The sequence below is a fragment of the Bacillus cereus group sp. BfR-BA-01356 genome (assembly GCF_022663635.1).
Taxonomy (GTDB): domain Bacteria; phylum Bacillota; class Bacilli; order Bacillales; family Bacillaceae_G; genus Bacillus_A; species Bacillus_A cereus.
Map to the genome: position 1 here is coordinate 1 of NZ_JAKUFX010000029.1, position 49,536 is coordinate 49,536.

A 49,536-nucleotide genomic window follows, 5' to 3' on the forward strand; every position below is an offset into this window, starting at 1 on the left:
TATTTTACATAAAATACTGGTCTAGTTTCGTGATGTCTTTTTTAAGCAATTTGTCCTTTGATAACTTCAAAAGATATTATTTTTCAGTTGACATACTACCGCAGGTCTTTCCCTTTTTGTTTTAGAACTTCATGCGCTTCTGTAACAACTTGCTCTATAGAAATCGGAGAATGATTTTCGCCATTCTCACGTTCACCATGCCATTTCAGATGAATTAAAAATTCAATATTACCATCCCCACCCGTAATTGGTGAGAATGTTAAACCTTCCACATCATAGCCTTCTTTTAAAGCAAACTCGACAATCATTTCTACAACAGCTTCATGTACTTTTCTATCGCGAACGATACCTTTTTTCCCAACTTGCTCTCTTCCAGCTTCAAACTGCGGTTTAATTAACGCTGCTACATCTCCGTTAGGCATAAGCATTGTTTTTAAAACTGGCAGTATAAGCTTTAATGATATAAATGAAACATCAATACTTGCAAATTGAGGTAAACCACGTTCTAAGTCTGCTGGTGTCACGTAACGGAAGTTTGTTCGTTCCATTACAACAACACGCTCATCTTGACGTAATTTCCACGCTAGTTGATTGTATCCTACATCTAATGCATAAGATAATTTCGCTCCATTTTGAAGCGCGCAATCTGTAAAGCCACCAGTTGATGAACCAATATCTATCATAACTTTATCTTGTAAATCAAGATGAAATGTCTCTAATGCCTTTTCAAGTTTATAACCACCACGACTTACATACGGCATAACTTGTCCCTTCACCGTAATCTCAGTATCTTGCGAGATTTTCTCTCCTGGCTTATCAAGTCTCATCTCATTCGCATATACGAGTCCGGCCATAATGGCGCGCTTTGCTTTCTCACGCGTTTCTATAAGTCCTCGCTCTACTAATAGTACATCTACTCTTTCTTTTTTTACGCTCATTTGTTACGCCCTTTTTTGTTTTGATGGAATCATTGTATGAATACGGTCTACAACAGCATCTGTCGTTAAACCAATTTCTTCTAATAATTTTGTTACACTCCCGTGCTCTATGAAGCGATCTGGAATACCCATTCGTTCAACTAATGCACTATGGTAACCATTTTCAGATGCAAATTCAACTACTCCTGTTCCAAAACCACCGATTAAACAAGCTTCTTCAATCGTTAAAATCGGTATATTCTTTCCTAGAAGATCATGTAAATATGCTTCATCCATTGGTTTAATAAAGCGAGCATTCACTACTTTCACTGAAACCCCAGCTTTTTCAAGACGCTCAGCTGCTTCCATTGCCATTGGTATTGTCGTACCAAACGTTAAAATAGCTGCTTGTGTACCCTCTTTTAACGTCTCCCACGTACCGATTGGAATCGCCTTTAATTCTTCATCCATATGAACGCCAAGTCCATTACCGCGCGCATAACGCAATGCGATTGGTCCATCTTCATATTGCATCGCCGTATAAACTAAATGTTGCCCTTCATTTTCATCTTTCGGCATCATAAGCACCATATTCGGCAAGTGACGTAAGAATGAGATATCAAATACGCCTTGATGCGTTTCACCATCTGCTCCTACTAATCCCGAACGATCTATTCCGATGAAAACATTTAAATTTTGGCGGCATATATCATGAACAACTTGGTCATATGCTCTTTGTAAAAATGTTGAATAAATCGCTAAGAATGGCTTCATTCCTTGCGTTGCCATACCTGCTGCCATTGTTGTAGCATGCTGTTCTGCAATACCTACATCAATCATACGATCTGGGAATTCTTTTTGGAATTTCTCAAGTTTTGATCCAACAGGCATTGCAGGTGTAATTGCTACGATACGCTCATCTGCTCTCGCTAGCTTAAGTACTGTTTCACTAACGACAGCACTCCATGCTGGTGCAACTTCTTTCGGCTTAACGAAATCACCTGATTCAATTTTATAAGGTCCTGTTCCATGCCAAGTTCCAATAACGTCACTCTCAGCCGGTTTATAACCTTTTCCTTTTTTCGTAATAACGTGAACGAGTACTGGGCCTTTTGTTTTCTTTGCATATTGCAACGTTTCGAATAACTTTTCATAATCATGTCCATCGACTGGACCTAAATATGTAAAGCCTAACTCTTCGAAAAAGACACCGGATACTAGTAAATATTTAAGACTATCTTTTATTTTCTCTGCTGTCGCAGCCACTTTCCCGCCAACTGCTGGGATTTTCTTTAATATATACTCTAATTCATCTTTTACCCAGTGATATTTTCCTGCGGTACGTAAACGACCGAGCACATTATGAAGCGCACCAACGTTTGGTGCAATTGACATTTCATTATCATTCAAAATAACAATCATGTCTGTTTTTTCATGTCCAATATGGTTCAATGCCTCTAAAGCCATTCCGCCTGTTAAAGCACCATCTCCAATAATTGGTATAACATATTCTTTCGTTTTCTTTAAATCACGTGCCAGAGCCATTCCCATTGCAGCCGATAACGAAGTCGAGCTATGACCAGTTTCCCATACATCGTGCTCACTCTCACAACGTTTCGGGAAACCACATAGACCTTGATATTGCCTTAATGTACCAAACTCTTTCGCGCGTCCAGTTAAAATTTTATGTACATAGGATTGATGTCCTACATCCCATAAAAATTTATCTTGCGGGCTATCAAATAATTTGTGCAGAGCAATTGTGAGTTCTACTACACCTAAATTAGGTGCAATATGTCCACCTGTTTGAGAGAGCTCTTCAATTAAAAACTTACGAATATCCTCACTCAATCCCTCTAGTTCACTGATAGACATATCTTTCAAAAAACTAGGGTTTTGAATTTGCGTTAGATCCACATGGATCACTCACTTTCATTTCATAATCTGTCAACATGTCAAATATTATAAAAAACATTTACACAAAACAAGAAATTCTCTTTTCTATTTTTCGTCTTGTCCCGCTATTAACCAGTCTATTGCGCCTTAATCCTATTATAAACCATATTTCTTCAGGCGATGAAAAAAATAGCCGCTAACACAAAGTGATAACGGCAATGTAATCTACATATATTTTTGCCAATAACAAGAAAAGAAAAACCTTTTCCTACATTTATATCATAAAATGATGAATGACTCAACAAATGAAAACGCTGTTATATTAGTTATTACGTTTTGCAATCAAATCGCAAATAGATAGTAAATATTCATCTTGTAATTGCAAGGAGCTAATCGCACCTTTTGCTTCTGCAATTGTTTCTTCTAAAATATCCTTTGCTCTATCTACAGTAAACAACGTCGTATATGTGCTCTTTTCATTAGAAAGATCGCTACCAATCGGTTTTCCAATCTCTTCTTCAGTTCCTTCGACATCTAAAATATCATCTCGAATTTGGAAAGCTAGACCGATATATTTGGCAAACGTAAGCAACTTTTCTTCTTGCTCTTCTGTCGCATCAGAAAGTATCGCACCCGCAAGTACAGCAAATTCAAGTAGTTTTCCGGTCTTATGTTTATGGATGTACTCCAATTCATCAATCGTAAGGCGTTTCCCTTCCGCTTCCATATCTGCCACTTGTCCGCCAACCATTCCTTCTGGTCCTGCTGCTTTTGCGAGTTCAAGTACAAGTCTTACTTTTTTTTCAGCAGAAATTTCTTTTTGCTCATATGCCATAATAACTTGAAAAGCGTATGTCAATAAGCCATCTCCTGCTAAAACTGCCATCGCTTCACCAAATACCTTGTGATTTGTGGGCTTTCCTCTTCTTAAATCATCATCATCCATACAAGGTAAATCATCATGAACTAACGAATATGTATGAATCATTTCAAGAGCACAAGCTGCACCTACTCCAAGATTTCTTTTTTTCCCAAACGCTTGTAATGTTGCAAACAAAAGTAACGGGCGGAGACGTTTTCCACCCGCTTCCAAAGAATATGCCATCGCTTCACGAAGTACATTTGGACATTGTAATCCATTTGCATAGCTTACAAGTTTTTCTTCTACGAAAGTTTTACTTTCTTTCAAAAAAGTATCAAAAGCAATCGTCACTATGCTTCATCTCCTAAAGCAGTAAACGGTTCAAGCTCTCCATCTTCCCCAAGAATAACTGCCATTTGTTCTTGTACATTCTTCAGCTTCTCATCACAAAGCTTAGATAATTCCATACCTTCTTTAAAATAAGAAATCGCTTCTTCTAAAGGTACGTCACCTTGTTCTAGCTTAGAAACAAGATGCTCAAGTTGCGAAATTGCCTCTTCAAAGCTTAATTTATTTTCCATTATTCAATTCACGCTCCTCTATGCCTGATACGCTACAATCTAGTATTCCATCTTGTAATTGAACTGAAACAGCATCTCCAAGGCTTACATCTTTCACACTTTTTAACACTTGCTTCTCTTCATCATATACAAGCCCGTACCCTCTCATCATTACTTTAAGCGGACTTAACGCTTCAAGTTTTTGAGCAGCTCTTACAAAGGCAAATTCTTTCGTTTGAAGTAACGTTTGCATTTCACGTTGTAATTGCTTTTGCAACGTTTCCACAGCTACCTTCGTTTGCATAATTTTTTGAGATGGGTGGTGCTTCTCTAAATAAAATGAAAGTTGCTTTAACTGATTCACCTTTTTATCAATATAGCGCTCTTTCGCTAAAACAAGCTGTTCTAGCGCTCTATCTAATTGCTCTTCCTTTTGCTCATATACTTGTCTTGGATAACGGAACGCATACGATTTTTGCAACACTTGTAGTTTTTCTTCTTTTTTATGTACTAACTCTCTCATTGCTCTTTGCAATCTCAGAGTTCTTTGTAATACCTTTTCTTGTAACTCTATAATGTTAGGTGCTGCCAGCTCAGCTGCTGCGGTCGGTGTTGGCGCGCGTAAATCCGCAACAAAATCTGCGATTGTAAAATCCGTTTCATGGCCTACTGCCGAAATAATAGGGATTTCACTCTTAAAGATTGCTCTTGCAACCATTTCCTCATTGAAAGCCCATAATTCCTCAATAGAACCTCCACCACGACCAACGATTAGTACATCTATCTCTCCCATTTCATTCGCTGTACGAATCGCTTGTACAATCGAGGGAGCCGCTGACTCCCCTTGTACAAGTACCGGAAATACAATAACATTCCCAATTGGATAACGACGTTTAATCGTTGTTATAATATCACGAATCGCTGCTCCTGTTGGCGACGTAATCACACCTATTGTTTTAGCGTAAGGAGGAATCGCTTTTTTATAAACTTGAGAAAAAAGTCCTTCTTCTTCTAAACGAACTTTTAACTGTTCGTACGCTAAATGTAAATTTCCGACTCCGTCAGGCTGCATGTCTTGAATATAAATTTGATAAGAACCACTCGCCTCGTAAACAGAGATTTTCCCTTTCACGAGTACCTTCATCCCATTTTCCGGTTTGAATTTAATATTACGATTATGGCCCGCAAACATAACCGCTGCGATTCTTGCATTTTCATCTTTCAATGTAAAATACATGTGGCCACGGCTATGATTTTTAAAGTTGGAAATTTCACCTTTTAACCAAACAGACTGCAAATGCGGATCATATTCTATTTTTGTTTTTATATAGCGTGTTAACGCTGTAACGGTTAAATATTGCTTCTCCATTTCTCTCTCCTCATAGCCGACTCAAATTATTTACAAACGACACCTGCACGTTTGGCAGATTCAACAGTATTATGAAGAAGCATTGTGATTGTCATTGGACCAACACCCTTTGGCACAGGTGTAATGTAACCCGCAACATCTAACACGTTGTCAAAGTCAACATCACCACAAAGTTTTCCTGTTTCTAAACGGTTAACACCAACGTCAATTACAACCGCCCCTTCTTTAATATAATCCGCTGTTATCATTTTAGGTCGTCCAACAGCTACGATTAAAATATCAGCTAACTTCGATAACTCTTTCATATTTTGCGTCTTAGAATGACAATATGTGACAGTGGCATTTTCATTTAAAAACAATTGCCCCACTGGTTTACCGACAATATTACTTCTTCCAATTACTACTACATGTTTTCCAGAAATATCAAGATTTGTTTCTTTTACTAATTCTACAATACCATGCGGTGTACATGGAAGGAATGTATCTTGTCCCGTCATCATACGTCCCACGCTGATTGGGTGAAATCCGTCTACATCCTTTTCTGGTGAAATTCTTTCAATGATAGCTTTTTCTTCAATATGTTTTGGTAAAGGTAATTGCACTAATATGCCATTAATACGGTCATCGCCATTTAAGCGATCGATTTCAGCAAGCAAACGTTCCTCAGTAATTGTTTCAGGAAGTTCAATTAGCTCTGAGTAAATCCCTACTTGTTCACAGCCTTTTTCTTTTCCTTTCACATAAGAACGAGATGCTGGATCTTCTCCAACTAAAATAACTGCTAATCCTGGTACAATACCTTGCTCTTTCAACTTCACAACTTCTTCTGTTAATTGTGCTCGTTTTTTCTCCGCAACTTCATTTCCTTTGATGATTACTGCTACCATTTTAAGATTCCCCCTTAAAGAATTTACAGTGTATCTTTTATATTAGATAAAACGCCGTTAATAAAACGACGAGATTCCTCATCCCCAAATGTTTTAGCAATTTCAATTGCTTCGTTAATTGTTACGTTGTGTGGAATTTCTTCCATGTATTTCATTTCATACACAGCTACACGTAAAATACTGCGATCAACAATACTAATACGCTCAAGCTTCCACTTTTTTAAATTTTGACGAATCGCTTCATCGATTGCTTCTTTATTTTCTACAAAACCTACTACAAGTGACTCTAGAAACTCATTTGTTTCTTCGCCTTCATCTAGCGTGTTTTCCACTGCTACTTTCGGTTCTAATTCACCTGTAATATCCATTTGGTATAATGCTTGCATTGCTCTTTCTCTAGCCGTCCTACGTTTCATTGTAACTCTCCTTTATGCTTCAAGTCTTTCCTTATACTTTGTTATATTATTATAATTTATAAGCCGTCAATTCACTTACTCTTACAGTTTTCATTGATTTTCCAACCTTATAATACAATGATAATAACACAATTTATCGTTTCACACACGGGTTACAAGGCTGAAAAATAATAAAAAGATTAACTTCAAGTTCCATATCTTATCACAATGTACGTTTTTTGGAAAAACGAAACATTTTCTTGTTTATTTCTTATTTTTTGAAATAGTATAATAATTAGAGGGTTGTAATTTGTGAAGAAATGAAACGATAAAAAAGATGCCTATGTTACTAGGCACCTTTTCATTCTTACACTGGTTCGATTTCTGTTTTTTGTGTTTCGAATGTTACGCCAACGATGTGAACATTCACTTCTTTTGGCTCAAGTCCTGTCATTGTAAAGAGTGCTTGGCGAATATTGTCTTGAATCTTTTGTGCAACAACTGGAATTGCTACACCAAAATACATTACAACATAAAGGTCAACGATAATATCTTCGTTTGCTAATTCAACCTTTACACCTTTACCATGATTTTTCTTACCTAACTTCTCAACAACATCTGTAGCAAAATTACCGCGCATTGCCGCTACACCTTCTACTTCTGCAGCTGCAATACCTGCAATTACTTCAATTACTTCTGGTGCAATTTCTACTTTACCAAGAGTTGTATCTTGACCCATATCTAACATATGTTCAGCCATGAAAAAAACCTCCTTTAATGTATCACTGCGTCACAAGTTCATGCTCTTCCAAAAATTTCGTATTAAACTCACCTTTTACAAAATCAGGATGATCTAGCAATTGCAAATGGAACGGGATTGTTGTATGTACGCCTTCAATGACAAATTCACTAAGTGCGCGCTTCATTTTTGCAATTGCCTCTTCACGTGTTTTTCCGTGAACAATTAATTTAGCAACCATCGAATCATAGAAAGGTGGGATTGAATATCCCGGATATACAGCTGAATCGACGCGAATACCAAATCCTCCTGGTGGTAAATACATTTCTACTTTACCTGGAGATGGCATAAATTTTTTGGCAGGGTTTTCCGCATTAATTCGACATTCAATTGCCCAACCATTAAATTGTACTTCTTCTTGCTGTAACGATAACTTTTCTCCTGAAGCAACAAGAATTTGCTCTTTAATTAAGTCCATTCCCGTTACCATTTCAGTAACCGGATGCTCAACCTGAATTCTCGTATTCATCTCCATGAAATAAAAGGTTTTCGTTTTATATTCATAAATAAACTCAACCGTACCAGCACCTGTATAATCAACCGCTACCGCCGCTTTAACTGCCGCTTCACCCATCTGCTTGCGAATATCTTCATCAAGTGCAGGTGATGGACTTTCTTCTAATAGTTTTTGCAAACGGCGCTGAATTGTACAATCACGCTCTCCTAAATGAATGGCATTTCCGTGTGTATCTGCCATTATTTGAATCTCAACATGGCGGAAATCTTCAACGTACTTTTCTAAGTATACACCAGGGTTCCCAAAAGCGGTACTAGCTTCTTGCTGTGTAATTTGAATTCCTTTTATAAGCTCTTCTTCATGGCGTGCAACACGAATACCTTTTCCGCCGCCACCTGCAGTCGCTTTAATAATAACTGGATATCCAATTTGATTAGCAAGCTCGATCGCTTCTTCGGTATTTTTAATAATCCCTTGTGAACCTGGTACAATCGGAACCCCTGCTTCTTTCATTGTATCACGAGCAACGTCTTTTGTGCCCATCTTTGAAATAGCTTCTGGACTTGGACCGATAAAAATCAAGTTACATTCACGGCATAACTCTGCGAAATCTGCATTCTCTGCTAAAAATCCGTATCCCGGATGAATAGCATCGCAGCCTGTTAACTTCGCAACGCTAATAATGTTTGTCAAATTTAAATAGCTTTCTTTCGAAATCGTTGGTCCTACACAATACGCCTCGTCTGCAATCTGTACGTGAAGTGACTCTTTATCTGCTTCTGAATAAATTGCAACTGTTTCAATATCCATTTCTTTACAAGCACGAATAATTCGTACAGCAATTTCCCCACGATTGGCTATTAATACTTTTTTTATCATCACAAAGACTCCCTTATTACGCTTTTACAAGAAATAGCGGTTGTCCATACTCAACAAGTTGTCCGTTATTAACAAGAATTTCAACAATTTCGCCCTCTACATCAGCATCAATTTCGTTAAATAACTTCATAGCCTCGACAATACATACGATAGAATCTTTCGATACTCTATCCCCAACACTTACATATGGAGGGGTATCAGGCGAAGAAGAAGAATAGAATGTACCTACCATCGGTGATGTGATTTTATGTAGGTTTTCATTTTGAACAGCCTTCTTCTCTTCTTGTTTTGGTGCTTCTGCTTGTGCTGCTGCTACTTTCGTTTCAACTTCAACAGGCGCTACTGGTTGCATAGCTTGTTTTGCTGCAGGTGCTTGCACAGCAACAACTTCATTACCACGCTTTTTCATTTTGATTGTTGTACCGTCTTTTTTGTATTCAAATTCATCAATATTAGAGCTATCAATTAATTTAATTAATTCGCGAACTTCTTGAATTTTAAACATGTAAAATCCACTCCCATACTCTTGTTTGTCCCGTTTTTACAGATTCTCGTCACGAAAACTAGATTGACTGTAAAAATACGATGTACTCTATTAGAAAATATATTTCATTAACTAATAGAAATATTTACTATTTCCATCTTACGATAAATTTTTTAAACATTCCAATTTATATTTCTTTATAATAAATCGAAATTCCTGTAAAAATATTATTCCAATAAAAAATTTAATACCTAGTAATAATACCAAGTTTCACATGAAATTGGCAAGACCACTTCTAAAAAAACATTCACTACTTTTTCAAAACGTTACACAGCAAACATGCCATTCCCTCTCCACTCTTCACCACACCTATAGTCAATAACATATTTTTACCAAATATTATTTTTTTGTTTACACGCCGTTCATCATTCCTTCATATAAGAATAGTATGTTCAAAGTGTAGAAAATATATTGTGTCGAGGTGTGGAAATATGATATGGCTCATTCTCTTTTTACCTGCTGTAATCGTTTGGGCATGCGTTCTTTTCATCCACGTCAAATCCGGAAAAAGTAATCATCAGTACCATGAACCACTAATCTTTTACTCACAACGTATTTCTCCGTTCCGAGTTGAACATAGTAAAAATAATTACAAAGACGAAATAGAAAAAAGCTATCGAAAATGATAGCTTTTTTCTATTCACATGTACTTACATACTCTTTTTACTATTTGCATACCCTTTGCTTAGTAAAAGATAATAATCCGCAGGGAAATCCCTACGGATTAAAGTTTCACTTATTTCGCTGGTGGATCAAATTTCACACCTACATCTTTTGATCCGCCTTCACTTCTTACAAGTTGAATAATTTTATTTGCTTCTTTCTGTGAATGTTTTGCCGCTTTAACCGTTACTCTAATATCAGTACCATCAGCTCTTACAAGAGCATCTGGATATCCTCCTTGAGATTTAATTACTGTCTCAAGTAATTCTTGCTTCGTTTCCATTGTAGTGATTGCATCAAAGTTATCTTTCGCTTTACTCTTTTCTGTCGCTGAAGATTTCGAAGAATTCATCACTTCTTGTAATTTTGCTTTCTCTTCACTACGCTGATCTTCCATTTGCATACGTAAAGCTGTGAAATTCTCATCACTTGATTGAACTGATACATTGCCCTCTTTTTTACTTGTTTCTTTTTTTGCATTTTCTTTTTTGTCTGTTTCTTTATTTGTTGTTTCTTTGCTTGTATTTTCTTTTTTCGGAGTTTCTTTAGGCGCTTCGTTTGTTACTGCTTTATCAGTACCTTGTTTTTCTTGTCCAATCTTTTCACCTGTTGCTGGCGATGCTGTATTCATTTTGTCAGGAGTTGTCACGTAATACACAGATAGTACAACAACTAAACTTAACATCGTTAATAGCCAAACTGTTTGTTTTTTTAACACTTTATTTCCTCCCTATCAATTTTTCGGTGAAACTGAAACGCGATGGGCCGGTACATCTAGCAGCCTTATCACAGCTTCTTTTACCATTGCTTTAACTTGTATATTATCCACTCCCTTTGCTACGACAAGAACACCACGTACTTTCGGCTTCTCTGTTCGTAAAACAACAGGAGTTTCTTTATCCCCTTCACGTATAATGACAGTCTTTTCATCAAGAGACTCGTCCTCTACTTCTCTCTTACCGCCTGTTTTATCTGTTTCACCTGTTGTTTGTGAGCGTTTCACTGTATTTTTTTCTAAAATTTTTTCTTCAGATGAATCCAAATTCACTTTAATCGTTACGTCTTTTACTCCTGCTATTTCTTCTAAAGCAGTTTTTAATTCTTGTTCATACGCTTTTTCATATTTTTCTACATTTGACATATTATCATTATTTTTTTGTCCAAAAGTTGGTACATCTTTTTCCTGGTTTTGAGTTTTTTGTTCTTTAAATACAGGTACTTCTTCTTTTTTACTTGAAAAAAAACTACTAGAAAACATAAGCAACATTCCAAGTATGAGTAGGACAAGTAAGAACTTAGGTGTTACCTTTCTTCCCTTCTCATTACTTTCTTTTTCATCTCCATTCAATAAGTTTCGAAAAAATGAGAACTTCGAATTTTTATCTTTATTGTCCATTTACTCTACCTGTCCTCCCTTCCATTTGAACTTGGATTTGTTTATTCTCTAGTTGCCACCTGCTTGAAAAGAAGTCTTTCATTTCTACATTCGTTTCCTCTACTTTTTTCGGTGGTTCTTTCGTGTTAATTTCAACTGGTTTTACTGTTTCGATTGCATCATTTTTACTACGTTCTTTTTCTTTTAACGTCACAACAACAGATTGAATATCTTTCGCTGACTTTACTTCCGCTGTGCTTTCCGCTGCGACTATTTGTATTTCAGAGACTGACATACCATACTGTTTCTCAAACTCTTTTCCTACTTCTTTTTTCATTTTGGTAGCCATCTCTTCTAAACTATATGCACGTGTTAGAGCTTGTATTTCTTTTTTCTTCGAATCTATTGAATTTTTTACAGATCCTTCTGCTACGTACTTTTCTTCATTAAAATTTGCAATTACTTCATTTACATCTGTCTGCAATAGTTTAAAAAGAGGTGTTAAAATTAATACGACTAACAAAAGACTTACAACGAATTTAACGTATTTTTGCAAATTCGAATTTGGAAGAATAAGATGAAGCATTGTCGCTAAGAGCAAAAAAACGATAATATTTCTGATCCACTCTGTAACAAATTGCATACTCTTCACCTCCTACCGCATCATAAGTGTAATATTCCCCGCAGCAATAATAATTGTAATACTTAAAAAGAACATAAATGATACGATAGCTAAGCAAGCAAATACGTAAATGATGCTTCGTCCAATAATGTCTAAGCATTGAATAATTGCTCCGCCGCCAACCGGTTGCAATACTGCTGCTGCGAATTTATAAATAAATGCGATACAGAAAATTTGAATCGCTGGAAAAGCAACAATTAAACATAAAATGACGAGCCCAATAATTCCGACTGTGTTTTTCAATAATCCTGATGCGCTAATAACAGTATCTGCCGCTTCTGTAAACATCCTTCCGACTACTGGAATGAAGTTCCCTGTTACAAATTTAGCAGTTTTCACAGCTATTCCATCAGCAACAGCTGTTGCTGTTCCTTGTACAGATAATACCCCTAAAAAAATCGTTAAAAAGATACCGATAATCCCAACGCTAACGTTTTGCAGAAGCTTGGACAATTTCGTCACTTTATATTGATCACTCATTGTACTTACAATACTTAATATCGTTGCCAGTAATAAAAGCGGTAGAACGATATAATTCATAAGAAGCCCGCTTGTATTCATTAAGAAAATGATAATCGGATGAAAGAAAGATACAGATACAACCCCGCCACCAGTCGCTATAAGCGCCAATAAAATTGGCAATAGCGCTAATATGAAATCTACCATTGTTTGTATCGTTTCTCTTGCATATATCATAACGACATAAAAACTATTTAAAGCAAAAATAATAAGTACCATATATACAACAGCATCAGCAATTTTACTTACACTACTTTTTGAAAAAGCGGATTGCAGTGATTGCAACAATGCACTAAAGATTGTGAGCATAATGAGTGTGCCAAGCAGTTTTCCATTAGCTGCAAGCTCATGAAATAAATATTTTAATAACCCTATCATCCACTCTTTTAGAGAGAATTCTTTTTCTCCCTTTACAAACTCCATAAAACTCCCTTTTTGACTCTCTGGCAAATAGCCTCCATATTTTGTAACAAGCCCGTCCCAAAATTGCTTCACATCTTCAATTCCGAGCTTATCCAATTGTTGATCAACGACGTTTGTTTCTACAGGAGAAGCTTGTACAACAACTGGTAAAGAAAAGAAAAGGAAGCAAGCAAATAGCAGCTTAGCTCCAAACCTCCTCAACATTCACTCCCCCTTATCCCGTCGGTAAAAATACGAGAATAGTTTCAATTACAACCGTCAAAATAGGAATTGCCATAACGAGAATTAAGATTTTCCCAGCAAGTTCAATTTTCGAAGCGATGGCACCTTGACCAGCATCTTTTGTAATTTGAGCTCCAAACTCGGCAATATAAGCAATTCCAATAATCTTTAGTAACGTTTCCACGTAGACGTTACTAACTTTCGCTTCACTCGCAACTCTCTCAATCATTTGTAAAATAGAATGAATTTGATCGATTAAAATAAGAAACATCACGCTACCTACGAACACAATAAATAAAGATGTAATACTAGATTTATGCTGGTTCAAAACAGCAGCTAAAAACGTAGCAACGAGGCCTAATCCGACAATTTGTATAATTTCGATTCGAACCGCCTCCTTTACTGGAAGAGAAAGACACTTTTAATCTTGTCGAATAGCGTATTAATTAAAAATGCAACATGAAATAAAATGACGACAAAACCGACAAGGATAACCCAATTTGCAATATCCTCACGCTTCAATTCTTTTAGTACAGTATGAATGAAAGCTAAAACAATGCCGATTCCGGCGATTTGAAATATTAATCCAACATCAATGGACATCGCCTTTCTCCCCCCTATAGCAGTAAAATTACAATAAGTAGCCCTGCTAGTACCCCTAAGCTCTTAATCATTTTTTCGTATTGCAGTTGTAAAGCTTTCGCTTCCTCTTCTTCTCTCTCCAAATGTGTAATACATAAGCGAATATGTTTTTGTTGTGATTCACGATCATGTTGCCCTAGCGTTTCACCAAATTGCTGCAGTATTTCATACTCGGTTTGTTGAAAAGCCGTCAACTTCCAATTCTCTTTCAAACTATCTATCCAAGCTTCCCTTACTGTTTGTTCTCCACTTTCTAGTTTTTTAGCGAAACTTTGAAATATCCAATTTAATGGCTTTGGCATTTGTTTAACTAATCGCTCGGCAGCCTCAGATAAAGGTGTGTGTCCATACATAATTTCTGCCTCTAATGATTGAAGTGCTGATTTTAATAACCTAAGTTGCCTCGGTCTCTCACTGTATCTTTTAGCGTACGAAAACCCGAAAAAGGTGCTGACCGCAACGATTAACACTGCACCAAATATTTTCACCATACGCCCTCAGCCTTTCTATTTGATAACACTGGTTTTCCATATTTATCTTTCACCTGCATAACCGTTCCTGGACCCCTCGCTTTTGACAACTCCACAAACCTATCAAATATACCAAGCTCTAGCACTGCCTTGAGCGATGGACGTCTCACAACATCCTCATAGGAAAATCCGTGTGCGCTTATAAAAAGCTGGACACCTGCATGCACTGCCTCCATAATTGCTTCACTATCTTCTTTACGGCCAATTTCATCTACGATCAAAATATCAGGACTCATAGAACGAATCATCATCATCATTCCTTCTGCCTTTGGACATGCGTCTAACACATCGACTCGGGTACCAAAATCATATTGCGGGATCCCTTTCACACAACCAGCAATTTCTGACCGTTCATCAACGATCCCCACTTTACAGGAAGGAATTTCCGAAGCACTTACCCCTTGACTCATGCAACGTGCTACATCTCTTAAGAGTGTCGTTTTTCCCGTTTGGGGAGGGCCAATTACCATCGTGTTTAACCACCTTTTTTCATACAAATATGGCAAAAGCGGTTCAGCAATCCCTATTTTTTGACGAGCAATACGAATATTAAAGGAAGAGACATCACGAATCATTTTCACTGCGCTTTTTTCTGTAATGACTTTTCCTGCTAACCCGATTCTATGCCCTCCGCGAAGCGTCACATACCCACGTTTTAATTCCTCTTCCATCGTATAAATTGAGAATTGACTTAACTTATTCAATAAGTAAATAGCATCCTCTGCAGTAGTGATATAGTCATAAAAAAACACCTTTCCGTGTGCAATACACTCTAGCGGCCTTCCAATTCGAACACGAATTTCCTCTAAAGCATCGTATTGCTTACATTCTTCAATTAAGTACTTCATCGTTTTTGGTAAAACTTCTAATACCTCTTTCATCGGCTTCTCCCCACTATACTCGACTTACTATTTCAGTAATGCGATAAAAATACAGCAAATTCCAAGCGCTAGAAAAAAGAGCTTCAAGAAAGAAATTTCACTTGCTACACTCGCTATCCCAATTGTCATTGTTAAAATTAATACGGTAGGTCCAACAAACGCCAACATACCATTTATAAACAACGCTTTCTTCGCATCATTCACATAAAGCATAAGCAAAGCAGCAAATATCTCCGCACTACCTGAAAATAATCGAAGTGCCCCCATAACAAGCACGGATGTTTCCATTGCCGCTAGCCACTGTTTCATTCTTCCACCTTCTCCCGTAACAGTTACTAACTTCGTATTCTAAAAAAGAATATATTTGTACAACCATATGCAGAGGTTGTCTATTTCAGAAGTAAAAACATAATTTTTCTCTAAATTCCGAATTACAATCTGAATATTCATATTATTTCATGGTATATTATGGTATATTTAGTTTAAAAGAGGTTTAAACCATGCAACACGTCACTTTATTACCACTAGATTTATGCCATACAAATGTGATTTTCGAGCTATCAAGTGATCCACATATAAAAAATGCATTGGGAATAACGGTAGAAAACATCGAAGACACGAAAACATTTCTTCTTTTCGCAATAGAAGAAGAGCGTCAAAAGAAATCCTTATCGAGAATGATTGTGAATGAAGAAAATGAAATAATTGGCCTCACCACACTTAAACATATTAATAATGAAAAAAAGCAATCTCACATTGGTAGTTGGCTCGGCTATCCGTACTGGGGAAAAGGCTATAACGAGGCTGCTAAAAAAGAAATCTTTAAAATCGCCTTTTTAGACTTACAACTTTCCTACGTATTTGCTGGTGCTAAAACGAATAATATCCGCTCACTAAAAGCACAAGAAAAACTACCTTATATTTCATTGCATGTGGAAAACAAGTTTCCAGACGAACACGCTGCACTAGAGAAAGAAGTAAAGTCACCTTGCTCTCTGCATGTCGTGTCACGTAAAAATTTTTTAAACTGGTTGAAATTACAAAATGAGGAGGAAAAATATGAAGGCATTGAAAATTAGTTTAACCGTTGTAGTAGAATTAGCTCTTATTTATCTTTTTTCATTATTAGTCGGTTGGTCATTTATAGAGACCTTTTTCCTTGGTAGTTTAGCAATATTTGCAATTATGTGGTTAATTATTATGAGTAACCATAGAAATAACATTACAGATCACGCAATAAGTAAAACATTAACTGGCGTTGAGACTGGCGAAATAAAACCATTTCAAATTGTTTTGACTCCATCTATTATGGGTACTCTTTCACTTGTTTTAGTCAGTTTTATAATAACAGCTATTTACTATCTACCCTATTTCCTATAAAAAAAGCACTCGTGAATTATCACGAGTGCTTTTTTACTATGCACGAGAAACGTATTTACCTTCACCAGTGTTGATGATAAGCATTTCGCCTTCGTTAATGAAGATTGGTACTTGTACAACAAGACCAGTTTCTAATGTAGCTGGTTTTGTTACGTTAGAAGCAGTATCACCTTTAATACCAGGCTCTGTTTCTGTAACTTGTAATTCAACTGTGTTTGGAAGTTCAACACCAAGTACTTCGCCTTGGTAAGTCATAATTGCTACTTCCATGTTTTCTTTTAGGAATTTAAGCTCGCGCTCGATTTGTTTTTCACCAAGTTCGATTTGCTCATAAGTTCCGTTATCCATAAATACATGAGCCTCACCGCTTGCGTATAAGTATTGCATACGACGGTTTTCGATGTGTGCTTTTTCTACTTTCTCACCTGCACGGAATGTTTTCTCTTGAACAGAACCTGTGCGAAGATTACGTAGTTTAGAACGAACGAATGCAGCACCTTTACCTGGCTTTACGTGTTGGAAATCAAGTACTTGCCAAAGGGCATTGTCCACTGAAATTGTTAAACCTGTACGAAAATCGTTTACTGAAATCATGTAAAAAAATCCTCCTGTGTATTACAAAATAATAAGTTCTTTTGGTGATTTCGTAATTACTTCATTACCTTCACTTGTCACAATGATATCATCTTCAATACGTACGCCGCCAATACCTGGAATATAAATACCTGGCTCTACTGTTACAGCCATACCTGGTTCAAGTACTATATCAGAACGGAACGCTAAACCTGGTGCTTCATGGATTTCAAGACCTATTCCATGACCAGTAGAGTGTCCAAAGTATTCACCATATCCTTTTTCCGTTATGTAGTCACGCGTTAGCGCATCAGCCTCGCGACCTGTTAAACCAGCTTTAATACCGTTCACACCACGTAATTGTGCTTCTAAAACGATATTATAAATTTCTTTTAATTTATCAGATGGTTCACCGACTGCAATCGTACGAGTAATATCAGAACAATATCCTTTGTAATAAGCGCCGAAGTCTAATGTAACGAAATCTCCTGTTTCTATCACTTTTTCAGATGCCACGCCGTGCGGTAATGCCGAACGAAGACCTGAAGCAACGATAATATCAAACGAAGAAGATGTTGCTCCTTGTTTTCTCATGAAAAATTCAAGTTCATTTGACACTTCAATTTCAGATACTCCCGGGCGAATGAATGATAGAATATGCTCAAAGGCAGCATCTGCAATCTGTGCAGCTTCCTTTAATATCTTAATCTCTGAATCAGTCTTTATCAAGCGTAACTTTTCTACAAGTCCAGAAGTCGGGATAAATTCAGCATCAATCGCTTCCTTATGCACTGAATAAGAACTATATGTAAGAGTATCTTGCTCAAAACCAAGTTTTTGAATTCCAAGCTCTTTCACTTGCTTTGCCACTTCATCAATGATCAATCCTGCGTGCTGTACAACCTCATATCCAACCGCTTGTTTACTTGCCTGCTCGACGTAACGGAAATCTGTAATAAATTGAGCACGATCTTTTGAAATAAGAACAACGCCTGCTGTTCCTGTGAAGTTAGCCATATATCTACGACTATGTTCATTTGTTAACAAAATACCGTCAATGCCAGCCTCATCAAATGCACTTCGTAATCTTTCAATTTTCTCCATTACTTTATGCCTCCCTCAATTTCTCCATTAATGCAAATAACGCTAACTTATAGCCATAAAAACCAAATCCTACAATTTGACCTGCACAAACAGCTGCCGTCACAGATTCATGACGGAACGATTCACGCTGATGAATGTTAGAAATATGTACTTCAATAACAGGAATCGAAATGCTCGCAATGGCATCACGAATCGCATAGCTATAATGCGTAAATGCTCCCGGATTTAAAATGATCCCTTCATATATATCTTCCGCTTCATGAATAATGTCGATAATGGCACCTTCATGATTCGATTGGAAACATTCTAACTCCACTCCCATTGTTTCTGCTTCTTGCTTCATATCTGCTTCAAGTGTCGCTAGCGTGCCCTTTCCATATACATTTACCTCACGAACACCGAGGCGATTTAGGTTAGGACCGTTTACGAGGAGTAACTTTTTCATATTCTTAAAACTCCTTAATATTAAATATCTATACAATATTTTAACATAGGAGTTACTTATTTGAATAGTTCGTCTTCTCTTGCCCTTCTTGTTCTGCTTTATTGCTATTTACTGCGTAAGAAACAGAATATGCTATAAACACACCATACAATATAAAAATACATATTGTCGTCACAATTGTCTCTTTTGGTAAATGGAGCGCACTTTTAATAACAGGAGCCATTAAACCCATCCCCAAAAACAGTAGTGCCCACCAAAATAGCCCATAAATAATTCCCGCTATAATCCCTTCAAACTTCGCAAAAAATGCTTTATACAAAAAGGCGATCAAAATTGAAAGAAGTCCCATACACACTATTCCGAACACATTGCCCCATACACCCTCTTTCCAACTTCCAAACGCAAATGGTAAAAGGAAATAATTCGGTCCCGCCTCCGTGAATGAAAATATATGAAGGAAATACCAGATCCCGCCCCAAAAGATTCCACCAAACAAACCAATCTGCACAAAATTCCTTGTTCCTAATTGTTCTTGACTCACATCGACACCTCCGCTCAATAGTATGCCCGAAACTATTTTGAAGCATGTTTAAATCCTGCGAAATTTGTCTATAAAAAGAATAAGAAATGTCCGACTCTCATAACATTTTCCCTTGTCATCTACTTGTATTTGCCGATAAAATAAAGGAAACTCGGTGATTGTCTTATTTCAAAACGACAGAACCCAGTATGACAATTGCCTCTTTTTCTACATAAGAGAGAAACAAATACAGGTTGGTGTTAACATGGCAGAAGAGTCAAAACAAATATATGGCGGGCAAGCGGTCATAGAAGGAGTTATGTTTGGCGGTAGAGAATATACTGTTACAGCGGTTCGTCGTAAAGATAAATCGATTGAATTTTATCGATTACCACGCGTTCGTAATAAAGTACTATCTACCCTAAAAAAAGTTCCATTTTTACGAGGGATTGCCGCTATTGTGGATGCAAGTGCGAATGGAGCAAAGCATTTAAACTTCGCTTCAGAACGATTTGACGTCCACCCAGAAGATGATGAACAAATTGCAAATAAAAAAGAAGAACAATCAAAATTAACGATGGTATTAGGAGTTGCAGCTGTTGGCGTTTTATCTTTTATATTCGGTAAAGTCATTTTCACAGCAGTTCCTGCACTATTAGCTGAATTAACGAGACCGATTTTCCCATCTCATACTGGGCAAATCATTGTCGAAAGTGTCATTAAGCTCATGCTATTATTGAGCTATATATACTTTATTTCTTTAACCCCACTTATTAAGCGGGTATTTCAGTATCACGGTGCAGAGCATAAGGTAATCAATGCTTACGAGAATAACCTTCCTCTGACTGTAGAAAACGTTCAAAAGCAAACTCGTCTCCATTATAGATGCGGCAGTAGCTTTATTATATTTACAGTCATTATTGGAATGTTCGTTTATTTCCTAGTCCCTACAGATCCTCTTTGGGCACGAGTTATAAACAGGATTTTATTAATTCCAGTTGTACTTGGTATTTCTTTTGAAGTATTGCAATTTACAAATCGATTACGAGATATTCCCGTATTACGCGTACTTGGATATCCTGGATTATGGCTACAACTATTAACAACGAAAGAACCAACAGATGATCAAGTGGAAGTAGCAATTGCATCGTTTGAAGAATTATTACGTTTAGAGAACAAACAATAATTATTTAAAAATGGTGTTCAACTCCTTTCCTCATCGTTAATATACTAATTTCAATATATGTTTTTAGGAGGTGTCCCTTATGAACGGTCGTTCGTTTACTTTCGCTATATTTGTGCTTATTATCGGATTGGCAATATTCGGCCTTGTTTCATCTGTTATTACAAATCCCATGGGTGTATTAAGAAATATCGGGTACATGTTACTTGTTGTCGGTATCTTTTACTTGCTATACAAGATGTTTACAAATTCCAGTGGTTCCGCAAATTCGCAAAGCTCATATAAGCGTGCGGCAAAACAATCGAACCGCAAACATGGGAAACAAAATGTAGCACCCCTAGGCAATTCTTTCTTTAAGTCAAATACTTCTAATGACAAAAGTAAAAAAGGGAATTCTTCCACTTTGAAACGAAAAAGAAAACAGTCTCATTTAACTGTCATTGAAGGCAAAAAAAGCAAAAAGAAAGACCGTGCTTCCTTTTAGGAAATACGGTCTTTTTTTATACTTTGAAGCACTTCTTTTAAACTTTTCTCTCTCATACTTTCAATTCGAAGATGATGATTTTCAAACGGTAAATTCCGTGTCACATCATTAGGTACCACAACGCACGTTAATCCCGCTGCAACTGCTGCTCTCAATCCATTTAATGAGTCTTCAAATACAACAGCTTCAGATGGCTTAATTCCTAATTCTTCTATTGCAACTCGATAAAGAGCTGGATCTGGTTTTACCTTCTCAACATCTTCTCTCGTTTTAATTACTTCAAAATATTCTCGAATTTGTAGCTCTTCTAAAAAATGAATAACCCATTCTCTAGAAGAACTAGAAGCTAGTGCGATTTTTAATCCCATTTCTTTCGCTTCTTCTAAATATTCTTTTACCCCGTCACGAGCTTCTGGTATTCTCATTTTCTCTTTATGTAAAGTTGCCACTTTTTCTTTTAATACACTTTTGTTAAACTTCTCTTTTAATTGATCATTTAAATATGTATAAAGTACCTCATCTGTTGTTCCAATGCATTTCGCAAATTCCTCTAAAGGTAGTTCCCCGCCGTATTCACGAACAGCATCTCTGAAAGAGTGAAACCATATCGTTTCTGTGTCCACAATTAATCCATCAAAATCAAAAATAATTGCTTTCATAATTCTCCCATCCTTTTCGAATTGAAATAAAAAAGGAAACGCCATACGTTCCCCTTAATTACTTTTCTCTTCATTTGCTCTTTGAACACCGCGAAGCGTTTCCACTCGGACTGCATCTTGTTCAAAGTATTGCACTAAATCACCAATGCGATCAATCGCTTCCCAACTTAAATGATGTTCAATTCCTTCTACATCATTGTAAATTTTACTTTCATCCACACCGATAATACGCATAAATTGCTCTAGCAAGTCATGACGATATACGAGACGTTCTCCGATTTTTTTACCTTTTGTTGTTAATACAAGCCCTCTATATTTTTCATAAATTAGATATTCATCTTTGTCTAATTTTTGCACCATTTTTGTTACAGAGGATGGATGTACACTAAGCGCTTCAGCAATATCAGATACGCGGGCGTAACCCTTTTCATCAATCAACAAATAAATTTGTTCAATATAATCTTCCATACTAGGGGTAGGCATCGGTTTCCTCCATCCAAGTTCATTTTGCTTATTCCGTACGAAGCAATCAATAAAATGATACACCAGAAAGAATAACGTGACAAGTTGAAAACGAGCCTAAATATATAAAACAAAAAAGAATCTGTATTTGCATACAGACCCCCCTTAAGTAAAATATTGTATTTCTGCATTAGGAAAAAACTCATTTATATAACCTCTTATCGTTTCTTCCAATACTGCTGCATCATCCTTTTTATATACATATTTTCCGATGCCATATCGTCCCCATTTATACTTCCGCTTCTCTTCATCCATTTCAAGCTTCGTATTTGGATAACGCTCTTGAATAACCTTTTTCGCTGGTTTTGTAAAACGATGCTGAATTAATTCAAACGTTAAATTTGGTATCGTCATATCCTTCAGCGCATTGTACAGTCGCTCAAATAGTTCACGGTATCCTTCTTCCCATCCTTCATGCATATAAAGTGGCGCAACTATAAAACCAAGTGGATAACCCGCGCCTGCTACTTTACGAGCAGCTTCAATTCTTTCTTCAAACGGTGATGTCCCTGGTTCAAAATTTTTAATTACATACCGTGAATTAATACTAAACCTGAAACGCGTTTTCCCATTATGTTTTGCATCTAACAAATGATCAACGTGCGAATATTTCGTAACGAAACGCAAACGCCCATGCTCACTTTCTCCAATAAATTCAATCGCCCTCTTTAATGCATGTGTTAAATGATCAATCCCAACGATATCTGATGTACAAGCAGCTTCAAACCTTGTGATTTCAGGTGCTCTTTCATCCATATATTGCTGTGCCTTCTCAAATATTTCATCAAGATTCACATACACGCGAACGTAAGGCTTACTCCCAAGTGTCGTTTGCAAATAACAATAATGACAATGTCCCATACATCCTGTTGCAAGCGGAATTGCATATTCAGCTGACGGTTTTGAAGTATCAAACTTTAATGTCTTCCTCACCCCAACGACAAGCGTTGCTTTTGCATTACGATACTTTTGTAAATCATTTTCACCCGGCAAATTCCGAATTTGATTATGGGATGTCGTTTCACGAATTTCTAATCCCATCTTCGTAAACTTCTCATAAAGCTCTTTTCCAAGTGGATATTCAAGTGCCTTCGGTTCAAAGTACACGAGTTTTGGCATAAATGGTTTCATACGCTTCCCTCCTCTCGTTAGTATGGGAAACATTGAAAAATTAACACTCATTAAAGTTTTCCACTTCAGTAACTTGCGTTGCAAGTTACTGAATGTTATAATCCGGATAACAGCTACCTTGCAACGCAAGTTACCTGAGTAAAAGGTGGTGAAATCATGCACAGCCAAATGTTAAAAGGTGTACTAGAAGGTTGTATCCTATACATCATTTCACAAGAAGAAGTGTACGGATATGAACTGAGCACAAAATTAAATAAACATGGCTTTACATTCGTAAGCGAAGGAAGCATCTATCCGTTATTATTACGTATGCAAAAAGAAAAATTGATCGAAGGCACATTAAAAGCTTCCTCACTCGGTCCAAAGCGAAAATATTATCACATAACCGATAAAGGATTAGAACAACTTAAAGAATTTAAACAAAGCTGGGGAATGGTTTCTACTACGGTAAATAACTTATTACAGAGGGAGTGATAGGGATGAATGCACAAGACATGATTGAATTGAATAATAAAAAACGTGAGCTTCTAACTTCCGAAAACGAGGCTGCTTATGGTGATATGTTAGTATATCTTCGAATATCAAACGTACCCGAGCAACAAATGGAAGAACTGTTACTAGAAATATTAGATCACCTCATCGAAGCACAAGCAGAAAATAAAAACGCTTATGACATCTTCGGAGATAATTTACAATCTTATTGCGATGAACTTATATCAGCTTTACCAACTCAAACAAAGTTAGAAAAAGCCTCTTTAATTGGATTTTCTATTAGCTTACTTCTTGCTATACAGTTTGGCATAAATGCAATTATTTCATTTTTTATGTTTTTCTTTGAAAAAAACAATACATTATCAAGTCCGCCTTTTAGCATCCTTGGAACTACTTTGTCCGTTTCAATAATTATACTAGGTATACTATTTATTTTATATTTATTAAAGCGTTACTCCTTTAATCAGAAAATGAATTGGAAAAGAAGAATTCTATTTGGATTCGCATTTGCTACTCCATTTTGTTCCGCTGTATTCTTAAATATTTATTTCCAAAAGCAACCTTACCTCATTTATCATCTAAACTTTTGGCAAAATGCTTTAATTGCTATCTTATTTTTTATTTTATATAAATTACTATATAAAAAATCAAATTTTTAACAGCCCTTCAAAAGGCTGTTTTTTCTTCTGTCTAATTTTACAAATTGAAAAATTTCATAAAGAAAATAAGAAAAATGCAAAATAATTAAAGTTAATTGTTGACGTGATGCTTTTATTATCGGTATCATAAATCTTCGTGAGCAATTATTTTTCGTTATACGATTTTTTTATTATTACTGAATTTTTGAGAGGAGAAATTAGATGTCAGTTAAGAAGAAAACGCAAGTACGCACCGGCAAAATGGTACGTGAACTAATGTTAGCAGACGAAGATGTAAATGCTTCGCTAATTATGGTATATAGTGAAAACGGTGTAAACGCAGAAATTAAAATCGAGGGCTTAACGCCGAAATGTAACGAAGAATTATTTTTGAGCGGAAACGTGGATTGGAACAAGAGTGTTATTTATAAAATTGTTGATTTCACTGGAAACGCTGAAGTTGGTAAAGTTACATTAACAGCGATGAACAAAAACAATGTGTCTCTAGAAATTGAACGCGTTATGTGGAGTAAAGAAAATAAAGAAGCTGCCGAGCAAGAAGAAACACAGGTAGAAGCAGCACCGAAAAAAGAAGTAGTTGTAGAAGCTCCAAAAGCAATTACACCTGCTCCTAAGCCTGTTACGCGTGTGGAAACACCTGCTATGGCACCTAAGCCTACTCCGGTACCGACACCGAAGCCAGTAAGCGTAGAAGCAGCTGTAGAACTAGTTACTCCAGCGCCTGTGAAAAAAGCAGTCCCTACTCCAGTTACAAAGCAAGAGACAGCACCGGTTGCTCCTGCAAAACCGAGGCAGCCTGCTTTGACTGAAACAAATTCAAAACTACAAGAAAATTATGTTAAACTCGTGAAAAAGACAATTGAAGTTTGTCAAGATTACGAGCTTGGCATCGACATAGATGATTCTATTGAAAGCTTAAAAGAAGAACTACAAAGCCAAGGTATTAGCGTTACATTTGACAAAGAAATTATGGACGTTGTAAGTCGCCTTCGTTCTTTACAAGATAAAGGAATCAAAGTAGAAAAAGTACTTAATTTACTATAAAAAAATAAGAGGTGGCAATTGCCATCTCTTATTTTTTATAATTCCACTCATTACTTTCATACTTTTCTTTCGCTAACGTTTGAACTTCATGTAACTGTTCTTCTGTTAATTCATATGGAACAAGTTCTACATCCAATCCTTTTTCAAAGCCAACTTCAAACGCTTTAATTAACTGTTCTATCGTAAATGTACGGTCTGTTAATTCATTAATTGCTACTGCTTTAGAAGAGAACATACTCTTCATACGTTCCTTCACACGTTCATTTGGGAATAAAAATAGATCATATAGTTCATCTAAATCAATTTCTAATGGAATCGATCCATGCTGTAAAATAACACCTTTTTGACGTGTTTGAGCACTACCAGCAATTTTTCGTCCTTCCACTACAATTTCATACCAAGATGGTACATCAAAACATACGCCTGAACGTGGATTTTTTAAATTTTCACGATCTGCTTCTGTTTTTGGAACTGCATAATAGGCTTCTAACCCTAATGCCTTAAAACCATCTAATAAACCTTGCGAGATAACACGATACGCTTCTGTAACTGTTTTCGGCATATTCGGATGATCTTCAGACACAATAACACTATACGTTAACTCTTTGTCATGTAGTACACCCCTGCCGCCTGTTTGACGACGAACGAATCCATATTTCTTTTCGTTAACTACATCCATATTAATATCTTTTTCAACACGTTGAAAATACCCAACTGTTAATGTTGGTACTTCCCATTCATAAAAACGAATTGTTGGTGGCATTTTCTTTTCACTTTGCCAATTTAATAAACATTCATCTAACGCCATATTAAATGCCGGTGAACATTGACCAGAGTTAATATAACACCATTTTTCTTTTCCCATCCTGCACCTCATATAACCAATTATTTTTCACATTCTCTAGTCTACCAAATTCGACAAAATTTGTGAAAGAATACGAAATTTCTTCTTATATGCAAATGAATCTGTTGCATAAATACATAAGGGCATTATAATATTGAAAGTAGGATAAGAAAAAAGGGAGCGATAGAATCGTGTCAACAACTTGGATTATTTTATTAGCCGTAATCGTAGCATTTATCGGCTACACTGTATGGATGTACTTCTATCAGAAAAAATTAATTAAAACTCTTACAGAAGAAGAATTTCGCGCTGGCTACCGTAAAGCACAGCTTATCGATATTCGTGAAGCAGACGAATATAACGCAGGGCATATTTTAGGTGCACGTAACATTCCGTTATCACAAATTCGCCTTCGCCATAAAGAACTTCGTCAAGATCAACCTGTTTACTTATATTGCCAAAGCGGATTCCGTACAGGTCGTGCAGCGCAATACTTAAAAAAACAAGGCTACAAAGATTTCTACCAATTACAAGGTGGATTTAAATCTTGGACAGGCAAAATTAAAAAGAAATAATAACATACAAAAAACTAGCTGAATAAATCAGCTAGTTTTTTCATTTCATCTTATTCGCAATGTATAATAAATTCTGCTTGATTACCTTTTCATCGTTCTCTTCTACATTCCGATACAGCAGCTGATATTCAATTCCTTTCTCTTTCCATATAAGCGTAGCAAATTCGTCACCACGTTCATAATCATCTTTATTTTTAAAATAAGCAGACGTTCCATTATTCAGTTTCATTTGTTCTTGAAATCGCTTCTCTTCCATAAGATCCGGAAAACTATAAGGAAAGTTCGCGACATTTAACTCAATATACTCATTTCTACCTGGCTCCTTCTGTTTATATTTAATCGTTAAGACAGCGTTCTTTTTCCCAAGCGTTCTTACTTCACCCTTCACATCACTTGTAATGTCGTACGGTAAAAACGTTGGAACTTTAAACTTCACCGGAAAATATTTTGGAAGTTCCTTTAGCGGAATAGGATCCGTAACACGATCCATAGCTCCTCCTGTTGTTCCCACAAAGTGTTTTTCTTCTTGCATCGTTTGCTGAAACGAACACGAACTAAGTACAAAACTAGAAAACACGAAACAAATGATTCTTTTTTTCAATTTGTTTCCGCCCTTTCATACCGCTCTCTTAACGAACGAAGCGTTGATATGCTCTTCATATTCGCTTTGTCATCAAACTCCACCTTTGAAAACTTTCTACGTTATTCTCACACATTTTGACAACACTTTTTGCAAACCAAAAAGACCCCTATCATTCTTACGCCCAAGTGAAAAGGTTACGCGAATAAAAAGAAGTCTTATTAATACCATAGTTTGTGAAAAGCTTTTCAGGTCAAGATTTTTTCTTTCTTATTATTTTCCCTTTATAATAAGTGAAAGAGGTGATACATATGGCCAATATAAAACAAATTGCTAAAACTGCTGGTGTATCGATATCAACTGTTTCTCGTGTCCTGAATAATCACCCTTACGTAAAAGAAGAAAAGCGTAAGCGTGTTCTAGATGCTGTTGAAGAATTAAACTACGCAAAAAATATAAATGCTGTCCATTTAATAAGAGGGAAAACATATACAATTGGCGTTATGCTTCCTTTCATTAACCTCCCCTACTTCAGTACGATTATTGAAGGAATCGGAAACGAAGCGTTATTAGCTGGGTATCATATTAATTTATGTCAAACGAATTACGATAGCATTGAAGAAATTCGTGTTCTTGAAATGATGAAAATGAAACAATTTGATGGGATGATTATTTGCTCCCGAACGAGCTCTTGGGAACAAATCGAACCTTTTGCAAAATTTGCCCCTATTATTTCATGTGAAAAAATGAAGCATCCCCTCATTTCATCCATCTACGTAGATCATTATGAAGGTTTCCGTCTTGGTACTGCCTATTTACTAAGTAGAGGCCATGAAAAAATCGGAATTTGTTTAGCAAGAAAAACAAGTGTAAATTCCATGGAGCGCGAAAAAGCGTTCGCCGATACACTTCGTAACGAAGGCAAAACGTTGCATCCTGAATGGATTTTCCACCAATGCTATACAATGCAGGACGGAGCACAAATACTCCATCGTATTTTAAATATGAAAAATCGTCCAACTGCTATTTTCACAGCGAACGATCAAGTTGCAGCTGGTTTATTAACAGAGGCTCGAAAACATGGTATTCGAGTACCTGAAGACCTTGCTATCCTTGGATTTGATAATCATGAAATTTCAAAGGCATTAGACATTTCCACAATTGAACATCCCGGTCTCGCAATGGGCTCACATGCTTTTTCTTTATTCCATAAGCAGATCCAAAGCGAGCAAATTGTCGGCAGTGCAAAAGAACTTTCATTCCATTTAATTGAGCGAGAGACTGTCTAAAAAGAGCGTTACTTATAACGCTCTTTCTCAGCTCTTCACCTATTGACTTTATATTTCCCATCTCATATAATGAACCTAACGAACGGTAGGTAGGGGATGAAAATGACAGCAAACCGCATTAAAGCTGTAGCACTTTCTCATTTCGCACGCTACGGCTATGAAGGAACTTCATTGGCAAATATTGCTCAAGAAGTTGGGATTAAAAAACCATCGATTTACGCACACTTTAAAGGAAAAGAAGAGCTATATTTCATATGCTTAGAATCTGCTCTTCAAAAAGATTTGCAGAGCTTCACAGGCGATATCGAAAGCTTTTCCAATTCGTCCACTGAAGAATTGCTTTTAAAATTATTAAAAGGGTATGCAAAACGATTTGGTGAAAGTGAAGAATCAATGTTTTGGTTACGAACTTCTTATTTTCCGCCTGATGCATTTCGCGAACAAATTATTAATAAAGCAAATGTACACATTGAAAACGTCGGAAAACTTTTATTCCCTGTATTTAAAAGAGCAAGCGAACAAGATGAGCTGCATAACATTGAAGTAAAAGACGCCTTAGAGGCTTTTCTATGCTTACTCGACGGTCTTATGGTTGAACTATTATATGCAGGTTTAAATCGTTTTGAGACACGTTTAGACGCTTCTTGGAAAGTATTTTGGCGCGGACTTTCAAACTGACGGATTGCTCCTTTGCAATGCGTCGTTTTTAAGCCCTTTACCTAACGACTGGTAGGAAGGAGAAATGACATATGGCATGGATTTATGTAATCATCGCTGGTATTATTGAAATATTTTGGGTGATTGGACTAAAAAAAGCAGAGGCACCACTTGAATGGACTGGTGTTGCTCTATTAATTACAATTAGTTTCGTCTTATTATTTAGAGCTTATAAAGATTTACCTGTCGGCACTGTATACGCAGTCTTTACAGGAATCGGAGCTGGCGGAATCGTTCTTACAGAGATTTTCATCTTCGGAGAACCTTTCTCTATCGTAAAAGTTTTATTAATCGGTTTAATCTTCTTCGGAGTAATTGGTTTAAAACGAGTAACAGAAGAAAAAGAAGCGAAGGAGGCCGCATAAAATGGCTTGGGTATTTTTAATTCTAGCTGGTATTTGTGAAATTATTGGTGTACTCTTTATGAAAGTAGCCACTGAAAAGAAAGGCTGGGCACCAAAAGTTATTTTAATCGCTAACTTCGGCGTAAGCTTCTTCTTCTTATCTCTTGCGATGAACACATTACCGATGGGAACTGCTTACGCAATTTGGACTGGAATCGGAACTGCTGGAAGTGCACTTCTAGGCATTCTCATTTTCCGAGAATCAGCGGATTGGCGTCGTCTTGCTTTCTTAAGCTGTATTCTATGCGGCGCTGTTGGCTTAAAACTATTAAGCTAACGTGAGGTGAATGTCATGTGGAAAGAAAAAGGAAAGAAAATATTAGCATGGATCACACTTGGTATCCTCATTCTATTACAAATAAGTTTTCATATAATAGAATCATTGTTTCATACAGTATTATCCATTCTCACATTCCTTCCTAACATGACACTTGAAATTATATCGATTGTTTGGTCCATTATCACCTCCATTGCAATCGTCATTATATGGAGTATCGCCAAACTATGGAATAAGTTATTTAAAAAGGACAGTATTTCTGAAAAAGAATAACTGTCCTTTTTTATATTCATTCAGACTTTCTGTAGAAGTTACATGTGATAAGACAAAACAGACCAATTATGGCAATACTTATACCAACCCCTTTATGTAAACTTGGAAATAACAGTGGTATATCCGAGTAAACATTTGCTAATATGAGGCCGATTGAAAATAAAAATATTCCTATTCTATATAACCATTTTCTTTTGTTCATCATTCTCCCCTCCTAACATTTTTCATATACTCCTTTCTTTTGGACATACTACCTAAAAAAGGAGTGGATAATATGCAAAATTCTATACATAAGCAAATTCTATTTTTATTTTTCCTATTTCTTATTCTCGTTATCGTTTTCAGCTTTATATTACATACTCCAAAAGATGTTGTACCGAGTAACCTCTCTGTTTATAAACTTTTACTTTCCTATTGTCGTTATTGAAGAAGGTGCCTTTTATAGGGCACCTTTTAAAATTCTCTCTTCTCATACAATTTCACTGAAACGAAGATAGATATTATAAACATGCATATTGAACTAATGAATAACACGCTGTTATATAGTTGAATTTGTTCTAGGTTGATTCCAAAGAAAATAGAAGAAACGGCCATAGGTGCTATTAGTATAAAAATCGCAATAAAAATAGTTTTTTTATAGGCCAACCAAAACGATATCAGTAAAACAAAGCTTAAATACACTAAAATAAAGCTAATACTAGCAACCATTGTCGTTTCAATAAATTCAAATAGGTTAACCCCATTCTTCATTCCCATCGTAAAACAACCGACCATTACACTTATAAAAAGAATAATAATTGCTACTATATATTTTGCAAATACAATATGTTTTTTCAATATTGGTAAACTATTTACTATAACTTCACTCTCATTTTTACTATCTGCTTCAAATGTTTTTACTGTTGCCCCAACTGTAATAATTACTGACATAATTATGAACAGATTTTCCGTATCTGTTAAGGCCATATAAAAGAAAACAGGATACAGTATGTACCAAATTAAAAATTTCCATTGAATAATGAAATCTTTTAAAATTAGTTGCTTGATCATGTATTGCACCTCCTAATATGAAAATGTCCCTTCTATAACTCTGCCTGCTGAAACATTTTCATTGAGAGGAACATTGATATGAATATACTCACTAATACTCCAATACTAAGAACACCCATTGCTGGTGTAGCCTCTTGAGAGTGAAGTACTTTTAACATAATTGTTTTATCACCAAAAATATTGCACATAAGACCAATCATACCCATTAAAGGAAAAAGCATAATCAAATTCAAGACAGTAATAACTTTATATCCCCCAATGTAATTAGTCGGTATCGTTACTGCACAATAAATCAAAGTTGCTACTATTGCTGAAAATATTGCATACCCAGGCATAACTATATCTCTGTTCAATAAAATATTTCCTAATATTACGACTATAAAAGTTACACTCAAACCAGCCATAATAAATAATGTGCTTGAAATATATTTAGCTATAATTATCTCTTTTCTCGTTATAGGCAAACTCACTAACACTTTTTCTGCTTTACTTTTCTCGTCATAATAAAAAGAAATATATATAATCGTACTACATGTTATAAATACTCCTATTGCAATCCCCATTGGTTCGACGGAATTCTTAAAAATAGATAAAATAGGGATTAAAAAATAGAAAGGAAACATCTTCTTCTGTAAAAAAAACTCCTTCAAAATCAACTGTTGCATATGAATTCTCCTCTCTATAAATCACGCGTTTCATAAATTTTAATTGTAAGAAACATAGAAGCGATATAGGCACTAGCTAATATCATTCCTCCAACCGTAAATACACCAATATGTACTGGATTCATAATCCACTCACTGAATGAAGATGTTGTTTCATTCAGCCCATCACTAATAAATATCCAAAGAAGTACACCAATCCCCATTGCTGCCGCTGATACTATACTTCTCATGCCCTTTGATTTTGTACCATAATAACTAGGAAAAAATGTCGCCACAAATACTACAGAATAAATCACTCCACTTACCACTACATACCATGGAATTTCAATATAAAAATTAGGATGGTATACACCAATATCATCAATAACAGCAATACCTCTTAAAAGGAATACAATTATCATAGTTGAAACCATGGCACCGACAATAAATATTGCACAGGAAATATATCTAGCAATAATGATATCCTTCCGACTTACTGGTAAACTATTTATAATAATGTCACTTTTATTTCTTTCATCCATAAAGGTTAACGTCATAACGGAGGAGAGGGTTATAAATAGACAACTCATCGGAAATAAAAATTCACCACTTGGCTCTAACATAAAAAACAAAAGAGGCATAACAAAATTCACTAACCACATTACCCGAAAAAAGAACAAATCTTTATATACAAGCTGACGCATAGGCACCTCTCCCTTTCGCAGTGTAAACGATAATGTCATCTAATGTAGGCTTTTCTAGTACAACCTCATTTCCAAACCAATCGATAATTCCTTGTTTATCCTTCGCTAAACCTTCGAAACCAAATTTATTTTTTCGTAATCCAACAAATAGTTCTTTTCCTTCTCGGTCTAATAAATCATTACTTCCTTTTACGATTACGTAGTTCTCCATTAAGTCTTCTTTTTCACTAGTAAATATAATTTCTCCATCATTGATGAACGTAACATAATCTGCAATGCGCTCTAAATCTGTTGTAATGTGCGTTGAGAATAATACGGATACTTCATCTTCCATTACAATTTCTTGCAGCATATCAAGCAATTCACTTCGAACAACTGGATCTAATCCTGCTGTCGGTTCATCCATAATAATAAACTCTGCGTGGTGCGAAAGTGCGATGGCAATCGCAAATTTCATTTTCATCCCTTTTGATAGTTCTTTAATTTTTTTATACTTTGGAACTTGCAATCTATGCATATACGATTGATACTGCTCTTCATCCCACTTTTTATATAACGGTGCAATAATACGCTTCATTTGTTCACACGTTAAATCTTCGTAATAATGATTTTCATCATATACAAAGCCGATATTTTGTTTTATTTCCTTTTCGGCTTTCTTATTGTCCTTGCCAAAAATTTTTATTTCGCCGCTATCTTTTTTAATTAAATTCATAATAATTTTGATCGTCGTACTTTTCCCGGCCCCATTCGGTCCGACAAATCCCATAATATATCCGCGTGGTAATGTAAAACTTATATTTTTCACTGCAAAATCTTCATAACTTTTACAAACATTTTTTAGCTCTAACACCCTTTATTCCCCCTCATATAAACACGCTATCATCTGCTGTAAATCTTCAAGTGAAAGCTGCAACGCTTTACTTTCATTCACAATCTCTTCCGCTTTACTTTCCAATAGGCGAAGCCGCTGTTCTTTTAATAGTTCATTATTTTTACGTGAAACATAAGTCCCCTTCCCAGCAACAGTTTCTATATATCCTTCTTTTTCAAGCTCCTCGTATGCACGCTTCGTTGTAATGACACTAATTTGTAATTCCTTCGCTAAGCTACGAATAGACGGTAATTGATCTCCACCCTTTAAACCGCCATTTAAAATAAGCTGGCTTAATTGTTTTCTTATTTGCACATAAATAGGGTCTTGGGAAGAATTCGAAATAATAATATTCATGTTTTCCTCCAGTGTGTGTATATACTGTGTATACCTTATATATACAGTATATACACAGCATCCTATTTTTGGCAAGAAAAAAAGACCAACATTTTCCTGTTGGTCTTTCGTATATGTATCACTTTTCAAAGCGATCTAACATCTCGTCTCTCATTCCGAAACTTACTACTGCAATTCCTATATACATAAACAGAAGGAACGCCGGATGAACTGTATTGTACCAGCTGCTGTCAACAATTAAGTAAATCGTTAATGCCACAACAAGAACAAACGCTAAGATAAACATATAAAAGTGTCTTGTACTACCCATGATAAACTCCTCTCTTCTCTCTTCTCACTTCACCATTCAACAGTTTATTTTATCGAATAATTCGATATGACTCAAGGTTAACTTTCTGTTATGTAATCAAGTTCTACCTTTACAATGTCCTCACATGCTATTGAAATGATTGTTCCTTGTTTATCAATCGCCGTCACTTCTCTATTATCCATTACACGATTTGCTACTCTTTCTAATACTTTCCCTTGGTCTCGATAGCAAAATTCTTTTACATCTTTAATTGTTTCTCCATTTTCTAAATGGTATACCATTCTATAACATCGATATCCCACACTTTCACCCCCGTCTTGTTCGTTTTTTCACATATACATAAAAATGAGTAATCTTTGCCTCATCACATCTTCTTAATTTCAATAAAATTCTAACAAAAATAAATACTTTTATCAAACCGACTTTTTCAACAAAACTACCTATAAAACTACACCTTTACACCATTAGGAAACAAAAAACATATTTTTTTAACATTTTCTTCACTATTTCTGCATAAAGTGAAACTTTATGCAGTGGGGATTTTTGTTCATCCCCACTGATTATTAGTTGAACCAATCGGGCATTTACGGACAGTTTATCTCCCACCTGGCTTCTTTGCACCAGCTAAGTTTTGAGTTGGGAGTTTACTGTCCGTTAATGCGGGACAAATTATCCATACAAAAAAAGAACCCGCCTCAGCGAGTTCTTCCTTTGTTATTTTAATCAAACTTGTACAGGAGCTGGCTTCGCATAACGTAAAACTGGTTTACGTGCAGCCATCGTTTCGTCTAAACGTTTAATGACTGTCGTATGCGGTGCTTCTTGTACAACTTCTGGATTTTCTTCTACTTCTTTAGCGATTTGAATCATCTTATCAATGAAACCATCTAATGTTTCTTTTGATTCTGTTTCTGTCGGCTCAATCATAATACATTCTTCCACATTTAATGGGAAGTAAATTGTTGGTGGATGGTAACCGAAATCAAGCAGGCGTTTTGCGATATCTAATGTACGTACACCAAGTTTCTTTTGACGACGACCTGATAATACAAATTCATGCTTACAATGTCTATCGAATGGAAGATCGTAGAATGGCGCTAATCTTCTCATCATATAGTTCGCATTTAATACAGCATACTCCGTTACTGCACGCAAGCCATCTGGACCCATAGAGCGAATATACGTGTATGCACGAACGTTAATTCCGAAGTTACCATAGAATGGTTTCACACGACCAATTGCTTCTGGACGGTCGTAGTTGAAGTGATAACCATTTTCCGTTTTCTCTAAAATCGGTTTTGGTAAGTACGGAATTAAATCAGCTTTCACACCTACTGGACCAGAACCTGGGCCACCACCGCCGTGAGGACCTGTAAATGTTTTATGAAGGTTTAAATGCACAACGTCAAATCCCATATCTCCTGGGCGTGCTTGGCTTAATACCGCATTTAAGTTTGCACCATCATAGTATAATTTACCGCCTGCATTATGGACGATTTCTGCCATTTCTAAAATATTTTCTTCGAATAGCCCTAATGTATTAGGATTTGTTAACATAAGTGCTGCTGTTTCTTCGTTTACAACACGTTTTAAGTCTTCTAAGTCAACAAGGCCATTTTCATTTGATTTTACTGTAATTGTTTCAAAACCAGCTACAGTTGCAGATGCTGGGTTCGTTCCGTGAGCAGAGTCAGGCACAATTACTTTCGTACGGTTAAAGTCACCATTCGCTTCATGGTATGCACGAATTAACATTAAACCTGTCCATTCTCCATGTGCACCAGCTGCTGGTTGTAAAGTAACAGTATCCATACCTGTAATTTCAATTAAATGCTCTTGTAAGTCGTACATTAATTCCATTGCACCTTGTACTGTCTTTTCATCTTGCAGTGGATGAATATTTGCAAATCCTGCGAAACGAGCTACACTCTCATTAATTTTCGGATTATATTTCATCGTACAAGATCCAAGTGGATAGAATCCAGAATCAACACCGTGGTTACGGTTTGAAAGTGCTGTATAGTGGCGCATAATATCAAGTTCAGATACTTCTGGTAGCTCTGCATCTTCTACTCGAATATAATCGCTCTCAAACACATCTTCTAGTTTCACTTCTTCTACATCTAATTTGGGTAAGCTATATCCTATGCGTCCTTCTTTACTCACTTCAAAGATAAGTGCTTGGTCTTGGTTCTTCATTGGATAGCCCCCATTTCGTTTACAAGTGTGTCAATTTCCTCTTTTGTACGAAGCTCAGTTACTGCTACAAGCATATGGTTTTCATGCTCTTTATAATCACGGCCTAGATCATAACCACCGATAATATTCTTTTGTAATAATGCATCGTTTACTTCTTTCACTGGACGTTTGCAATCTACAACAAACTCATTGAAGAATGGTCCAGCAAATGTTACTGTGAAGCCTTTCGCTTCAAATTGACGTTTTGCATACTGTGCTTTAGAAATGTTTTGACGTGCCATTTCTTTCACACCTTGTTTGCCAAGTGCCGTCATTGCAACAGAAGCTGCTAATGCATTTAACGCTTGGTTTGAACAAATGTTAGATGTCGCTTTATCACGACGAATATGCTGTTCACGTGCTTGTAACGTTAATACAAATCCACGTTTACCATCTGAATCTACAGTTTGTCCAACAAGACGTCCTGGAATTTTACGCATAAATGCTTTCGTTGTTGCAAAGTAACCACAGTACGGTCCACCAAACTGCGTTGGAATACCGAATGGTTGTGCATCACCGATTACAATATCAGCACCAAATTTCCCTGGTGGTGTTAATGCGCCTAATGATAATGGATTTGAAGAGACGATAAATAATGATTTTTGTTGATGAACGATTTTTTCAATATCAGCTAATTTTTCAACTTGTCCGAAGAAGTTTGGATATTGAACGATTACACAAGCAACTGTATCATCTACTTCACTTTGTAATACGTCTAAATCTGTTACACCATCTTTATGATTAATTTCAACAACTTCAAGATTTTGACCTTTTGCATACGTTTCAAGTACTGCTCTTGATTCTGGATGAACCGCGCTAGATACAAGAATTTTCTTTTTGCGAGTATGGCCAGCTGCTAACATTGCCGCTTCAGCTAAAGCTGTACCCCCGTCATACATAGAAGAGTTTGCTACATCCATTCCTGTTAATTCACAAATCATTGTTTGGAATTCAAATATTGCTTGTAATTCCCCTTGTGAAATTTCCGGTTGGTATGGTGTGTAAGCTGTATAAAATTCTGAGCGAGAAATAACATGATCTACAATTACTGGAGCATAATGATCGTATACACCTGCTCCTAAGAAAGAAGCGTATTCTTTTAAGTTAGCATTTTTACTAGCCATTTGAGATAGCTCTTTTAAAAGCTCTGGCTCTGATTTTGCTTCTTTAATTTTTAAATCCCCTTTAAAACGAACACTCTCTGGAATATCAGAGAATAATTCATCGATCGTTTGAACGCCGATCGTTTGTAACATTTCTTTTTTGTCTTCTTCTGTCATTGGAAGATAACGATGCAACATGAAATCTACCCCTCTCCCCGTTACTTTGAACGTTTGTAAAATGGTGTTGGAACAACTACTGCTTTGACGCGTTTATTACGAATTTCAATTTCTACTTCTGTATCAACTGCTGCGTATTTTACATCAATTAGTGCTAAACCAATGCTTTTCTTTAACGTTGGAGATTGTGTACCACTCGTTACTTCCCCAATTTTTTCTTCACCAATAAATACAGGGTAATGCGTACGAGGAATTCCACGTTCGATTACTTCGATGCCGACTAATTTACGAGGCGCACCGTTTTCTTTTTGCTCTTTTAACGTTGCTTTTCCAAAGAAGTCTGCTTCTTTATTTGTTTTTACCGCAAAGCCAATTCCAGCCTCAATCGGTGTAATATCTTTTGATAATTCTTGTCCATAAAGTGGTAATGTTGCTTCGAATCGAAGTGTATCACGAGCACCTAAACCACATGCTTTTAAGCCCTCTTCTGCTCCAACTTCAAGAAGTTTCTCCCAAAGTTTTGCAGCATCTTCACTCTTACAGTAAATTTCGAATCCATCTTCACCTGTGTAACCTGTACGAGATACAAGTGCTGGAATTCCGTCTACAAGAATATCGTTTTTAAATTTAAAGAACTTAATTTCTTTCAAATCTTCTGACACAACTTTTTGTAAAATGCCTTCTGCTTTTGGTCCTTGAATTGCAAGCTGTGCAACTTCACTAGAAACATTGACTACTGTCGTATCGCCAATTACATGACTTGCTAACCATTCGTAATCTTTCTCGATATTTGATGCATTGATTACTAATAAATAGTCTTCTTCACCACGTTTGTAGATTAATAAATCATCTACTGTACCACCATTTTCGTAGCACATAGCTGTATATTGTGCGCCCCCTACCTTTAAGGTAGATACGTCATTTGTAACAACACGTTGTAAAAATGCTAAACTATCTACACCTTTTACTTCAACTTCTCCCATATGAGACACATCGAACAAACCTGCAGCTGTACGTACAGCTTCGTGTTCTTCTTTAATGCTTGAAAATTGAACTGGTAATTCCCAACCACCGAAGTCGATTGTTTTCCCACCATACTTCGCGTATACATCAAATAACGGTGTACGTTGTAATGTAATCATGCTCTCTCCCCCTTATGCTTTGACAAATCAATAAAAGTTGCTTCCCTTTTCTAAACATTTTCATTCTGAAAAGATAGGATATACGGAATCTCATTATATTTTTTTATGAAAGCGTAAATAAAAAATCACTTTCTTGGATAAAATACGAAAGATTCCACACATTTCACACCATTATCCTAACATCATTCGCTATATTTCATCAATATTCTAGCATAAAAAATAATTTAGAATTTTTTATGTTAAAACACAATAAATACAGCTTTTGAGATTTAATACTTTATTATTGTCTATTATATAGCCTTTAATAACGATAATTATGCCTTCTTTTAAGGCAAATCATCATACATTAAAAAATAATTACTTTAGTTTATAAAAGGTGGGAGAGTTGTAATGAATGTCGATATTTCCGTAGATCGGACATGGCAAAACAATTTTTTAAATAGAATTGACGAAGATGGTCCTTGGACAAACTGGGATTTATATCACTTAGCTTATGAAACAGAAAAATCGTTACTTGTTCCTACTTTTGATGGACTACAAGCACCGAAACATTTATCCCATTTCACACCGCTTCCGCATCAATTAGAAGTCGCTCAAAATGTGATTGAACAAATGAACGGTAAAGCGATTCTAGCAGATGAAGTAGGCCTTGGAAAAACAATCGAAGCTGGACTTATTTTGAAAGAATACATGGTCCGCGGGCTCGTGAAAAAGGTACTTATACTTGTCCCAGCTTCTCTCGTATCACAATGGGCATACGAACTGAATACAAAGTTTTTCATTCCAGCTGTAGCCCAAAAGAAAAGCTATTCATGGGAACAAGCCGATGTGATTGTCTCCTCAATTGATACTGCAAAACGTTCACCGCATCGTGATATCGTTTTGAACTTAGAATATGACCTTATTATTATCGATGAAGCACATAAACTTAAAAATAATAAAACAAAAAACTATGAATTTGCACAGCGATTAAAAAAGAAATTTTGTTTATTACTAACCGCTACTCCTGTTCAAAATAAGATTGATGAAATTTTTAACCTTGTTTCTTTATTAAAACCAGGACATTTAGGCAATCAATCCAACTTTGAAGAATATTACGCTTCCAAAAATCGCTCAGCCGAATCAGATGAAGACTTAAAAGCTCTCATTAATAAAGTAATGGTGCGAAATAGACGACATAATACCGGTATCGATTGGCCGAAGAGACATGTACGTACAATTTTTGTTGAGTTTAATGAACAAGAACAAGCTCTATATAATGATATCGAAAATTGGCGAGGACAAGACGCCTTCACATCTGCTTTCTCATCGTTAACTTTAAAACGGGAAGCATGTAGTAGTCGTGAGGCTGTTTACTATTCATTGAAAAAGCATGTAGAAAAAAGACAGAAAGAAAACGAACATTATATAAAAGATCCACATATCGATGTGCTAATGGACAAAATTAATCATATTCCTTTCAACTCAAAAGCAAATAAAGCTCTTGAGCTTATAAAAGAAATTGACGATAAAGTCGTTATCTTCACAGAATATCGAGCGTCACAAATGTACTTACAATGGTTTTTACAACAACACGGTATTTCTTCCGTTCCATTCCGCGGCGGGTTTAAACGCGGGAAGAAAGATTGGATGAAGGAGCTTTTCCAAAACCACGCACAAGTATTAATTGCAACTGAAGCTGGTGGTGAAGGGATTAACTTACAGTTTTGTAGCCATATGATCAATTATGATTTGCCATGGAATCCAATGCGTCTTGAACAAAGAATCGGGCGTATTCATCGTCTCGGTCAAAAGAATGATGTTCATATTTATAACTTAGCTACAAAGCATACTGTTGAAGAACATATTCTGAAACTGTTATATGAAAAAATCAACTTATTCGAGCGTGTTATCGGTGAACTCGATGAAATTTTAACGAGAATTAATATGAAAAACATCGACGCGCACATTCAAGAAATTTTCGCGCAATCAAAAAGCGAAGGTGAAATTAGAATTAAGATGGAAAACTTAACATCTATTATCGACTTTGCGAAACGAAATGAAGCTGAGGTGCAGGGCTATGCAGCAACATGAAATTCATAATTACTTATACAATTTCTTTGAGGCGAATAACTGTGAAATTTTAGAACGTTCTCCTCATTTATTAGATGTACAGTTAACAATTGAGATGGATAAATTATTAATGAATCGCCCTTTTTATTGGCACTATCTTGAGAAAACAGGAGGCGTACCGAATCCGATGCGCCTTACTCTTATTACAAATCCAGAAAATGAAGAAAATGATGGTGAGCTTATTCACTACGGTTCACCACGTCTACATCAAATTTTCCAAACGACAAAAGAATTAGGCTCATACATACGTTTATATGAGGATGTAAGACATAATGGAGCAACACATACACCGCTCCACCCTTGGCTCGGTATTAATATAAAAGTTTCCTATCAATGTGATCGAAAAAAAGACATCCTTCACTCGATTGGTATTCATCTCATTTCTGGAACAATGATGGCAAACTTTCATGAAACATTAACAAACATTAAACTTACACCAAAAATACCTGATTTTTGTTTTACGCTCTCGCCCATCATTAAACCTCAAAGTGGTTTACAACGCATAGAAGACGCTTTAAAAAATATAATTGCAGAAGATGACCATACGTGGGCAAAAGAAGCAAGAGTGCGTTGGAATCATGATTTAGACCTTTTAAACCGTTTTTATGAAGAAAGTGACGAACTTCCTGAAAGCTATGAAATTGAAAAACAAGCTCTGCAAGAACAGTATGAACCACGTATTACAGTGCAAATTATTAACGGTGGACTCTTTTATGTTACCGCGAATCATTTTCTATCAAAATAAAGCTCCTTCTGCTTTAGAAGGAGCTTTATTTCGAGTTACTCTCTATCCTCATTACGCTCTTGTTGTTTTTGCTTTGCCATGCGTTTTTGATACGCACGATCCTTCGCGCTCACATGATTTGCATCAGTTGGAAGATTTTCTTTCGAACGTCCAATTCCATTGCTCATCTTTCCCACTCCTTTTTACGTTTTTCAGAATACATGTTTATTTTCAGCTAGAGTGACAATCCTTATACAAAAAAATAAGAGCAGCCATTGGCCACTCTTACTCGCTCACATATTTTTGAAACATATCATGGATGCCTTTATTTACTAGGTTCGAGATCTGCTCGTCAGATTTATTCGGATAACGATCACGCAATCTGATAGATGCCTTCACCATTAAATTTTCTAATACAGAACGGCCACCTTCTCCATAAATAATTTCAGCATATTTAACAAGCCTTCCATCCTCTACTGTTGCTGGATTATGATTGAAGAAAAATTTACTCATTGTCTCCACCTCTCTCTTTTGATAACGTTTACATTTATATAGATTATTTATGTTATTTATTTCACAATATTGTATGCATGTATATTTAATTAGTTTCATTATAAAGCAACATATCGATAGTAAATATGTGATTTTCCGTCCATTTTGTGAACAAATTAAAAATGAAAGCGTTTCCTTTATTATATACTAAAAAAACTTACTACGCTAGGGGCAATTTTTTTCAATCTACTAACCCCTCGAAAATTGATATATTTTTTCTTTTCCCATTAAACCCTTATACAATTTTCAGAAATTATATTATAAAATATATGTATGACTTAAGGAGGCTTTGTATGAATCAAAATAAAAAAGCTATATTAGATCTTGTCTTTTATCTCGTAATCCCATTCCTCATTTGGAAATTTGCAAAACCTTATATCGATCCTTATTACGCGATGTTACTTTCCTCTGTTCCGGGGATTATTTATACACTGTATACCTTTAAAAAAGAAAAACAGTTTAACGTGACAGGGTTCTTTATTTTAATTACACTCATTTCTAATACAACGGTAGATTTATTATCTGGGTCAGCTGAACGAATGTTGTGGAATGATGCATATTATCACATCGTACTCGGTATTATCGTCATCTGTACAATTTTCATAAAAAAACCACTCATGTTATATTTCGCTGCGGATATTGCAGCGCTGCAAGGGCATGACCGTAATAAAAGTCGTGAACTGTATCGTGATAGTCGTATCTATCCAGCATTGCAATATTTAACGCTCTTTTTTGGTCTACAATTCATATTAAAAAGCTTCTTAAAAATTTATTTCATCTCTGTTTTTGGTGTAGATGGCTATGGTGAAATGAGAGCGATTATGACCGCTGTAGGCTGGGGCATTTCTATTTGTATCGGAATAGGATTTGTATGGGTGAACAATAAAATACATGCCGTTACGGAAGAACAAGAATCCGTGCAGTAAATAAAAATCCCCTAGTGTAATACGACACTAGGGGATTTTTGGTTTGCTAAACATATGACTAAAATTCAACTTGATTTTTTTCTTTTACTTTTTACATTTCGGTAAAACAAAGCAGCACTCAGCGGCATAACACCAAACCACTTATTCATAAATGGCTCTTTTTCAGCACGGCGTTGTTCTTTCTTTTGTTTTCGATCTTCTTTTGGAGCATCCATATACGACACAAACTGCTGCGTCACAAAGCGAACATAATCATTAGTAGACATATTATCATCACCTCTACTTGATTAGTATGTCCACTTTTTTACACATTAATCTTTTCCTTTAATTCATTCATAATTTGCTTTACAGACTTATTTGTCGTATCGATATGAATGTGAGCCTCTTCATAATAAGCTCGGCGTGATTCAAATTTCTTTACAAATGCATCTATATCTTTCTTTTGAAATAGTGGACGTGTCGTATCTTCACGAAGCCTTTCTGCAATTACATGCGGATCGCAATATAAATACACGACAGTTCCGTTCTCTTTCATCCACTTGCGATTTTCCGCTCGTTCAATAATTCCCCCACCAGTTGTAATAATGACATTATGGACTGGTAGCGCACGTAACATTTCACTTTCATATTCCCGAAAAGCCATTTCGCCTTCTTCAGCAAAAATATCACGAATTGCCTTCTCCTGCTTCTCTTCAATTTTTTGGTCTGTATCGATAACATCCATATGAAGTTCTTTACTTAACGCTTTTCCAATTGTTGTTTTCCCTGCTCCCATGTAGCCGGTTATGTATATAGATTTCATTTTCTGTCCTCTCAATCGTCATTTATTAATTGTTATTATAACGAAAGATGCTACTTTGTTTAATAAAAAAACGTTTTGTTCTTATACTATGAAGAACAAAACGTAACACTCGCTTTTACTTATAAGTACCTCTTCTCACCCACTGCGTTGCAATCCATTTCTCACCTTTCGTTACAGGTGCCCCTCCGTGTAACGTAAGCTCATTTATTGATTGATCTTGATAAAAATACTCAAAGTATACTGCCATTCCCTTTCTAGGGTGTACAGAAAGATTTAATTTCGGGAAGTACGTTTCTCCGCCTTCTTCTACATCATTTAAATACATTACAAGCGTACTAATACGATTATTAGCAGCTGATCTACTATGTTCCGCAAAATAATCATAGTGGGCTTTATATTGTTGATCCACTTCATAATTTAAAATGTGTAATCCTTCACCATGCGACGCAGGAACATTCATGATAGATGAAATTCGTTTTTCAATCTTTGAAGTAAGTTCATTGTCTTCCAAAAATGCACCGCTACTTGTTCGAATATCATTTACATCACGTGATGAACCAATTTTAGAACGCTCCATTTTATTTTTAGACATTTCAATCAATTCACCACACTCTTCATCACTTAGTACATTTGCTAATACGACAATAAGAGGTTCTTCGAATTTTGAAATAATGTGTATTTCTCTATCTTCTGTCATAATCGTATTTCCTTTATGATCAAAAATAGTTTGTTCCTTATTTTCACCTATTTGATTGTTGTTTGTCATTTCCCTATTCTCCCTAAAAATAATGATTGGATAGCATGAATATATCATATTCTTTCTACCTTTCTCTTTTTTGAGAAAATTTAAACTTTTAATCATTATATTTATCCATTTCTTCTAAAAAATCAATTCAATTTACAATAGAAAATCCTGGTTTATCTCCATATATTTCACATATTATCCTTCTATCCAATCCACTATTTTTCCATCCTTTTTTCTATACCGAAAACTCACCGTATAGAAAGCTTCCTGTTTGAGTGTGCACTGCAACGTAACGAGAATTAAATCATTTTCAAAGACATAATTTCCACTCGCTTCTCCCTTTTCATACTGAAAGAAAAATGTACCTTCTTTTTCTTTTTGCTGTAAATCTTTTTTTATATCTGTAATAGATCGGTTAAGTAATTCATCCAATAAAAACTTTTGTTCTATTTCTATATAAAAATTTTTATCTGTAAACAACATATTTGTTTCGTATATAAAAAAAGAAGTTAATAAAATAAGAAAGATAATCGTTCCAGGCATTGTAAATCCATTTTGCTTTCTCATACGTTTATTCCTATTTCGCTATATCGCATAACTACACCTTCATATATTTTCCCACTAGTATCTTTTACATTTATAATGAGTACATGAGGTGTTAGTTTGTAAGAAACTGTTCCAATATTTTGTAAAACAACTTCCCTCCCGCGCCTATTTACCTTTCTTATAAGACGACTATTCTCTTTTTCATACGATACTTCACTCCCATTACGCGATCGGAATCGTAAAATACTTTCTCCATTTTCAAATGATAGCTGTTCTCCAGATGATACTTCACGAAACTCCAACTGCATTTGCCCTAAATATAGATACATCCCTTTTATTTGTTTTTCTCCCCTTTCAAACATCCTGTTATATCAGGGTTTTTATCTACGAGCTTTTTCAGGTATTTTCTATCCTTTTCTAAAAAGCGGGGCAAAGGTGGGGCGTCAATACAAAAAAGGGGGGCAAAAGAGCTGGAATTTCTTTCAGCTCTTTTTCATTGAAATTCTGGGACAACATACACTTTCGCATAGACTCCATTCTTCATTGCGAATTGCTCTAAAGTTTTTTGTCTATATTCCGTCAATGTAAAAAAATGAACAAATGGCACCTTACCATTATACTTCTCCTTATAATAAGAAGTAAATTCACTATACCTATTCATTTTCTCACTGTTTATGTGCATCATTTGAGTGCGATCTATTTCAACAGCATTTAAAATCCCTTCTTCATCTCGGAATTTCACATCTGGAATAATTGTCTTCTTTTTATCATCTATTTTATAACGTATAGGTGTTTCTATCTGCCAGTCATCCGGACAAAACAGATAGAGCCAAGCTTCATTTCTCATAAGGCTATGTGCTAATCGAATTGTTGGTACTATTTTTTCTGTATCATCGAATAGCGCACGCCCTTTTTTATTTAAGTAATATACATATTCCTTTTTATAAACTGTACTATTAACAAACGATCCCAAATCCTTTAATATACGGTTTGCATTTCTTATTCCACCTAAATCATGTATAGCCATTAAATGCCTACGTGTAGCGAATTTCAGCTTTCTAATCGAGGTCAGAATCATCATCTGACGATTCAATTTGATGTGTGTTTGTATGTTCATGTTTCTCCACCTCATATTGTTTTAGTACATTCCACATCATTTCATTAGAAATATAAGGCACTTGAATTTCTGTTAACCTATCCGTTTTAAACAAAGCGCGTCCAGGAATACTTTTTATTGATTCTAAACCTGGTTCATCGATAACAACACTTGAAGCTGTTTGAGTTGGCAACCTAAATCCTAGTTTCGCATCTGAATTTTGCTTAACTTGTCGCGGTAATGTATCTCCAGTCGGATATTGTGTACAAAAAATCAATCTAAAACCGAGCGCTCCACCAATCCTCGCTATATAAGAAAGCATTCTCTGACAAGCAATTAATAACTTTTGCTGCTCTTTACTCATACTTTTATCAGGACAAAGTTCAGCACCTTCATCAACTATAACGAAATGTCGTTCTTTTATATTTGTTTCTACAACGTTTGTATAGTGCCTTTCCTTCATATAACACATTTTTTCTTCCATCTTTCCAAGAATTGCATTTAAAACTTGAAATGCTTGAATCGGCTTTTCCGCTATAGATTCAACTTGCTTTAAATTTTGATATGGCCCGAATTCTAATCCGCCTTTTAAATCAACAATGTATAAATGCGTATGGTCTGATTGTGCTGTAATAAGAGATGTCATTACATTCTTTAAAAATACGGTTTTTCCCATACGTGTCAAACCGCCTAAAGTCATGTGTGGTGTTTTATCGAAATCATGATAAATTAACTCTTCTAAGCTTTGCCCTATAGGTACAAGCCATTTCCCTTGTTCAACTAATGTTTTGGACCATTCCCACTTATTAGGTATGTCTTTATGAAATACTCGAATACTTAATTTATAATTATCGTAATGGATCCGAACAGGTTTGTTTAATCCCTCACTCACAACGTCCTCAACCTTTTGAATAATTTTGCTAGGCATACCTACAGGTAAAGTGTAAATATATGTTGTGCTGCGATCATCATCAATTTGTTTTTGAAACGTAGGATAATGCAACTTATCGTCCCTTTTAATAGCAATCCCACTCACCTCAAAAAAGACTTGAATCTTCTTTTTGTCATCATCTTTTCGTTTGAACTTTTCACTTACTAGTGCATAAGTTAGTGCTGCCGTGGGAACCAGTAGTAACTCCAGCATAAACATTTCCTCCTTACATATCCTATAAGGATATCATTGCACTCTTTTGGAATATGACGGGACAAGCCTTGTCTTATGCCTTCTCTATTGTCCCACCATTCCATATTGCATGCCTTTATAGAAACATAACTAGAACATAACGTAGAAGGTATAAGAACGAGCCTGTGAGCGTTGTGTACAAAGTAATACGTGGAAGCCAATGTGGAACACTCTTCCCCATTTTTTCCGCTACCTTCATTGCAACTACTGACAAACCTGTTGCTGTCCAAATAATTACCGCTTCTCCTGCAAGAGTCATGTTTATTCCTCCTCTTCCTTTTCACGAAAGGCAATACCTTTTCTCGTTAGGACGACATCATAACAATCCATTAGAATTTCCCAATTTAAAACATCTTCTTCCTCTCCATATAGATCTTCTTCTAATACCTGTGACAAACTGAAATATCCTTTATATTCTTTTCGATCATAAACTTCATGATTTTTCATGTGATTTAAAATTGATTCCGTCTCCGCTCGTGATCTGGATTCATTGTACATCAAGCGCAATTCCTTTGACGGATGAAGATATGAAGTTGTGTTCAGGTGATTATACTGCCAACGCATGTAACCCTCTCCTCTCTTGATGTCCTTAGTTCCACTTGGTATTCCTCGTGGTCTTGATATAGGTATATGAACTAGAAAGAAGGATTTTGCCTGTCCAAGCGAAAAAATAAAAGAAAGACCTAGTACTTTTTTGTTAGGGGGATGAAATATTATGCGAAGTCGTTTAAAAGAAATTTTAGATAGCAAAGGTTTCAAGTATAGCTTCATTGCAAAAAAAGCATCAATTTCAAATTCAACTATGACAAACTTAATTAAAGGAGCTACGCCTACATTACCTGTTGCATATCGTATTTCCAAAGTGCTCGAATTACATATAGAGGACATTTGGTTTGAAGAGGATTAAAAAAATATGCACGTACAGTGATAAGAAATAAAACTTCTAAAATGTTACATTAATTGGTATGATTTACTTAATTCAAGGGGGCGTTTTTATGGAATTGCGAACAACTGCGGATGGTAATTCTTATATTATTGAAGTCGAGAAAAAGAAGGCTTCAAAAAAGGGGATTGTAGCAAGAACATTATCATTTTTAACAGGATCATTCTTTTTAGTTATAGGAATTATCTTATGTTTAACCATAATTGGAGCAATTGCTGGGATACCATTAATTATCTTTGGGTTACCTTTCATTGTTGGTTCTTTGGGTTTTCAACGTGTAGATTGTCCCAACTGCAATAGAAAACAGACAGTAAAAAAAGGGATTGGAAATTTTAAATGTCATAGCTGTAATAAAAACACTCTAATAGAGTGGAAATAATAAGGGGAAAACTAATATGAAGGTAATTCGTTCTATTTTTAACGTATTTCGTATAATCAGTAAAATCATTACTCCAATATTAAAAGCATTATCAAAAAGTAAATTTTAATTACATAGAAATAAAAAAAGAGCCATCAAAACTGACGGCTCTTTTTGTTTACAAAATTATTCTTTTGTATAGTAATACTTTAATCCTTTAGCATCCAACCACGCTGTTGCTTTATCTAGCTCGCTACCTTGACGATAATCCGACTCGAAATAAACAAGCCCCT

70 protein-coding genes and 1 pseudogene are annotated in these 49,536 nt (G+C 35.8%); 20 read left to right on the forward strand and 51 right to left on the reverse strand.

The window, feature by feature from the left end; genetic code table 11:
• Positions 1 to 95 precede the first annotated feature (95 nt).
• The 10 genes from MR168_RS12635 to accB all read right to left on the reverse strand — a co-directional run bounded on the left by MR168_RS12635 (position 96) and on the right by accB (position 9,526).
• Positions 96 to 938, reverse strand: coding sequence for a TlyA family RNA methyltransferase (locus MR168_RS12635; protein ID WP_086412278.1), 843 nt, complete (start codon positions 936 to 938; stop codon positions 96 to 98).
• Between the two features lie 3 nt (positions 939 to 941).
• Entirely contained in the window at positions 942 to 2,834 is a 1,893-nt protein-coding gene (gene dxs, locus MR168_RS12640; RefSeq protein ID WP_000366452.1) for a 1-deoxy-D-xylulose-5-phosphate synthase, read from the reverse strand.
• Between the two features lie 301 nt (positions 2,835 to 3,135).
• Positions 3,136 to 4,026, reverse strand: a complete 891-nt coding sequence (gene ispA / locus MR168_RS12645; protein WP_086412277.1) for a (2E,6E)-farnesyl diphosphate synthase — start codon at positions 4,024 to 4,026, stop codon at positions 3,136 to 3,138.
• Complete coding sequence (gene xseB / locus MR168_RS12650) at positions 4,026 to 4,256, reverse strand: exodeoxyribonuclease VII small subunit (protein ID WP_000428423.1); 231 nt, start codon at positions 4,254 to 4,256, stop codon at positions 4,026 to 4,028. Before xseB ends, ispA begins: the two co-directional genes overlap by 1 nt.
• Positions 4,246 to 5,604 (reverse strand): exodeoxyribonuclease VII large subunit, encoded by a 1,359-nt coding sequence (gene xseA / locus MR168_RS12655; RefSeq protein ID WP_000415249.1) that lies wholly within the window; start codon positions 5,602 to 5,604, stop codon positions 4,246 to 4,248. The genes xseB and xseA overlap by 11 nt, the downstream gene beginning before the upstream one ends.
• Positions 5,605 to 5,630: 26 nt before the next feature.
• Entirely contained in the window at positions 5,631 to 6,491 is an 861-nt protein-coding gene (gene folD, locus MR168_RS12660; protein WP_000226732.1) for a bifunctional methylenetetrahydrofolate dehydrogenase/methenyltetrahydrofolate cyclohydrolase FolD, read from the reverse strand.
• A gap of 23 nt (positions 6,492 to 6,514) precedes the next feature.
• Positions 6,515 to 6,907 carry a N utilization substance protein NusB gene (nusB, locus tag MR168_RS12665; protein ID WP_000830247.1) on the reverse strand — a complete coding sequence of 131 codons (393 nt, stop codon included), beginning with the start codon at positions 6,905 to 6,907 and terminating at the stop codon, positions 6,515 to 6,517.
• 346 nt (positions 6,908 to 7,253) lie between these two features.
• Positions 7,254 to 7,646 carry an Asp23/Gls24 family envelope stress response protein gene (locus MR168_RS12670; RefSeq protein ID WP_000807630.1) on the reverse strand — a complete coding sequence of 131 codons (393 nt, stop codon included), beginning with the start codon at positions 7,644 to 7,646 and terminating at the stop codon, positions 7,254 to 7,256.
• 22 nt (positions 7,647 to 7,668) lie between these two features.
• Complete coding sequence (gene accC / locus MR168_RS12675; protein WP_000592870.1) at positions 7,669 to 9,021, reverse strand: acetyl-CoA carboxylase biotin carboxylase subunit; 1,353 nt, start codon at positions 9,019 to 9,021, stop codon at positions 7,669 to 7,671.
• 16 nt (positions 9,022 to 9,037) lie between these two features.
• Positions 9,038 to 9,526 carry an acetyl-CoA carboxylase biotin carboxyl carrier protein gene (accB, locus tag MR168_RS12680; RefSeq protein WP_000472859.1) on the reverse strand — a complete coding sequence of 163 codons (489 nt, stop codon included), beginning with the start codon at positions 9,524 to 9,526 and terminating at the stop codon, positions 9,038 to 9,040.
• A 470-nt stretch (positions 9,527 to 9,996) separates the two neighbouring features.
• On the opposite strand from accB, the gene MR168_RS12685 reads away from it, so the two are divergent.
• On the forward strand, positions 9,997 to 10,191 hold the full coding sequence (locus MR168_RS12685; protein ID WP_000638000.1) for a hypothetical protein: 195 nt from the start codon (positions 9,997 to 9,999) through the stop codon (positions 10,189 to 10,191).
• A gap of 110 nt (positions 10,192 to 10,301) precedes the next feature.
• Here MR168_RS12685 and MR168_RS12690 read toward each other — a convergent pair whose 3' ends face one another.
• From MR168_RS12690 to MR168_RS12730, 9 genes are read right to left on the reverse strand one after another with little or no spacing between them, the layout of a single operon-like run.
• Entirely contained in the window at positions 10,302 to 10,946 is a 645-nt protein-coding gene (locus MR168_RS12690) for a SpoIIIAH-like family protein (protein ID WP_000914709.1), read from the reverse strand.
• Positions 10,947 to 10,961: 15 nt separating this feature from the next.
• Positions 10,962 to 11,624: a stage III sporulation protein AG gene (gene spoIIIAG / locus MR168_RS12695; RefSeq protein WP_000368881.1), complete on the reverse strand. Its 663-nt coding sequence runs from the start codon at positions 11,622 to 11,624 to the stop codon at positions 10,962 to 10,964.
• The gene (spoIIIAF, locus tag MR168_RS12700) at positions 11,614 to 12,246 is read right to left on the reverse strand and encodes a stage III sporulation protein AF (RefSeq protein ID WP_001161052.1); all 633 of its coding nucleotides are present in this window, start codon (positions 12,244 to 12,246) and stop codon (positions 11,614 to 11,616) included. Before spoIIIAF ends, spoIIIAG begins: the two co-directional genes overlap by 11 nt.
• Before the next feature lie 12 nt (positions 12,247 to 12,258).
• Complete coding sequence (gene spoIIIAE, locus MR168_RS12705) at positions 12,259 to 13,431, reverse strand: stage III sporulation protein AE (RefSeq protein ID WP_086410712.1); 1,173 nt, start codon at positions 13,429 to 13,431, stop codon at positions 12,259 to 12,261.
• A gap of 10 nt (positions 13,432 to 13,441) precedes the next feature.
• On the reverse strand, positions 13,442 to 13,825 hold the full coding sequence (gene spoIIIAD, locus MR168_RS12710; protein WP_348980671.1) for a stage III sporulation protein AD: 384 nt from the start codon (positions 13,823 to 13,825) through the stop codon (positions 13,442 to 13,444).
• A gap of 23 nt (positions 13,826 to 13,848) precedes the next feature.
• Positions 13,849 to 14,052: a stage III sporulation protein AC gene (gene spoIIIAC / locus MR168_RS12715; protein ID WP_000020914.1), complete on the reverse strand. Its 204-nt coding sequence runs from the start codon at positions 14,050 to 14,052 to the stop codon at positions 13,849 to 13,851.
• A gap of 14 nt (positions 14,053 to 14,066) precedes the next feature.
• The gene (gene spoIIIAB, locus MR168_RS12720; RefSeq protein WP_000238702.1) at positions 14,067 to 14,582 is read right to left on the reverse strand and encodes a stage III sporulation protein SpoIIIAB; all 516 of its coding nucleotides are present in this window, start codon (positions 14,580 to 14,582) and stop codon (positions 14,067 to 14,069) included.
• Positions 14,576 to 15,502, reverse strand: coding sequence for a stage III sporulation protein AA (gene spoIIIAA / locus MR168_RS12725; protein ID WP_000665905.1), 927 nt, complete (start codon positions 15,500 to 15,502; stop codon positions 14,576 to 14,578). Before spoIIIAA ends, spoIIIAB begins: the two co-directional genes overlap by 7 nt.
• Positions 15,503 to 15,529: 27 nt before the next feature.
• The gene (locus MR168_RS12730; RefSeq protein WP_000816050.1) at positions 15,530 to 15,811 is read right to left on the reverse strand and encodes a YqhV family protein; all 282 of its coding nucleotides are present in this window, start codon (positions 15,809 to 15,811) and stop codon (positions 15,530 to 15,532) included.
• A gap of 191 nt (positions 15,812 to 16,002) precedes the next feature.
• Here MR168_RS12730 and MR168_RS12735 point away from each other — a divergent pair, with 191 nt between their 5' ends.
• The gene (locus tag MR168_RS12735; protein WP_001164981.1) at positions 16,003 to 16,581 is read left to right on the forward strand and encodes a GNAT family N-acetyltransferase; all 579 of its coding nucleotides are present in this window, start codon (positions 16,003 to 16,005) and stop codon (positions 16,579 to 16,581) included.
• Positions 16,562 to 16,882, forward strand: a complete 321-nt coding sequence (locus MR168_RS12740; protein ID WP_000645571.1) for a hypothetical protein — start codon at positions 16,562 to 16,564, stop codon at positions 16,880 to 16,882. The genes MR168_RS12735 and MR168_RS12740 overlap by 20 nt, the downstream gene beginning before the upstream one ends.
• 36 nt (positions 16,883 to 16,918) lie before the next feature.
• On the opposite strand, the gene efp is transcribed toward MR168_RS12740, so the two are convergent.
• Genes efp through MR168_RS12760 form a run of 4 tightly spaced genes read right to left on the reverse strand, consistent with a single transcriptional unit; the run spans position 16,919 to position 19,545 of the window.
• Positions 16,919 to 17,476, reverse strand: coding sequence for an elongation factor P (gene efp / locus MR168_RS12745; protein WP_000626516.1), 558 nt, complete (start codon positions 17,474 to 17,476; stop codon positions 16,919 to 16,921).
• Between the two features lie 21 nt (positions 17,477 to 17,497).
• Positions 17,498 to 18,559: a Xaa-Pro dipeptidase gene (pepQ, locus tag MR168_RS12750; RefSeq protein ID WP_000411039.1), complete on the reverse strand. Its 1,062-nt coding sequence runs from the start codon at positions 18,557 to 18,559 to the stop codon at positions 17,498 to 17,500.
• A 4-nt stretch (positions 18,560 to 18,563) separates the two neighbouring features.
• Entirely contained in the window at positions 18,564 to 19,004 is a 441-nt protein-coding gene (gene aroQ, locus MR168_RS12755) for a type II 3-dehydroquinate dehydratase (RefSeq protein ID WP_000735140.1), read from the reverse strand.
• 52 nt (positions 19,005 to 19,056) lie between these two features.
• Positions 19,057 to 19,545: a YqhR family membrane protein gene (locus tag MR168_RS12760; protein ID WP_000076881.1), complete on the reverse strand. Its 489-nt coding sequence runs from the start codon at positions 19,543 to 19,545 to the stop codon at positions 19,057 to 19,059.
• Positions 19,546 to 19,789: 244 nt separating this feature from the next.
• On the opposite strand from MR168_RS12760, the gene MR168_RS12765 reads away from it, so the two are divergent.
• Together MR168_RS12765 and MR168_RS12770 are read left to right on the forward strand one after the other, a co-directional pair.
• Positions 19,790 to 20,710 carry a DUF1385 domain-containing protein gene (locus MR168_RS12765; protein WP_086412128.1) on the forward strand — a complete coding sequence of 307 codons (921 nt, stop codon included), beginning with the start codon at positions 19,790 to 19,792 and terminating at the stop codon, positions 20,708 to 20,710.
• A 79-nt stretch (positions 20,711 to 20,789) separates the two neighbouring features.
• Complete coding sequence (locus MR168_RS12770; protein WP_001014463.1) at positions 20,790 to 21,191, forward strand: SA1362 family protein; 402 nt, start codon at positions 20,790 to 20,792, stop codon at positions 21,189 to 21,191.
• Here the strand turns inward: MR168_RS12770 and MR168_RS12775 are convergent.
• The 3 genes from MR168_RS12775 to splB all read right to left on the reverse strand — a co-directional run bounded on the left by MR168_RS12775 (position 21,188) and on the right by splB (position 23,503).
• Complete coding sequence (locus MR168_RS12775) at positions 21,188 to 21,850, reverse strand: HAD family hydrolase (protein WP_025687934.1); 663 nt, start codon at positions 21,848 to 21,850, stop codon at positions 21,188 to 21,190. The genes MR168_RS12770 and MR168_RS12775 overlap by 4 nt on opposite strands.
• Positions 21,851 to 21,904: 54 nt before the next feature.
• Entirely contained in the window at positions 21,905 to 22,333 is a 429-nt protein-coding gene (gene mntR / locus MR168_RS12780; protein WP_001143084.1) for a transcriptional regulator MntR, read from the reverse strand.
• A gap of 144 nt (positions 22,334 to 22,477) precedes the next feature.
• Positions 22,478 to 23,503, reverse strand: a complete 1,026-nt coding sequence (gene splB, locus MR168_RS12785) for a spore photoproduct lyase (protein WP_000802121.1) — start codon at positions 23,501 to 23,503, stop codon at positions 22,478 to 22,480.
• Positions 23,504 to 23,659: 156 nt separating this feature from the next.
• On the opposite strand from splB, the gene MR168_RS12790 reads away from it, so the two are divergent.
• The 3 genes from MR168_RS12790 to MR168_RS12800 all read left to right on the forward strand — a co-directional run bounded on the left by MR168_RS12790 (position 23,660) and on the right by MR168_RS12800 (position 25,698).
• The gene (locus MR168_RS12790; protein WP_000556079.1) at positions 23,660 to 23,977 is read left to right on the forward strand and encodes a PadR family transcriptional regulator; all 318 of its coding nucleotides are present in this window, start codon (positions 23,660 to 23,662) and stop codon (positions 23,975 to 23,977) included.
• A gap of 5 nt (positions 23,978 to 23,982) precedes the next feature.
• The gene (locus MR168_RS12795; protein ID WP_000993584.1) at positions 23,983 to 24,654 is read left to right on the forward strand and encodes a DUF1129 family protein; all 672 of its coding nucleotides are present in this window, start codon (positions 23,983 to 23,985) and stop codon (positions 24,652 to 24,654) included.
• A 201-nt stretch (positions 24,655 to 24,855) separates the two neighbouring features.
• Positions 24,856 to 25,698 carry a hypothetical protein gene (locus tag MR168_RS12800; RefSeq protein WP_086412127.1) on the forward strand — a complete coding sequence of 281 codons (843 nt, stop codon included), beginning with the start codon at positions 24,856 to 24,858 and terminating at the stop codon, positions 25,696 to 25,698.
• A gap of 28 nt (positions 25,699 to 25,726) precedes the next feature.
• On the opposite strand, the gene MR168_RS12805 is transcribed toward MR168_RS12800, so the two are convergent.
• Positions 25,727 to 26,563, reverse strand: coding sequence for a lipoate--protein ligase family protein (locus MR168_RS12805; protein ID WP_086412126.1), 837 nt, complete (start codon positions 26,561 to 26,563; stop codon positions 25,727 to 25,729).
• A gap of 170 nt (positions 26,564 to 26,733) precedes the next feature.
• Between MR168_RS12805 and MR168_RS12810 the strand changes: the two genes are divergently transcribed.
• On the forward strand, positions 26,734 to 27,117 hold the full coding sequence (locus tag MR168_RS12810; protein ID WP_000108653.1) for a rhodanese-like domain-containing protein: 384 nt from the start codon (positions 26,734 to 26,736) through the stop codon (positions 27,115 to 27,117).
• 40 nt (positions 27,118 to 27,157) lie between these two features.
• Here the strand turns inward: MR168_RS12810 and MR168_RS12815 are convergent, their stop codons facing one another.
• Positions 27,158 to 27,694, reverse strand: a complete 537-nt coding sequence (locus MR168_RS12815) for a hypothetical protein (protein WP_033695179.1) — start codon at positions 27,692 to 27,694, stop codon at positions 27,158 to 27,160.
• Positions 27,695 to 28,008: 314 nt separating this feature from the next.
• Here MR168_RS12815 and MR168_RS12820 point away from each other — a divergent pair, with 314 nt between their 5' ends.
• The 5 genes from MR168_RS12820 to MR168_RS12840 all read left to right on the forward strand — a co-directional run bounded on the left by MR168_RS12820 (position 28,009) and on the right by MR168_RS12840 (position 30,657).
• The gene (locus MR168_RS12820; protein ID WP_086412125.1) at positions 28,009 to 28,986 is read left to right on the forward strand and encodes a LacI family DNA-binding transcriptional regulator; all 978 of its coding nucleotides are present in this window, start codon (positions 28,009 to 28,011) and stop codon (positions 28,984 to 28,986) included.
• 96 nt (positions 28,987 to 29,082) lie between these two features.
• Entirely contained in the window at positions 29,083 to 29,664 is a 582-nt protein-coding gene (locus MR168_RS12825; RefSeq protein WP_002005730.1) for a TetR/AcrR family transcriptional regulator, read from the forward strand.
• A 71-nt stretch (positions 29,665 to 29,735) separates the two neighbouring features.
• Positions 29,736 to 30,068 carry a DMT family transporter gene (locus MR168_RS12830; RefSeq protein WP_100060950.1) on the forward strand — a complete coding sequence of 111 codons (333 nt, stop codon included), beginning with the start codon at positions 29,736 to 29,738 and terminating at the stop codon, positions 30,066 to 30,068.
• A gap of 1 nt (position 30,069) precedes the next feature.
• A complete protein-coding gene (locus MR168_RS12835; protein WP_000312623.1) occupies positions 30,070 to 30,384 on the forward strand; it encodes a DMT family transporter in 315 nt (104 codons plus the stop codon).
• Positions 30,385 to 30,399: 15 nt separating this feature from the next.
• Positions 30,400 to 30,657 (forward strand): DUF3975 family protein, encoded by a 258-nt coding sequence (locus MR168_RS12840; protein ID WP_242291337.1) that lies wholly within the window; start codon positions 30,400 to 30,402, stop codon positions 30,655 to 30,657.
• Positions 30,658 to 30,673: 16 nt separating this feature from the next.
• On the opposite strand, the gene MR168_RS12845 is transcribed toward MR168_RS12840, so the two are convergent.
• The 11 genes from MR168_RS12845 to gcvT form a co-directional block, all read right to left on the reverse strand.
• Entirely contained in the window at positions 30,674 to 30,862 is a 189-nt protein-coding gene (locus MR168_RS12845; protein ID WP_016123326.1) for a hypothetical protein, read from the reverse strand.
• Positions 30,863 to 31,110: 248 nt separating this feature from the next.
• Positions 31,111 to 31,707 (reverse strand): ABC-2 transporter permease, encoded by a 597-nt coding sequence (locus tag MR168_RS12850; protein ID WP_140159381.1) that lies wholly within the window; start codon positions 31,705 to 31,707, stop codon positions 31,111 to 31,113.
• 32 nt (positions 31,708 to 31,739) lie between these two features.
• Positions 31,740 to 32,372 (reverse strand): ABC-2 transporter permease, encoded by a 633-nt coding sequence (locus MR168_RS12855; protein WP_033695607.1) that lies wholly within the window; start codon positions 32,370 to 32,372, stop codon positions 31,740 to 31,742.
• A gap of 14 nt (positions 32,373 to 32,386) precedes the next feature.
• Positions 32,387 to 33,055 (reverse strand): ABC-2 transporter permease, encoded by a 669-nt coding sequence (locus MR168_RS12860; RefSeq protein ID WP_001249566.1) that lies wholly within the window; start codon positions 33,053 to 33,055, stop codon positions 32,387 to 32,389.
• On the reverse strand, positions 33,036 to 33,908 hold the full coding sequence (locus tag MR168_RS12865) for an ABC transporter ATP-binding protein (protein ID WP_086412123.1): 873 nt from the start codon (positions 33,906 to 33,908) through the stop codon (positions 33,036 to 33,038). The genes MR168_RS12860 and MR168_RS12865 overlap by 20 nt, the downstream gene beginning before the upstream one ends.
• A gap of 3 nt (positions 33,909 to 33,911) precedes the next feature.
• Positions 33,912 to 34,286 carry a GntR family transcriptional regulator gene (locus MR168_RS12870; protein ID WP_001021351.1) on the reverse strand — a complete coding sequence of 125 codons (375 nt, stop codon included), beginning with the start codon at positions 34,284 to 34,286 and terminating at the stop codon, positions 33,912 to 33,914.
• 118 nt (positions 34,287 to 34,404) lie between these two features.
• The gene (locus MR168_RS12875) at positions 34,405 to 34,596 is read right to left on the reverse strand and encodes a hypothetical protein (protein ID WP_000535933.1); all 192 of its coding nucleotides are present in this window, start codon (positions 34,594 to 34,596) and stop codon (positions 34,405 to 34,407) included.
• A gap of 77 nt (positions 34,597 to 34,673) precedes the next feature.
• Entirely contained in the window at positions 34,674 to 34,877 is a 204-nt protein-coding gene (locus tag MR168_RS12880) for a DUF3929 family protein (protein ID WP_000262496.1), read from the reverse strand.
• Positions 34,878 to 35,319: 442 nt separating this feature from the next.
• A complete protein-coding gene (gene gcvPB / locus MR168_RS12885) occupies positions 35,320 to 36,795 on the reverse strand; it encodes an aminomethyl-transferring glycine dehydrogenase subunit 2 (protein WP_000795702.1) in 1,476 nt (491 codons plus the stop codon).
• Positions 36,792 to 38,135, reverse strand: a complete 1,344-nt coding sequence (gcvPA, locus tag MR168_RS12890; protein WP_086412122.1) for an aminomethyl-transferring glycine dehydrogenase subunit 1 — start codon at positions 38,133 to 38,135, stop codon at positions 36,792 to 36,794. The genes gcvPB and gcvPA overlap by 4 nt, the downstream gene beginning before the upstream one ends.
• Before the next feature lie 20 nt (positions 38,136 to 38,155).
• The gene (gene gcvT / locus MR168_RS12895; protein ID WP_000631777.1) at positions 38,156 to 39,256 is read right to left on the reverse strand and encodes a glycine cleavage system aminomethyltransferase GcvT; all 1,101 of its coding nucleotides are present in this window, start codon (positions 39,254 to 39,256) and stop codon (positions 38,156 to 38,158) included.
• A gap of 390 nt (positions 39,257 to 39,646) precedes the next feature.
• On the opposite strand from gcvT, the gene MR168_RS12900 reads away from it, so the two are divergent.
• A complete protein-coding gene (locus tag MR168_RS12900) occupies positions 39,647 to 41,329 on the forward strand; it encodes a DEAD/DEAH box helicase (RefSeq protein ID WP_001100037.1) in 1,683 nt (560 codons plus the stop codon).
• Positions 41,316 to 42,113 carry a YqhG family protein gene (locus tag MR168_RS12905; protein ID WP_001183964.1) on the forward strand — a complete coding sequence of 266 codons (798 nt, stop codon included), beginning with the start codon at positions 41,316 to 41,318 and terminating at the stop codon, positions 42,111 to 42,113. Before MR168_RS12900 ends, MR168_RS12905 begins: the two co-directional genes overlap by 14 nt.
• 35 nt (positions 42,114 to 42,148) lie before the next feature.
• Here MR168_RS12905 and MR168_RS33335 read toward each other — a convergent pair whose 3' ends face one another.
• On the reverse strand, positions 42,149 to 42,280 hold the full coding sequence (locus MR168_RS33335) for a hypothetical protein (RefSeq protein ID WP_000064668.1): 132 nt from the start codon (positions 42,278 to 42,280) through the stop codon (positions 42,149 to 42,151).
• Between the two features lie 97 nt (positions 42,281 to 42,377).
• The gene (locus MR168_RS12910; RefSeq protein ID WP_000032702.1) at positions 42,378 to 42,605 is read right to left on the reverse strand and encodes a hypothetical protein; all 228 of its coding nucleotides are present in this window, start codon (positions 42,603 to 42,605) and stop codon (positions 42,378 to 42,380) included.
• Between the two features lie 73 nt (positions 42,606 to 42,678).
• On the opposite strand from MR168_RS12910, the gene MR168_RS12915 reads away from it, so the two are divergent.
• On the forward strand, positions 42,679 to 42,795 hold the full coding sequence (locus MR168_RS12915) for a hypothetical protein (protein ID WP_001987222.1): 117 nt from the start codon (positions 42,679 to 42,681) through the stop codon (positions 42,793 to 42,795).
• 142 nt (positions 42,796 to 42,937) lie between these two features.
• Positions 42,938 to 43,570, forward strand: coding sequence for a VC0807 family protein (locus MR168_RS12920; protein WP_086412121.1), 633 nt, complete (start codon positions 42,938 to 42,940; stop codon positions 43,568 to 43,570).
• A 65-nt stretch (positions 43,571 to 43,635) separates the two neighbouring features.
• Here MR168_RS12920 and MR168_RS12925 read toward each other — a convergent pair whose 3' ends face one another.
• The 9 genes and pseudogenes from MR168_RS12925 to MR168_RS12965 all read right to left on the reverse strand — a co-directional run bounded on the left by MR168_RS12925 (position 43,636) and on the right by MR168_RS12965 (position 48,506).
• On the reverse strand, positions 43,636 to 43,836 hold the full coding sequence (locus tag MR168_RS12925; RefSeq protein WP_000106083.1) for a YqzE family protein: 201 nt from the start codon (positions 43,834 to 43,836) through the stop codon (positions 43,636 to 43,638).
• 38 nt (positions 43,837 to 43,874) lie between these two features.
• Positions 43,875 to 44,372 (reverse strand): shikimate kinase AroK, encoded by a 498-nt coding sequence (gene aroK, locus MR168_RS12930; protein WP_000836624.1) that lies wholly within the window; start codon positions 44,370 to 44,372, stop codon positions 43,875 to 43,877.
• A gap of 115 nt (positions 44,373 to 44,487) precedes the next feature.
• Positions 44,488 to 45,138, reverse strand: a complete 651-nt coding sequence (locus MR168_RS12935) for a 2OG-Fe(II) oxygenase (protein WP_000183867.1) — start codon at positions 45,136 to 45,138, stop codon at positions 44,488 to 44,490.
• Between the two features lie 174 nt (positions 45,139 to 45,312).
• Positions 45,313 to 45,684, reverse strand: coding sequence for a competence type IV pilus minor pilin ComGG (gene comGG / locus MR168_RS12940; protein ID WP_001231318.1), 372 nt, complete (start codon positions 45,682 to 45,684; stop codon positions 45,313 to 45,315).
• Positions 45,681 to 46,007, reverse strand: a pseudogene (locus tag MR168_RS12945) (competence type IV pilus minor pilin ComGF); the annotation flags it as partial. The gene comGG and the pseudogene MR168_RS12945, both read right to left, overlap by 4 nt.
• Positions 46,008 to 46,156: 149 nt before the next feature.
• Entirely contained in the window at positions 46,157 to 46,780 is a 624-nt protein-coding gene (locus MR168_RS12950) for a replication-relaxation family protein (RefSeq protein ID WP_242291339.1), read from the reverse strand.
• Positions 46,722 to 47,903, reverse strand: coding sequence for an FtsK/SpoIIIE domain-containing protein (locus tag MR168_RS12955; RefSeq protein WP_242291340.1), 1,182 nt, complete (start codon positions 47,901 to 47,903; stop codon positions 46,722 to 46,724). The genes MR168_RS12950 and MR168_RS12955 overlap by 59 nt, the downstream gene beginning before the upstream one ends.
• Positions 47,904 to 48,018: 115 nt before the next feature.
• The gene (locus MR168_RS12960; protein WP_000170781.1) at positions 48,019 to 48,201 is read right to left on the reverse strand and encodes a hypothetical protein; all 183 of its coding nucleotides are present in this window, start codon (positions 48,199 to 48,201) and stop codon (positions 48,019 to 48,021) included.
• A 2-nt stretch (positions 48,202 to 48,203) separates the two neighbouring features.
• Positions 48,204 to 48,506 (reverse strand): hypothetical protein, encoded by a 303-nt coding sequence (locus tag MR168_RS12965; RefSeq protein WP_016098914.1) that lies wholly within the window; start codon positions 48,504 to 48,506, stop codon positions 48,204 to 48,206.
• A 151-nt stretch (positions 48,507 to 48,657) separates the two neighbouring features.
• On the opposite strand from MR168_RS12965, the gene MR168_RS12970 reads away from it, so the two are divergent.
• Both MR168_RS12970 and MR168_RS12975 read left to right on the forward strand, forming a co-directional pair.
• Positions 48,658 to 48,849 carry a helix-turn-helix transcriptional regulator gene (locus MR168_RS12970; protein ID WP_001257714.1) on the forward strand — a complete coding sequence of 64 codons (192 nt, stop codon included), beginning with the start codon at positions 48,658 to 48,660 and terminating at the stop codon, positions 48,847 to 48,849.
• 88 nt (positions 48,850 to 48,937) lie between these two features.
• Positions 48,938 to 49,264: a DUF5362 family protein gene (locus tag MR168_RS12975; protein WP_016098915.1), complete on the forward strand. Its 327-nt coding sequence runs from the start codon at positions 48,938 to 48,940 to the stop codon at positions 49,262 to 49,264.
• Positions 49,265 to 49,429: 165 nt separating this feature from the next.
• On the opposite strand, the gene MR168_RS12980 is transcribed toward MR168_RS12975, so the two are convergent.
• The coding region (locus tag MR168_RS12980) for an N-acetylmuramoyl-L-alanine amidase C-terminal domain-containing protein (protein ID WP_282093715.1) at positions 49,430 to 49,536 on the reverse strand (107 nt) is incomplete at its 5' end.

Excerpts from the sequence above, each read along its gene's own strand:
- MR168_RS12670 (WP_000807630.1), bottom strand. The coding sequence starts at position 7,646 with ATGGCTGAACATATGTTAGATATGGGTCAAGATACAACTCTTGGTAAA.
- MR168_RS12735 (WP_001164981.1), top strand. The coding sequence starts at position 16,003 with ATGCAACACGTCACTTTATTACCACTAGATTTATGCCATACAAATGTG.
- spoIIIAG (WP_000368881.1), bottom strand. The coding sequence starts at position 11,624 with ATGGACAATAAAGATAAAAATTCGAAGTTCTCATTTTTTCGAAACTTA.
- MR168_RS12915 (WP_001987222.1), top strand. The coding sequence starts at position 42,679 with ATGCATGTATATTTAATTAGTTTCATTATAAAGCAACATATCGATAGT.
- spoIIIAC (WP_000020914.1), bottom strand. The coding sequence starts at position 14,052 with ATGTCCATTGATGTTGGATTAATATTTCAAATCGCCGGAATCGGCATT.
- aroK (WP_000836624.1), bottom strand. The coding sequence starts at position 44,372 with ATGAAATCTATATACATAACCGGCTACATGGGAGCAGGGAAAACAACA.
- MR168_RS12740 (WP_000645571.1), top strand. The coding sequence starts at position 16,562 with ATGAAGGCATTGAAAATTAGTTTAACCGTTGTAGTAGAATTAGCTCTT.
- splB (WP_000802121.1), bottom strand. The coding sequence starts at position 23,503 with ATGAAACCATTTATGCCAAAACTCGTGTACTTTGAACCGAAGGCACTT.
- MR168_RS12870 (WP_001021351.1), bottom strand. The coding sequence starts at position 34,286 with ATGAATATTATTATTTCGAATTCTTCCCAAGACCCTATTTATGTGCAA.
- MR168_RS12845 (WP_016123326.1), bottom strand. The coding sequence starts at position 30,862 with ATGATGAACAAAAGAAAATGGTTATATAGAATAGGAATATTTTTATTT.
- MR168_RS12935 (WP_000183867.1), bottom strand. The coding sequence starts at position 45,138 with ATGACAAACAACAATCAAATAGGTGAAAATAAGGAACAAACTATTTTT.
- aroQ (WP_000735140.1), bottom strand. The coding sequence starts at position 19,004 with ATGAAAAAGTTACTCCTCGTAAACGGTCCTAACCTAAATCGCCTCGGT.
- MR168_RS12765 (WP_086412128.1), top strand. The coding sequence starts at position 19,790 with ATGGCAGAAGAGTCAAAACAAATATATGGCGGGCAAGCGGTCATAGAA.
- MR168_RS12730 (WP_000816050.1), bottom strand. The coding sequence starts at position 15,811 with ATGAAACAGTGGCTAGCGGCAATGGAAACATCCGTGCTTGTTATGGGG.
- gcvPB (WP_000795702.1), bottom strand. The coding sequence starts at position 36,795 with ATGAAGAACCAAGACCAAGCACTTATCTTTGAAGTGAGTAAAGAAGGA.
- folD (WP_000226732.1), bottom strand. The coding sequence starts at position 6,491 with ATGGTAGCAGTAATCATCAAAGGAAATGAAGTTGCGGAGAAAAAACGA.
- MR168_RS12795 (WP_000993584.1), top strand. The coding sequence starts at position 23,983 with ATGAATGCACAAGACATGATTGAATTGAATAATAAAAAACGTGAGCTT.
- MR168_RS12905 (WP_001183964.1), top strand. The coding sequence starts at position 41,316 with ATGCAGCAACATGAAATTCATAATTACTTATACAATTTCTTTGAGGCG.
- MR168_RS12965 (WP_016098914.1), bottom strand. The coding sequence starts at position 48,506 with ATGCGTTGGCAGTATAATCACCTGAACACAACTTCATATCTTCATCCG.
- MR168_RS12635 (WP_086412278.1), bottom strand. The coding sequence starts at position 938 with ATGAGCGTAAAAAAAGAAAGAGTAGATGTACTATTAGTAGAGCGAGGA.
- MR168_RS12880 (WP_000262496.1), bottom strand. The coding sequence starts at position 34,877 with ATGGTATACCATTTAGAAAATGGAGAAACAATTAAAGATGTAAAAGAA.
- MR168_RS33335 (WP_000064668.1), bottom strand. The coding sequence starts at position 42,280 with ATGAGCAATGGAATTGGACGTTCGAAAGAAAATCTTCCAACTGATGCA.
- comGG (WP_001231318.1), bottom strand. The coding sequence starts at position 45,684 with ATGAGAAAGCAAAATGGATTTACAATGCCTGGAACGATTATCTTTCTT.
- MR168_RS12920 (WP_086412121.1), top strand. The coding sequence starts at position 42,938 with ATGAATCAAAATAAAAAAGCTATATTAGATCTTGTCTTTTATCTCGTA.
- MR168_RS12800 (WP_086412127.1), top strand. The coding sequence starts at position 24,856 with ATGTCAGTTAAGAAGAAAACGCAAGTACGCACCGGCAAAATGGTACGT.
- MR168_RS12840 (WP_242291337.1), top strand. The coding sequence starts at position 30,400 with ATGTGGAAAGAAAAAGGAAAGAAAATATTAGCATGGATCACACTTGGT.
- MR168_RS12970 (WP_001257714.1), top strand. The coding sequence starts at position 48,658 with ATGCGAAGTCGTTTAAAAGAAATTTTAGATAGCAAAGGTTTCAAGTAT.
- MR168_RS12910 (WP_000032702.1), bottom strand. The coding sequence starts at position 42,605 with ATGAGTAAATTTTTCTTCAATCATAATCCAGCAACAGTAGAGGATGGA.
- gcvT (WP_000631777.1), bottom strand. The coding sequence starts at position 39,256 with ATGATTACATTACAACGTACACCGTTATTTGATGTATACGCGAAGTAT.
- MR168_RS12825 (WP_002005730.1), top strand. The coding sequence starts at position 29,083 with ATGAAAATGACAGCAAACCGCATTAAAGCTGTAGCACTTTCTCATTTC.
- MR168_RS12900 (WP_001100037.1), top strand. The coding sequence starts at position 39,647 with ATGAATGTCGATATTTCCGTAGATCGGACATGGCAAAACAATTTTTTA.
- MR168_RS12875 (WP_000535933.1), bottom strand. The coding sequence starts at position 34,596 with ATGGGTAGTACAAGACACTTTTATATGTTTATCTTAGCGTTTGTTCTT.
- MR168_RS12830 (WP_100060950.1), top strand. The coding sequence starts at position 29,736 with ATGGCATGGATTTATGTAATCATCGCTGGTATTATTGAAATATTTTGG.
- MR168_RS12820 (WP_086412125.1), top strand. The coding sequence starts at position 28,009 with ATGGCCAATATAAAACAAATTGCTAAAACTGCTGGTGTATCGATATCA.
- MR168_RS12790 (WP_000556079.1), top strand. The coding sequence starts at position 23,660 with ATGCACAGCCAAATGTTAAAAGGTGTACTAGAAGGTTGTATCCTATAC.
- spoIIIAA (WP_000665905.1), bottom strand. The coding sequence starts at position 15,502 with ATGAAAGAGGTATTAGAAGTTTTACCAAAAACGATGAAGTACTTAATT.
- MR168_RS12855 (WP_033695607.1), bottom strand. The coding sequence starts at position 32,372 with ATGCAACAGTTGATTTTGAAGGAGTTTTTTTTACAGAAGAAGATGTTT.
- efp (WP_000626516.1), bottom strand. The coding sequence starts at position 17,476 with ATGATTTCAGTAAACGATTTTCGTACAGGTTTAACAATTTCAGTGGAC.
- pepQ (WP_000411039.1), bottom strand. The coding sequence starts at position 18,559 with ATGGAGAAAATTGAAAGATTACGAAGTGCATTTGATGAGGCTGGCATT.
- mntR (WP_001143084.1), bottom strand. The coding sequence starts at position 22,333 with ATGCCTACCCCTAGTATGGAAGATTATATTGAACAAATTTATTTGTTG.
- MR168_RS12685 (WP_000638000.1), top strand. The coding sequence starts at position 9,997 with ATGATATGGCTCATTCTCTTTTTACCTGCTGTAATCGTTTGGGCATGC.
- MR168_RS12835 (WP_000312623.1), top strand. The coding sequence starts at position 30,070 with ATGGCTTGGGTATTTTTAATTCTAGCTGGTATTTGTGAAATTATTGGT.
- MR168_RS12775 (WP_025687934.1), bottom strand. The coding sequence starts at position 21,850 with ATGAAAGCAATTATTTTTGATTTTGATGGATTAATTGTGGACACAGAA.
- MR168_RS12955 (WP_242291340.1), bottom strand. The coding sequence starts at position 47,903 with ATGCTGGAGTTACTACTGGTTCCCACGGCAGCACTAACTTATGCACTA.
- MR168_RS12950 (WP_242291339.1), bottom strand. The coding sequence starts at position 46,780 with ATGAACATACAAACACACATCAAATTGAATCGTCAGATGATGATTCTG.
- MR168_RS12975 (WP_016098915.1), top strand. The coding sequence starts at position 48,938 with ATGGAATTGCGAACAACTGCGGATGGTAATTCTTATATTATTGAAGTC.
- nusB (WP_000830247.1), bottom strand. The coding sequence starts at position 6,907 with ATGAAACGTAGGACGGCTAGAGAAAGAGCAATGCAAGCATTATACCAA.
- MR168_RS12860 (WP_001249566.1), bottom strand. The coding sequence starts at position 33,055 with ATGCGTCAGCTTGTATATAAAGATTTGTTCTTTTTTCGGGTAATGTGG.
- spoIIIAB (WP_000238702.1), bottom strand. The coding sequence starts at position 14,582 with ATGGTGAAAATATTTGGTGCAGTGTTAATCGTTGCGGTCAGCACCTTT.
- MR168_RS12850 (WP_140159381.1), bottom strand. The coding sequence starts at position 31,707 with ATGATCAAGCAACTAATTTTAAAAGATTTCATTATTCAATGGAAATTT.
- spoIIIAF (WP_001161052.1), bottom strand. The coding sequence starts at position 12,246 with ATGCAATTTGTTACAGAGTGGATCAGAAATATTATCGTTTTTTTGCTC.
- accB (WP_000472859.1), bottom strand. The coding sequence starts at position 9,526 with ATGTTTAAAATTCAAGAAGTTCGCGAATTAATTAAATTAATTGATAGC.
- xseB (WP_000428423.1), bottom strand. The coding sequence starts at position 4,256 with ATGGAAAATAAATTAAGCTTTGAAGAGGCAATTTCGCAACTTGAGCAT.
- accC (WP_000592870.1), bottom strand. The coding sequence starts at position 9,021 with ATGATAAAAAAAGTATTAATAGCCAATCGTGGGGAAATTGCTGTACGA.
- MR168_RS12960 (WP_000170781.1), bottom strand. The coding sequence starts at position 48,201 with ATGACTCTTGCAGGAGAAGCGGTAATTATTTGGACAGCAACAGGTTTG.
- MR168_RS12770 (WP_001014463.1), top strand. The coding sequence starts at position 20,790 with ATGAACGGTCGTTCGTTTACTTTCGCTATATTTGTGCTTATTATCGGA.
- spoIIIAE (WP_086410712.1), bottom strand. The coding sequence starts at position 13,431 with ATGTTGAGGAGGTTTGGAGCTAAGCTGCTATTTGCTTGCTTCCTTTTC.
- xseA (WP_000415249.1), bottom strand. The coding sequence starts at position 5,604 with ATGGAGAAGCAATATTTAACCGTTACAGCGTTAACACGCTATATAAAA.
- gcvPA (WP_086412122.1), bottom strand. The coding sequence starts at position 38,135 with ATGTTGCATCGTTATCTTCCAATGACAGAAGAAGACAAAAAAGAAATG.
- MR168_RS12805 (WP_086412126.1), bottom strand. The coding sequence starts at position 26,563 with ATGGGAAAAGAAAAATGGTGTTATATTAACTCTGGTCAATGTTCACCG.
- MR168_RS12925 (WP_000106083.1), bottom strand. The coding sequence starts at position 43,836 with ATGTCTACTAATGATTATGTTCGCTTTGTGACGCAGCAGTTTGTGTCG.